The organism is Fuscovulum sp. (assembly GCA_035192965.1).
Lineage (GTDB): Bacteria > Pseudomonadota > Alphaproteobacteria > Rhodobacterales > Rhodobacteraceae > Paragemmobacter.
In genome coordinates this window covers 1,215,585-1,273,255 of record CP136571.1, presented here as the reverse complement: position 1 = coordinate 1,273,255, position 57,671 = coordinate 1,215,585, and the positions used below count along the sequence as shown (strand labels likewise).

The window sequence follows — 57,671 nt, the reverse complement described above, 5'->3', positions numbered from 1 at the left end:
ACATGACAAAGGCCCCCCTTTTCGCTAATTGTTATCGTTACCAAAGACAGGCGTCAAACCGAAAGGCCCGGCCATGCAGATCACCCAGCCCACCGAAAGACTAACCGATGTGGCGCTCTTGGCCATGTTGCACGCCGGCGCGGAAAAGGCACAGGCCATGGGCCAACCACAATGCATCGTGATCGTTGATTCCTCGGCGGTGGATCTGGCGGTGCTGCGGATGACGGGCGCAAAAGTGCTGTCGCTGCGGTCCGCACGGGCCAAGGCGCAGACGGCCGCTTCAACTGGCAAGCCCTCTGCCGCCCTTCCCGAAGCGGTCCGCCCCGCCATAGCCAGCGCAACGGATGGTGCGATGACCGGGCTCGCGGGTGGCCTGCCGATCTGGCGCGGTGGCATCCTTCTGGGCGGTATCGGCATCGGCTCCGGCACCGGCGAACAGGATGTCGAGGTGGCGATGGCGGCCCTCACCGCCATCGGTGCCAGCAGCGCGCCTTAACCGGAGAACACGATCTGCGCCTTCATCGCCTGGCTTCGGTCACTGGCCAGACGGAACGCCGTTTCCACCTGATCCAGCCCGACCGTATGGGTGATCAGCGGCCTGACATCGACCAGCCCCTTCTGCATCAGCCCTACGCCAATTGCGAATTCGGCGTGAAACCGGAATGACCCGCGCAGGTCCAACTCCTTGGCCGTGATCGCCATCATCGGCAGCGTCATGTCACCGCCCAGCCCCAGTTGCAGGATCACCCCACGCGGGCGCATCGCGGCGATGCCCCCGGCCAAAGCCGCAGCAACGCCCGTGCATTCGTACAGAACGTCAAAGCTCCCTTTATCCGCGCCATAAGCCGCCAGCGCATCAGGCTCCGCCGCCGTGTTGATCACCCGGTCCGCGCCCACCTTGCGCGCCAGCGACAGCGTGAAATCCGACAGGTCGGTCGCCACGATTTCCGACGCCCCCGCCCGCCGCGCCGCAAGGATGGACAACACGCCAATCGGCCCGCAACCCGTGACCAACACCCGCTTGCCCAACATGTCGCCTGCCCGCTTTGTCGCATGCAGCGTCACGGCCAACGGTTCGGCCATGGCCGCCTCACCCGGCGTCAGGCCGGTTGCATCAACGCATTGGCTGGCATCGGCCACAAGGCTTTCCCGGAACGCGCCCTGGATATGGGGAAACGGCATCGCACTGCCGTAAAAGCGCATGTTCAGGCATTGGTTCGCCAACCCTTCAAGGCAGTATTTGCAACGGCCACAGGGACGGCTGGGCGACACGGCAACCAGTTGACCGCGCTGGAACCCCGTTTCGCCGGGATCTTCGACAAAGGCCGAAACCTCATGCCCAAGGATCATGGGCTCCTTCAACCGAACGGCGCCAAAGCCACCGTGGTTATAGTAATGCAGGTCCGATCCGCAGACCCCGCCCGTCGCCAGCCGCAGCCGCACCTGCCCCGGCCCGGGGCTTTCCTCGGCCCGGTCCTCGATCCGCAGGTCCTTTGCGGCATGAATGACAATCGCCCGCATCATGCCACCGGCGTCAAAAGCGGCTGGCCCGCAAAATGCGCCGTCAGATTGTCGCGCACCAGTTTGCCCATCGCCTGCCGTGTCTCGTAGGTGCCGCTGGCATGGTGGGGTTGCACCAACACATTGGGCAGCGTCAGAAAGCGCGGGTTCAGCTTTGGCTCACCCTCAAAAACATCCAGCGCGGCCGACCCGAGCTTGCCCGCTTCCAGCGCCTCCAGCAGCGCCGCCTCGTCAATGTTGGAGGCGCGGCTGATATTGATCAGCATCCCCTCTGGCCCCAACGCCTCGATCACCCGCGCGCCCACGATGTGGCGCGTCTCGGCCGAAGCGGCCAGCGTCACGAACAGGAAATCCGACCGCGCAGCCAGCGCCACAGGATCGGCGATGAACTCCCATCCCTTGGCATAATCCTTGGGTCCCACGTCCGAATAGGCGATCTCCAGATCGAAACCCGCCAGCCGCTTTGCCACCTCAAACCCGATGCGGCCAAGGCCCAGCACGCCCGCCCGCTTGCCCCAGACGCGGCGCTGCAACGGATACAGCCCCTTCGCCGCCCAGGACCCATCCCGCACCCAGCCCTCTGCCCCGATCATGCCGCGCGATTGCACCAGCATCATCGCCACGCCAAGATCGGCAACGTCATTGGTCAGCACATCCGGTGTATTCGTCACCCGAATTCCCCGCGCGCGGCAGGCGGCAAGGTCCACCGCATCATACCCCACACCATAGACACTGATCACCTCAAGCTGCGGGCAGGCCGCAATCATCGCCGCATTGGCCCCAAGCTCGCCCCGCGTGGCAATGCCACGAATCTGCGGTCCCACCTCGGCCAGAAACCCGGCCTTGTCCGGGGCCTCGAAATATCGGTGCATGTGAAAGGCGGCATCCAGCGGAACCTGATCCCATTCCGGATACGGGCCGACTTGCAGGATATGGGGCTTTGTCATGGTCTATACGATCCCGGCTTGACGTTTCTGGTGGCTTGACAGTCTATGTTAACGATAACATAAACAGAGGCAATGTTGCTTGTCGAGAGCGAACTGAAAGGAAACAGACCTTGGGATACCGGCTTTTCGATCTGACGGGGCGGCGCGCGCTGATCACCGGGTCTTCACAAGGGATCGGCTTCGCCTTGGCCGAAGGGCTGGCCGCAGCGGGCGCCTGGGTTGTGCTGAACGGCCGCGATACGGCAAAACTGGCCGCCGCCGCAGCGCGTATCCCGGGGGCGGAAACGCTGGCCTTTGATGCGACAGACCATGACGGCGTCCGCACCGCCGTCGATGCCTTCGAGGCCACGGGAAAACCCATCGATATCCTCGTGAACAATGCCGGCATGCAACACCGCGCGCCTTTGGAGGAATTCCCCGCCGATGCGTTCGAACGTTTGCTGCAAACCAACATCGCATCGGTGTTCCATGTCGGTCAGGCGGTCGCGCGTCACATGATCACGCGGCGCGCTGGCAAGATCATCAACATTGCCAGCGTGCAAACCGCCCTCGCCCGCCCGTCCATAGCGCCCTACACGGCGACGAAAGGCGCGGTCGGCAACCTGACCAAGGGCATGGCAACCGATTGGGCAAAGCACGGGCTGAACTGCAATGCCATTGCTCCGGGGTATTTCGACACCCCCCTGAACGCGGCGCTGGTGGCTGACCCGACCTTCTCTGCATGGCTCGAAAAGCGCACCCCCGCAGGCCGCTGGGGCCGGGTCGAGGAATTGCAGGGCGCTTGCATCTTCCTCGCCTCAGACGCCGCCAGCTTCGTCAACGGCCACATCCTCTATGTGGATGGCGGCATCACGGCGTCGCTATGACAGGCCAACCCGATCTGCGGATCATCCTTATGGGCGTCTCGGGTTGCGGCAAGTCTTCGGTCGGCGCGGGATTGTCGCAGCGCCTTGGCATACCCTATCGCGATGGCGATGATCTCCATCCTGCGGCGAATGTCGAAAAGATGCGCGCAGGGCATCCGCTGACCGATGATGACCGTTGGCCATGGCTGGACCGGGTCGCCGCCGTGCTGGCCGTGGATGCGCCCGTGATCGTCGGCTGCTCTGCCCTGCGCCGCGCCTATCGTGATCGGCTGCGGGCAGGGGCAGGCGGGCCGGTCCACTTCGTCCATCTCGCAGGCAGTCGTGAACTTCTTGCCAAAAGAATGTCTGCCCGCACCGGCCATTACATGCCGCTCAGCCTGCTCGACACCCAGCTTGCCGCCCTCGAACCGCCCAGCCCCGATGAGGCGCTGACCATCGACATAGACCAAGCCCTCGATGCGATCATCACCGCCGCCGCCAAAGGAATACGCGCATGACCGATAAAATCGCCCTGATCGGCGCAGGGGCCATGGGGGGCGCCATCGGCGCGCGCCTTGTGGCCACCGGCACGCGGCTTGCGGTCTTTGATCTTGACCCTGCCAAGCTGGCCCCGCTGGTGGCCGCCGGCGCGACAGCGGCCCCCTCTGCCGCCGATGCCGCAAAAGGCGCCCGCGCGGTCATCCTGTCGCTGAACGCGCCCCACATCGTCCGCGCCGCCGTATTCGGTCCCGATGGCGTGGCGCAGGGTGCCGCCCCCGGCACATTGATCATCGACATGTCCTCCATCGACCCAGCCGCGACAAAGGCCCTCGCCGCCGATGCAGCCGCCATGGGCCTCGCATGGGTGGACAGCCCGCTTTCCGGCGGCATCCCAAAGGCCGCCACCGGCGAGTTGACCCTGATGCAGGGCGGCGCATCCGAAGATGTCGCCGCCGCGCAGGCCGTCTTGGCCAAAGTCGCCTCGAACCAGACACACATGGGGCCCGCCGGGGCAGGCCAGACCACCAAGCTGATCAATCAGGTGCTCTGTGGCCTCGGCTTTCTCGCCGTGGCCGAGGCGACGGCCCTCGCCGAAACCGCTGGCGTCGATGTGGAGAAAATCCCGCAGGCCCTGCGCGGCGGACGCGCTGACTCGGCGATCCTTCAGGAATACATGCCCCGCTTCGCCACGCGCGATTACCGCCGCACTGGGCGGATCGACAATATGGTCAAGGATCTGAACGGTGCCGCCGATCTGGCCCGGCTGACCCATACGCCCATGCCCCTGACCGCGCTTTGCGCGGAAATCCACCGGATGCTCACATCAGCAGGGTTTGGCGGCGAAGATCAGGCCGCCCTGATGGAATTCTTTGCCTTCTCCAAAAAGTAACTGGGGCCTTCGAAAGGAACTCACCCGATGATCACCCGCTATGCCCTTTTCGAAGGCACCGTTCACCCCGGCCAGACCGAAGCCTTCCGCGCCGCCGTGCTGGCCGAAATCCTGCCCGTCTGGCGCCGCTTTCCCGGCGCGCTTGCAATCCATGTCACCTTCGCCGATGACCGCGATGCCGGGGCGCCGGAATTTCCGCTCATCCTAGCGATCGACTGGCCGGATCGCGCCACCGTTGACGCCTTCCTCGACCACCCGATCCGTATGGAGGGCCGCGCCGCAACCGAAGCGGTTCTGTCGCGCTTCTTCACAGGGCGTATCCACCACCACGTCACCACCGCCCACAGCTTTGACCCGGCCTGAAACCGCGTCTGGACGCTGGATTTTCACCCGCACGAAGGCTAGACAAGCCACATGAGCACCGCCCGCAAGTCTCCGACAATGGCCGATGTCGCCCGTCTTGCCGGCGTCTCGCCAATGACGGTCAGCCGGGCCTTCAAGGCCGACAGTTCGGTCAGCAGCGCAACACGCGATGCCATCCTCAAGGCGGCCGATGATCTGGGCTATGTGTTCGACAGCACCGCCTCCAACCTGCGGTCCCAGAAGACAGATTTCATCGCCGTCACCATCCCCTCGCTCAACAACGCCAACTTTGCCGAAACCGTGCGCGGCCTGTCCGAAGGGCTCAAGCCGCGCGGGCTGCAAATCCTGCTGGGCTACACCGATTACGACATGGCCGAAGAAGAACGCCTGATCGAACAGTTCCTTCGCCGCCGCCCCGAAGCCATTGTCGTTACCGGGGGCCGCCACACCCCCCGCGCCCGGCGGATGCTGGAAAACGCAGGCATCCCGGTGATCGAAACCTGGGATCTGCCGAATGATCCCATCGGCCATGTCATAGGCTTTTCAAACGCAGACGCCGTGCGCGGAATGGTGGATCATTTCGTGGCGCAGGGCCTGACGCGGATCGCCTTCATCGGGGGCGATACGACCCGCGACACCCGCGGTGCCGACCGCCGCGTCGGGTTCATCGCGGCGATGCAGGAACACGGGCTGGACGCCACCCGCCTGATCGCGGCCGGGGCGCCTCCGATCTCGATCCGCGAAGGGGCCGAGGCGATGGGTCGCTTGCTGGAAACGCTCCCCGACACGCAGGCGGTGATCTGCGTCTCCGACCTGTCGGCCTTCGGTGCCCTGACCGAATGCCAAAGGCGCGCTGTCGCGGTGCCGGGCAGGCTTTGGATCGCCGGTTTCGGCGATTACGAAATCGCCGGCATCTCTGTCCCCGCACTGACCACGATCAATCCCTTCCCGAACGACATCGGCGCGCGCACTGCGGCGCTGATCCTCGACATACTGGATGGGCGGCAAGTCGCCCCGGCGCGGATCGCCATTTCACCCGAACTGCTGATCCGGCAATCGACCGGCTAGGCCAAAACCCGCGCGCTTGCCCGCTTCACTTTGCGTACTGTCTGGCAGGGTGTTGCTTCGGCCCTGAAACGGCCCCAACGACCGCACCATCACGCCTGCCACCCGAAACCCTCCACTTCGGTCTCCATTGGCAAATGGTAAGGGCGGGAACGGGCATCTACCAAAAGCAAGGGGGCTTCCCCTCAGTACCCCCCGCCCTGCGACCAGCGCCAGGCATCACGGATCATCGCCTCCAGCCCGCGCTCCGGCTCCCATCCCAATTCGTCCCGCGCGCGCTCCGATCCGCAGACCAGCGCCGCCGCATCCCCGGCCCGCCGCGCGCCTTCCACCACCGGCACCGCGCGGTTCGTGACCACGCGCGCATGGTCCAGCACCGCACGCACCGAATAGCCAGTCCCGCTGCCCAGACAGAACACCCGGCTCCCCTTGCCGCCCTCCAGCCAGCGCAACCCCCGCACATGCGCCTCGGCCAGATCGGTCACATGCACATAATCCCGCACGCAGGTGCCATCCGCCGTCGGATAGTCCGAGCCGAATACCGTCAGCGCCGCGCGCCTGCCTTCAACCGCATCCAGCATCAGCGGGATCAGATGAGTCTCCGGTTCGTGCCGCTCGCCCACCTCGCCGTCCGGATCGGCCCCCGCAACGTTGAAATAGCGGAAAACCACCGATTGCAGCCCATGACTCGCCCCGAAATTCCCCAGCATCTGCTCTATGGCCAGCTTCGACGCGCCATAGGCATTGATCGGCCGCTGCGGCGTGTCTTCGTTCAGCACCACCCCATCCTGATCGCCATAGGTCGCGCAGGTCGATGAAAACACGAACCGCTCCACCCCCGCCGCCACACAGGCCTCAATCAGGTTCAGCGCCCCGCCCACATTCACCCGCCAATAGCGCCCGGGGTCCGACATGGACTCGCCGACCAACGACAGCGCCGCGAAATGCATCACCGCCACCGGCTTCCACCGGGCCAGCGCCGCATCAATCGCGGCCCGGTCCATCAGATCGCCCCGCTCCAGCGGCCCGAACTTCACCGCCGCTTCCCAACCCGTCGACAGATTGTCGAAACAGACCGGCACATAGCCCGCCCGCGCCAGCGCCTTGCAGGCATGCGCGCCGATATAGCCCGCGCCCCCCGTTACCAGAACATGCTGCACCACGGCTCTTGCCCTCATCCGTCTCTCATTCCCGCCATGCTAACCGCCTGACCGGACAAAGACAAAGGGGCATCCCTCCTGCCCCACTCGATGCCACCACCAGCCCAGCGCGCGCCGCGTTTTCCTGCCGTTCACCATCGCAAGCCAACCTTCGCGGCCAATCCTCTGGCCAGAAGGTTCCCGATGTCCGACGATACCCCCCTCCTCGCGCTGCCGCTGATCCTGCCCGCCCAGGCGCAGAAACACGTCACCCATAACGAAGCGCTCCGCCTGCTGGATCTGCTGGTCCACCTGGCCGTGATCGACCGCACGCGCAGCGAACCGCCTGCCCAACCGGCCGAGGGCGACCGCCACATCGTGGCAAGCCCCGCCACCGGCCTGTGGCAAGGTCACGAAGGTAAGGTCGCAGCCTTCTGGGGCGGCGCTTGGGCCTTCCTTACCCCCCGCGCGGGCTGGCTGACCCGCGTTTTGTCGGACAGCACAACCCTCGCCCATGACGGCACCACCTGGGTTGCCGCACAAACCCCGCCGGAAACCCTGCCACGCCTTGGCATTGCCGCCACTGCCGATGCCGTCAACCGCCTGACCCTGTCCTCGCCCGCATCGCTCTTCGATCACGACGGCGCAGGCCATCAGATCAAGGTCAACAAGGCCAACCCCGCCGATACAGCCAGCCTGCTGTTCCAGACTGGCTATTCCGGCCGCGCCGAAATGGGCCTGACCGGCGGCGACAGCTTCGCCATCAAGGTCAGCGGCAATGGCACCACCTTCGCCACCGCTCTCACCGCTGATCCCGCCACGGGCAGCGTTACCCTGCCACAGCCGGTGATCCTGCACGGGCTGATGGCTGATCCCGCAAACCCCGCCAATGGCACGATTTGGCACAATGCCGCCACCGATCAGATCCGCGCGCAGGCCGGGGGCCTGACCCACCGCCTTGATGGCCAGCGAGAGATCCCTTCGCTCATCCCGCCCGCCGGTGACCTCGTCCTCACGACAACTGGCGCGGGCGGCGGCACGCTCGGCACGCTGGCCGGGGCTGCCGGGCGCATCGACCTCTTTCCCTTTCAGTCGCGCGCCGACCTGACGGTTGATCGGCTTTTGCTGAACTGCACCACCGCTGTCGCGGGCGCACTGGCCCGCATCCTGATCTATGCCAGCGATGCCAACGGCCGCCCCGATGCCCAGATTCTGGAAACCGCCGATCTCGACCTGTCCACCACCGGGGCCAAATCGGCCACCGTCGCCCTCAACCTGCGTCAGGGGCGGACCGTCTGGCTCGGCATCCGCCATGCATCGACCGCCACCCTGTCGGTCTGGCCCACCACCGCCACCCCCGATGTGAACGGCGGTACGGCCCCCATCACCGCCGCGCGCAAGGTGCTGCGCCGCACCATCGCCTGGGGCAGCCCTGCCCCGGCCCCTTGGGGTTTCACCTCGACAGAGATCAACTCTGCCGCCGCCACCGCCATCTGGCTGCGCGTGGCCTGATCCACGCCCCTGCGCCTTTGTCATCGCAAAGATCGCAGGGGCCGTTTGACAGCACGAATCGCCCTGCCCTACACAGGCTGTGTCAAAGGTCCGTTGGGAACAGGTGCAGAGTCATGAAGATTGCGATGATCGGGACAGGCTATGTCGGCCTCGTCTCCGGGGTGTGTTTTTCCGATTTCGGGCATGACGTGATCTGCGTCGACAAAGACCCCGCCAAGATCGACCGTCTCAACGCGGGCGAAATCCCGATCTTTGAACCCGGCCTTCAGGACCTGATGGCCAAGAACGTCGCCGCCGGACGCCTGTCCTTTTCCCTTGATCTGGCCGAGGCGGTCGCCGGGGCCGATGCCGTCTTCATCGCTGTGGGAACCCCCACCCGGCGCGGCGATGGCCATGCCGACCTGCGCTATGTCATGGCCGCGGCCGAAGAAATCGGACGCGCCCTCACCGGCTATGCTGTCATCGTCACCAAATCCACCGTCCCCGTCGGCACCAACCGCAAAGTGGCCGAGGCCGTCCGCGCCTCCAGCCCCGCCGCCGATTTCGACATCGCCTCCAACCCGGAATTCCTGCGCGAAGGCGCGGCAATCGACGATTTCATGCGCCCTGACCGGGTGGTGGTGGGCGTGGAAAATGACCGTGCCAAAAAGGTGATGTCCGACATTTACCGCCCGCTCTTTCTGCGCGATTTCCCCATCGTCTTCACCGATCTGGAATCGGCCGAGATGATCAAATACGCCGCCAACGCCTTCCTCGCGACCAAGATCACCTTCATCAACGAAATCGCGGCGCTGTGCGAACGCGTGGGGGCCGACATCAAGTCCGTCTCCAAAGGCATCGGCCTCGATGGCCGCATCGGCAACAAATTCCTCCATGCCGGCCCCGGCTATGGCGGGTCTTGTTTCCCCAAGGATACCAAGGCCTTGGCCCGCATCGGGCAGGAAAACGCAGTACCCATGCAGATTGTGGAAACCGTCATCAAGGTCAATGATCAGGTCAAGCTGCGCATGCTCGACAAGATCGTCGATCTGCTGGATGGCACCCTCAACGGCAAAACGGTGGGCATCCTCGGCGTCACCTTCAAACCCAACACTGATGACATGCGCGATGCGCCCTCGCTCACCATCGTGCCTGCGCTTGTGGGCGGCGGTGCCAAGGTCCGCGTGATGGACCCGCAAGGCCAGCATGAGGGCGAGGCGCTGCTTCCCCATGTCCGCTGGGTGGAAAACGCCTATCACGCCGCGCAGGGGGCCGATGTTCTGGTGATCCTCACCGAATGGAACGAATTCCGAGCCCTCGATCTGGCGAAACTGGCGCGCAAGATGAACACCCCCCGCATGGCCGACCTGCGCAACATCTATAGCCGCGAAGACGTGCTGGCTGCCGGGTTCGAAACCTATGTCGGTGTGGGCCGCTGAACGCAAAACACCCGGAAAAACCAAAAGGCCGGGGCACAAACCCCGGCCTTTCCTGTTTCCGATGACGGGCGGTGTTACACCACCCGCTCCACCATCATCTTCTTGATCTCTGCAATCGCCTTGGCCGGGTTCAGACCCTTGGGGCAGGTCTTGGCGCAGTTCATGATCGTGTGGCAGCGATACAGCTTGAACGGATCTTCCAACTGATCCAGCCGCTCCGGCGTCGCCTCATCGCGGCTATCGATGATCCAGCGATAGGCGTGCAGCAGCGCCGCCGGCCCCAGATACTTGTCGCCATTCCACCAGTAAGACGGGCAAGAGGTGCTGCACGACGCGCACATCACGCATTCATAAAGCCCGTCCAGCTTCTTGCGATCCTCGATCGACTGCCGCCACTCCTTGGCCGGGCGGTTCGTCTTGGTCTCCAGCCACGGCATGATGCTGGCATGCTGGGCATAGAAATGCGTCAGGTCCGGCACCAGATCCTTGATCACCGGCAGGTGCGGCAGCGGATAGATCTTCACATCCCCCTTCACCTCATCCAGCCCATAGATGCAGGCCAGCGTGTTGATCCCGCCAATGTTCATCGCGCAAGACCCGCAAATCCCCTCACGGCAGGACCGGCGGAAGGTCAGCGTCGGGTCAATCTCGGTCTTGATCTTGATCAGCGCGTCCAGAACCATCGGCCCGCAGCTGTCCATATCCACGAAATAGGTATCCACCCGCGGGTTTTCCCCATCATCGGGGTTCCAGCGATAGACCTGAAACTTGCGGACATTGCCCCCCGCAGGCTTGGGCCATGTCTTGCCCGTGCGGACCTTGCTGTTCTTGGGAAGCGTGAACTGAACCATCGGGTTATCCCCTCCATTCCGGGAATGAGTAGAGCGGCCGCGTCGGCGGCTGCCCGGATTTCTGATAGACGCAGGTCTCAAAGATCGCCGAAGGATCGCGCCCAAGGATGAAGTCGGACGACACCTCAACCTTCAGCCGTGTCTTTGGCCCGCCATTCGATGTGACCCCGGCGCTGACCTCGCCTCGTGGTTTGGCCGCCAGTTGCGCCCGGTCCAGGCATTGTTGCTCGGCCCGGTCCACCGGGATCGGCCCGCAGGCCGCCAGCGCCACAATCGGCAACAGAACCAGCGCGCGCATCGCTATGCCCCCAACGCCACGCCAGCCGCCGCAAGGCAGCTTTGCGTCTCGCTGCGCGCCACGATGGCCCAGACGGTGGCCTCGGTCGATGTCCCGGCATAAACGCCCACATCCCGCGCCAAGGTCTGCACTTCAGCCGCACTGGCATTCTGCACCACGCAGCGCGTCGCCGCATCGGCCTGCGGCCCGGCCAGCCGATCATCGACGATCGGCCGCACCACGGTTTCCGCCGTACGCCGCCCGATCTTGTCGGCCATGTCCTGCGGCGAACAGGCCGCCAGCAACATGCTGGCACCAACCAAAACGGGAACACCAAAGCGCGCAAGGGAACGGGGCATCGCGGAACCTCCTTTGTCAGAAGTCCCTACCCTGCCACAGCCCGCGCCAGCGCCGCAGACCCACAGGCCAAGGCCCGCGCCAAACGGGCGCTTCCCTGCCGATGAAACCTGCCGCGCCATGCCCATCCTCAGAACTTCCGCTCTGCAGGGGCGATCTTCTTCAGGCTGATCCCGCCTTCCGCTTCCGTCGTCAGCGGCGCGGTATGCACGGCGCGATAGTCCAGCCGCACCTTGTCGCCATCCACCCAGGCCAGCGAATGCTTGCGCCAGTTGGCATCATCCCGCGTCGGGTGATCCTCATGCGCATGCGCACCGCGCGATTCCGTCCGGGCATGCGCGCCATAGATCGTGGCCAGCGCATTGGGCATCAGGTTGCCCAGTTCCAGCGTCTCCATCAGATCGCTGTTCCAGACCAGCGACCGGTCGGTCACCTTGATATCGCCCATCTTGCCCGCAATCGCGGTCATCTTCTTCTCGCCTTCGGCTAGCGTCGCTTCGGTCCGGAACACCGCCGCATCCGCCTGCATCGTGCGCTGCATCTCCAACCGCAGGGCCGCCGTGGGCGTGGCGCCGTTGGCATGGCGCGTCGCGTCGAACCGCGTCAGCGCCTTGTCCACCTCGGCCTTGTTCACCGCCGGCACTGGCGTTTTCGGATCCACGATCTGCCCGGCGCGAATGGCCGCCGCACGGCCGAACACCACAAGGTCGATCAAGGAGTTTGATCCCAGCCGGTTCGCGCCATGCACCGAGGCACAGCCCGCCTCACCCACCGCCATCAGGCCGGGGAACACCGCATCCGGGGTTTCCGCCGTGGGGTTCAACACCTCACCCCAGTAGTTCGTCGGAATACCGCCCATGTTGTAATGCACCGTCGGCAGAACCGGGATCGGCTCTTTCGTCAGGTCCACCCCAGCAAAGATGCGCGCCGACTCTGAAATCCCCGGCAGGCGCAGATCTAGCGTCTCCTTGGGCAGGTGGTTCAGGTGCAGGTGGATGTGGTCGCCATTCGCGCCCACGCCCCGGCCTTCGCGAATCTCCAGCGTCATGCAGCGGCTGACATAGTCGCGCGGCGCCAGATCCTTGTAATGCGGCGCATAGCGTTCCATGAACCGCTCGCCATTGGCGTTGGTCAGATAGCCGCCCTCGCCACGCGCGCCTTCGGTAATCAGACAGCCGGAACCATAAATCCCCGTCGGGTGGAACTGCACGAATTCCATGTCCTGCAACGGCAGACCGGCCCGCGCCACCATCCCGCCACCATCCCCGGTGCAGGTATGGGCCGAGGTTGCGCTGAAATAGGCCCGGCCATAGCCGCCCGTCGCCAGCACCACCATCTTGGCGTTGAACACATGGATCGTGCCATCGTCCAACTTCCACGCCACGACGCCCGTGCAGGCCCCATCCGTGATGATCAGGTCCAGCGCGAAATACTCGATGAAGAACTCGGCGTTGTTCTTCAGGGATTGCCCATACAGCGTGTGCAGGATCGCATGCCCCGTCCGGTCCGCCGCCGCACAGGTGCGCTGCACCGGCGGGCCTTCGCCGAACTCGGTCGTGTGGCCGCCAAAGGGGCGCTGATAGATCTTGCCCTCTTCCGTGCGGGAAAACGGAACCCCGTAATGCTCCAGCTCATACACCGCCTTGGGGGCCTCGCGCGCCAGATACTCCATCGCATCCGTATCGCCCAGCCAGTCCGACCCTTTCACGGTGTCGTACATGTGCCATTGCCACGAATCCGGCCCCATGTTCCCAAGGGACGCCGCGATCCCGCCCTGCGCCGCCACTGTGTGCGACCGCGTCGGGAAGACCTTCGTCACGCAGGCCGTGCGCAGCCCCTGTTCTGCCATGCCCAGCGTCGCGCGCAGACCGGCACCGCCAGCCCCCACGACAACCACGTCATAGTCATGCACTTCGTACGGATAAGCCGTCATGTCAGCCCCAATCAGATCGCGATGCGGACAAGGGCATAGAACCCCGTCGCCATCACCACGTAGGAAAGTGAAATCGCCGCGATGACCAGCGCCTTGCGGGTATGCCCCTTGGCGTAATCCTCGATCATCATCTGCGCGCCCTTGGCGAAATGGCGCATCGAAACAAACAGCACCAGCGCCGTCACGATCGCCGGGAACGGCCGCGCAAAGGTGGCCAGCACCGCCTCATGCCCCTGCCCCAGCGCCCGGCCAAAGATGAACACCCAGATGGGCAACAGAAAGGCCAGCGCCACCGCGCTCACCTGCATCTGCCAATGATGCTCGGTCCCGGTATGCGACGCGCCTTTTCCCACGGCGCGCTTGCGGTCGGTCAGATAACGCATCTCCCGCCCCCCTTATACGATGATGACGGTCAGGATCGTCAGCACGACCGATCCGATGATGCAGCCCCATCCCAGCTTTTCTGCCGTGGGAATGTCCAGCCCCTTGCCGGCATCGAACACCAGATGCCGCAACCCCGCCAGATAGTGATACCACAGCGCCCAGGCCGACAGCGTGAACACCAGATCACCGAACCAGCTTGTCGCCACCGCATCGGCAATGGCGAAGTATTCCGCCGATGTCGCTGCCGCCAGCAACCACCACACCGCAAGCACCGTTCCCACGATCAACCCGTTCCCCGTGATCCGCGTAAGGATCGACGTGATCGAGGTCAGTTGCGGGCGGTAGATCTGCAAATGCGGCGACAGGGGCCGTTCAACCCGCTTCACATCAGCCATCTTCGTTCCCTTCGTCGCTGGCTTGCCCATCCGGTCCGATGATCGGTCCGCACCGGCGGGCGCGCATCCTTTGTCTTATACTACGGTTGAATAGCGTTTTTTGAAGGCAAGTCACGCATCAGAACGCCGCAGTTGCAGCCTGTTGGCGCTAAACGACCAAGATTCTTTGATTTGTGATCACGCCAGAAAAATTTGTGATCACACTTTAACCTTAACCGGGCAAACCATCACGGCGCCGTGGACAGGATATACTCCGCCATCTCGCTGCACATGGTGATCATCTTCGCCTCGGGGTCGTAAAAGGCGTTGGCCTCTTCGCAGGGCGCAACCTGCACGCCCACGGGTTCCGGCAGCGTCCAGATGGAATTCAGGTAGTCCACCTCTTCCAGTATCGCCGCCTCAACATAATCCGCAGGCTCTGCCTCGCCCTGCCATACAAGGCTTTCACCCGGCCCCGCCGCCTCCAGCTCGTCCAGATAAACGCCCCAGGACGCGGCGGCCAGGTCGAACTCATCCGGACAGGTCACCGCGCGGTCTTCGGGCAGGCCATAGTCCTGCGCCAGCGCCTCGCGTTCTTCGGGCGCGCCCCCGTAATAAAGGCAAAGATAGGTGAAATAGCGCCGTTCATCGGGCGAATGGACACCCCAGAAAGCCGGCTCATAGCCCGCTTCCGCCGTCTCGATCGCACTGGTCCACCAGAAATCCGCCGCCGCCGCCACCTTCGCCTCGGACGATTCGGCATCCCACAGCCGGTCGATCATCACGACCGACAGCACATCCGCCGCGTCCTCTTCCAGGCCCAGCACCGGCAGTTGCATCACGTCGATCAGCGCATGGCCCAGCTCGTGATAAAAGATCGACAGCATCACATCGCGGACATGCCATTCGGCATCGGTCAGCTCCAGCTCTTCCCCGGCCAGCGCCTCGCCTTCCGGCGCGACAACGGCCTTCTCCGCCCCCTTGTAGCCAAGGCCTTCCGCCGCCGCCCCAAAGGCCAGCGACAGGTACAGCAAAAGGGAACAGGTCACACGCAACATGATGCCGCCATCATGCCGAAAGCAACGCACCGATCAAGCGGGATTTTGTGATCACACGCCCGCTCACAGCGGCACCAACGCCCAGTAATCCAGATCCAGCAGCACCTCGGGCAGGTATTTCCCATCCGCCCCGCGCAGGGCAAAGGGCTCTGCCCCCTGCTTCACCGCTACCAGCCGCAACCGCAGCGCGCCCACGCCGGGCGCCGATGTCTCGGCCCGGTCCAGCACCTCTGACCACGCCCGCACCGTATCGCCCACGAAACAGGGGTTCGCATGCGCCCCCGCGTTCAGCGCCACGATCATCTGCGCATTGGCCAACCCGTTGAACGACAGCGTCCGCGCCAGTGAAATCACATGCCCGCCATAGATGAGCCGCCGCCCATCCTCGCGCTGGGTCACGTCGAAATGCACCTTGCTGGTGTTCTGCCACAACCGCGTGGCCAGCATATGCTCGGCCTCCTCGATGGTGATGCCATCGACATGGTCGATCCGCTCGCCCACCGCATAATCGCCCCAGCGATGCGGCTCCCCGGCCAGCGCGAAATCATAGCGGCCGAAATTCAGCCCCTCCGGCACCACCAGCGCCTCGGCCGCCACCGCCGGGGCCAACACGGGCACCACCGCCTCGGGTGCCGGCGCGTCCAGCCGCGCCTTCTTCACCATCACCCAGCGCACATAATCCAGCACCACCACGCCGCGCTGGTTCATCCCGCGCGTCCGCACATAGACCACGCCGGATTTGCCGTTCGAATTTTCCTTCAACCCGATCACAGTCGATTCCGACCGCAGCGTATCGCCGGGCCAGACCGGGGCCAGCCACCGCCCCTCGGCATAGCCCAAATTCGCCACCGCATTGAGGCTGACATCCGGCACCGTCTTGCCGAACACCGTATGAAAGGCGATCAGGTCATCCATGGGCGAGGCTGGCAAACCGCAGGCCCGCGCGAATTCATCCGATGAATACAGCGCATGCCGCGCGGGGTAGAGCGCATGGTACAGCGCCCGCTCCCCGCCGCTCACCGTCCGCGGCACGGCATGGATGATCACCTCACCCAGCCTGTAATCCTCAAAGAACCGCCCCGGATTGGTCTTCATCATCATTCCCACAGGCCGCCCGCCTTACTGCTCGCCCAGTTTCACATCCGGCGTATAGGTGCCGGGCACATCCTTCACCACCGCCTGCCCGCAGCGCATCACGCCACGCGCCGCATCAAAGGCATAGGTGGGCGCGCCATGCAGCGCCCAGCCCTTGTTCAGCGCCGCCGTCACCTTGTGGCAAAAGGCCGACGTGTCATCCTCGGACAGGAACCGATACAGCTTCATCCCTTCATCCCCCAATCAACCCCAGGGCTGATAGCCCAGCCAGTTGTGGATCAGCATCACCACCACCGTGACCACCACCGTCGCCACGATGGCCTTCACCTCGGCGCCCGGCTTGGCCACCGGCGGCGTCCATTCCCGCTGCGCGCGGTTGATCAGGATGACCGACACCACTGCCCAGGCCAGCAGCCCGCCAAACAGAATGAACGACGGCAGATCGCCATTCACCAGCAGATGCGCCACCGCCCATGTCTTCACCGCCGTCAGTTGCGGATGACGGATCTTCCGCGCCAGCGCCGATTTCGCACCGGATGCCGCATAAAGGTAAACCGCCAGCACCATCAGCAGGTTGTTGATCCCCACCATGGCGGGCGACCGTCCCCACCAGACCGCCGCATCCGCCTTTGCCGCGCCATAGCCGAAATACATCAGCACGACAGATGCCAGCACGGCGACCGCCACGATCCCTTTCCCGGGATCGCCCAGCCGCGCCCGCGCATCAGGGGCCATGCGTTTGAATAGATGGGCAGCCCACCACAAAGCTACGCCAAGGATCAGCAGGGTCATGGGTCAGTCCTCTTTGGGTTTCGAGTGGGGGGGGTCCGGCGGGGTCAATCCTGCCGCGCACCCTGCCTTCAATCGGCCCCCGCCGCAATCGCCCCCACCTCGATTGCCCGCGCACGCGCCAAAATGCCCTGCGCCGTCGCCACATGCATGTTTTCCACGATCCGCCCGTCCAACACGGCCACACCCTGCCCCTGCCCCCGCGCGGCGTTAAAGGCGGCAATCTGCCGCTCGGCCAGGGCGATTTCGTCGGCACTCGGGGCAAAGGCCGCGTTGGCAATCTCCAACTGCGCCGGATGGATCAGCGTCTTGCCGTCAAATCCCATATCCCGGCCCTGCTCGCATTCGGCCCGCAACCCCGCCTCATCCTTGAAGGCGTTGTAAACCCCGTCCACGATCACCCGGCCCTGCGCCTTTGCCGCCAGCAGGCACAGCCCCAGCCCCGCCATCATCGGCAGGCGGTCCGCCCGGAACCGGCTGTTCAACTCGCGCCCCAGATCGTTGGTCCCTATGACCATCCCCTCCAGCCGGGGATGGGCGGCAATCGCGGCGGCGTTCAGCATCCCCGCCGCCGTCTCCATCATCGCCCAAAGCGGCTTGTCCCCTGCCACGGCCGCGACCGCATCCAGATCGGCAGGGCTGTTCACCTTGGGCACAAGCACCGCATCCGCGCCGGGATGGTTGGCAAAGGCCGCCGCATCCGCGCGCCCCCATTCGGTATCAAAGCCGTTGATCCGCACGATCCGCACGCGCGGGCCGTAATCCACTTCCTCCAGAAACCGCGCCAACGTGACCCGCGCCGCTGCCTTCTCTTCCGGGGCGACCGCATCCTCCAGATCAAAGATGATCGCATCCGCGGCCAGATCGCGCGCCTTCTCCAGCGCCCGCTCCTTTGACCCCGGAATGTACAGAACCGAGCGGAAGGGGCGTGTCATCTGAGTCGTCTCCGCGAAATATTCTTTCGCTCAAAGGCACGATTTCGGAAGTTTCGGCAAGCCCCAAAATGCCGCGTCGCAGCAATTCGTGACGCAGCGATCAGACCGAACCCGGCGTTAACCTTTCTTCAGCGCCTCTGCGCAACGCTTTTCCCGCGGGGGCCGTCCCCGCCCTGCATGAAGGGAGATTGCCATGATCCGCCGCCCCGCCCCCTTGCTGCCCACACTCCTGCTGACCGCCCTGCTCGCCGCCACCCCCGCCGCCGCCCTGCAATGCGGCAAGCGGGACGTCATCACCATCACCCTCGCGGAACGCTACGGCGAAAGCCGCCGCGCCATCGGCCTTGCCCAGACCGGCGTGGTGATGGAGCTTTACGCCGCGCAATCGGGCAGCTGGACCATCACCATCACCCGCCCCGACGGCATCACCTGCCTGGTTGCGGCGGGCGACAACTTCCAGTCCCTTGCCGAAGCCCTGCCCCCGCCCGGCGACCCCGCCTGATCCCAACCGGGCGCGGGCAGGCAAAGCCCCACCTCTTGCGCCCGGATCACACCCCGGTCGCACCATCCCAGATCAGCTTCACCGAAATCGCCAACAGCGCCCAGGTCACCAGCCGGAAGAACAGCTTTTCCGGCAGTACCCGCACCAGCCACACCCCGGCAAAGACCGCCACCGCCGCCACCGGCATCAACAGCACCGCCACATGCAGGTTCGCGGGGTTCAACTGCCCCAGAGCCCAGTAAGGGATCAGCTTCACCGCATTGATCACCGTGAAGGCGATGGTCGACGTGCCGGCAAACACCGTCTTGGTCATCCGCAGCGGCAGGGTATACACCTGATAGGGTGGCCCGCCCGCATGGCAGACAAAACTGGTGAACCCCGACATCGCCCCCCAAAACAGCCCCGGCGCCACCTCGGCCCGGCGCGGCGCGGCATCGCGCTTGGGTCGCAGGATCAGGTTCAGGCTGAACACCAGCCCAATCACCCCCACCATCACCGTGACCCACTCCTCTGGCACCACCGATGCAGTGGCCCAGCCCACCCCGATCCCCGCCACCGCCCCCGGCAGCAGGATCGCCAGCACCCGCCCGTCATAGGCCTTGCGATAGGCCCAGAGCCCAAACATGTCCGACACCACATAGACCGGCAGCAAAAGCCCCGCCGCCGTCAGCGGGCTGATCACCAGCGACAGGACCGGCACGCTCAGCATCCCCACCACGGGAATCCCGCCCTTGCCGGCCCCCACCAGCATCGCCGCCACCACGGCCGCCACCCAGAACCCCCAGCCTTCCATACGCCCCCCCGCATTTCGCCCACGGCGTTTAGCGCAAACACCCCGCGCCTACCACCTTTGCCGCATCCCGTGGCATACCGGAACGCTTGCCAGACGCGCCGCAGGGGCGTAGCAACGCGCCCGACTCACACCAAAAGACGGGAGACCCGGACCATGGCACGACCCAAGATCGCCCTCATCGGCGCAGGCCAGATCGGCGGCACGCTCGCCCACCTCGCCGCCATCAAGGAACTCGGCGATGTGGTGCTGTTCGACATCGCCGAAGGCACGCCGCAGGGCAAATCGCTCGACATCGCCCAGTCCGGCCCGTCCGAAGGGTTCGACGCCACGATGCAAGGCACCAATGATTACGCCGATATCGCCGGGGCCGATGTCTGCATCGTCACCGCCGGCGTGCCGCGCAAACCGGGGATGTCGCGCGACGACCTGCTCGGCATCAACCTCAAGGTGATGAAATCCGTGGGCGAAGGCATCCGCAAGCATGCCCCCAACGCCTTTGTCATCTGCATCACCAACCCGCTTGATGCGATGGTCTGGGCGCTGCGCGAATTTTCGGGCCTGCCGCACAACATGGTGGTGGGCATGGCCGGGGTGCTGGACTCCGCCCGCTTCCGCCACTTCCTCGCCACCGAATTCAACGTCTCCATGCGCGATGTCACTGCCTTCGTCCTCGGCGGCCATGGCGATACGATGGTCCCGCTGACCCGCTACTCCACCGTGGCCGGCATCCCGCTGCCCGATCTGGTGGCCATGGGCTGGACCACGCAGGAAAAACTGGATGCCATCGTTCAGCGCACCCGGGATGGCGGCGCAGAAATCGTGGGCCTGCTGAAAACCGGCTCGGCCTTCTACGCCCCCGCCACCTCGGCCATCGAAATGGCAGAGGCGTTCCTCAAGGATCAGAAACGCCTCCTGCCCTGCGCCGCCTATGTGAAGGGCGCCTATGGCCTTGACGGCATGTATGTGGGCGTTCCCACCATCATCGGCGCAGGCGGCATCGAACGCATCGTCGACATCAAGCTCAACCCTGCAGAACAGGCGATGATGGACAAATCCATCGACGCCGTGAAAGGCCTCGTCGCCGCCTGCAAAGGGATCGACCCGTCGCTGGCCTGACCGCCCGCTTTCATGCTAATCCAAAGGGGCACCCCGCACGGGTGCCCCTTCCCTGTTTCTGAAAGGCGTTTTCCATGGACTACGGCAAAGGCGGCAATCCCAAAGCCGCAAAAGACAGCCACCACCCGCTCGACCAGCCCCGTCGCGGCGCACCCAAGGGTGACAGCAAGGCAGATGCGAAAAAGGCCGAACTCCTCGCCCGCATGAAAGCCGCGGCCGAGGCGCGCAAGCAAGCCGGGGAATAACCGCCATGCGCGCCCTGCCCGGTCCGGCCCTCGCCCTGCTGTTCCTCGCCGCCGCCCCGGCGGCATCGCAGGACATCTCGGCTGAAATCGCCGGCACGGGCCTTACCGCGACCGAGGCACGCCTCGCCGCCCTCCCCGCGCCGACCGAGGCGGATCGCTTCGCCCTTGGCGGCATCCGCTTCCTGCGCGCGGTCGAAGCGACGTTTCAAACCCGCTACCGCACCGGCATGTCTGACCCCACCGGCACCATCCCCTTCCTGCGTCTCGATCAGGGCGCTGCCCCCGATGCAAGTTTCGCCCCCGGCGATGTGGCCGCGCTCTTCACCGCGGCCGCCACCGGCATGGCCGCCGCCCGCGAACCGCTGGCAGACCTTGCCACAGGCCCCGAATTTGCCCTGACCATCCGGCTGGGCGACCTCTGGTTCGACGTCAACGCCGACGCCACCCGCACCCCGGATGAGGATCTGATGGCCCTCCTCGGCCCGTCTCTCCTCGGCTGGCGCTGGTTCGACCGCGACCCCGCCACCCCGGCCCCCACCATCACCTTCGACCGCGCCGATGCGGCATGGCTCTCGGCCTATACCCACCTCCTCGAAGGTGTGTCCGAAGTCATCCTCGCCTATGATCCGACCGACGCCCTCACCCGCGCCGCCGCCGCGCGTGATGGGATGCGGGCCATCTCGCCGCCCTATGCCGAAGAGTTCTTCGTCATCACCCCCTTTGTCGATGCGGTCTGGGTCATGCTCGACGCGCTTGATCAGCAACCCGATGCCGCCCGCTTGTCCAAGGCACAGGCGCATTTCCTGTCCATGGTCGCGGACAACCGCAGCTTCTGGGCAGCGGTGGAGTCAGAGACGGACAACACCGCCGAATGGCTCCCAAATGACCGCCAGACCTCCGCCCTCGGGTTGACGCTGCCTCCCGGCACCGGGGCCACATGGCTGTCGGTGCTCGCCGATGGCGAGGCGCTGCTGAAGGGCGAAAAGCTCATCCCCTATTGGCGTCTGGGCGACGGCGCAGGCGTCAACCTTGCCCGCATGTTCACCGACCCCGCACCGATCGACGTGAAGGACTGGATTCAGGGCACAGGCGCCCTGCCCTATCTGGAAAAGGGCGACACCATCACCCCCGAAAGCTGGCGCCAATTCGAAGCGATGATGGGCGGCGACGCCATGCTCATGTCGCTCTGGCTGAACTAGCCCGCAAACAACCACCGCAAACCAGCGTCCCCGGATCACGTCCGGGCCGCATCACCTCCCGAGCATGGCGGAAGGGCGGGGAGGGACTCACGCCCAACCTCGCAAATTCGCACCATTAACCACATTCCCCCACCCCACCCTGCCGAAATTTGTATGCACGCCCGTCTGCACCGCCTGCTGCACTGCGCGGCTGCACACCCCAAAACCGCAATTCCCCGTAATCGCAGCCAAATTCGCCCGGCATTGACAAGCCGCGCGCCCCACGGCCACATCCCGCCAAAGGGGACATACCGCATGACCGACCACAGCGCCGAACTCACCGACCGCCTGATCCGCTATTGCGCCATCGACAGCCAGTCCGATGCCCAAAGCCCCAGCCAGCCCTCCACCGCCATCCAGCTCAACATGGCCAATCTGCTGGTGCAGGAACTTACCGACATCGGCGCAACGGATATCCGCCTCACCGAGTATGGCACGGTCCTCGCCACCATCCCCGCCACCGCGCCCGGCCCCACCATCGGCTTTCTCGCCCATGTCGACACCGCGCCGCAGTTCAACGCCACGGGCGTCAAACCCCGCGTTATCCGCGGCTACAACGGCGGCGCGATCACCTACCCTGACAACCCCACGCTGACGCTGACGCCCGACACGTCGCCAAATCTCGCGCAAAAACAGGGGCATGACATCATCACCGCCTCCGGCACCACGCTCTTGGGCGCCGATGACAAGGCCGGCGTCGCCATCATCATGACCGCCGCCCGCGCCCTTTTGGCCGATCCCTCCATCCCCCACGGCCCCATCCGCATCGCCTTCACACCGGATGAGGAAATCGGTCGCGGCGTCGACCGCCGCCTCCCGCAAGACCTCGCCGCCGACTGGGCCTATACCTTCGATGGCGGCTCGGTGGGCGAGATTGAGTATGAATCCTTCTCTGCCGACGGGGCCGAGGTAAAAATCGAAGGCGTCTCGATCCATCCCGGCTGGGCCAAGGGCAAGATGGTCAACGCCATCCACCTGGCATCCAAGATCATCGCGGCACTCCCCCAGCACACGATGCTGCCCGAACTCACCGATGGACGCGACGGGTTCATCCACGCCACCGACATGACGGGCGGCTCCTCGGCCATGACGATCCGCTTTATCCTGCGTGATTTCGAACGCGAAGGTCTTGAAGCCAAAGGTGAAATCCTGCGCGCCGTCTGTGCCGCCGTGCAGGCCACGGAACCCCGCGCCACGATCACCTGCACCATCACGCCGCAATATCGCAACATGCGCTATTGGCTGGAAACCGACATGCGCCCCGTTGATCTGGCCCGCGATGCCTGCCGCGATATCGGGCTGGACCCCGTCTCCGTTCCCATCCGCGGCGGCACCGATGGCTCGCGCCTTACGGAAATGGGCATCCCCTGCCCTAACCTTTTTACGGGCATGCAGGAAATTCACGGCCCCCTCGAATGGATCAGCGCGCAAGACATGGCCCGCGCGACCGACCTTATGCTCGCCCTCGTCCGCCGCGCCGCAACGGTTGAATGACCCTCCCCTCCCCCTATCACGCCCCCGGCTTCTATGATGACGCCCTCGCCAAGGGCCGCCACCGCGACATCGTGGGCGGACGGTGGGAAGAAACCCCCCGCATCGTGCTGCCCCTGCTCACCCGGCACGGCCTGACCGCGACCGACCACCTGCTCGACATCGGCGCAGGCTCCCTCCGCCTCGGTCGCCACCTCGCCCCGCAGGTTGCGGGCTACTGGGCCACCGACCTCTCCCGCGCGCTGATGCTTAAGGGTTGGGAAACCGAACTGGATGACGCTGTCCGCGCCAAACTCCCACAGGACCATCTGATCGAAGACGCCACCTTTGCCTTCCCCGAAATCCCCCCATCGATCACCTTCGCGCTGGCCTTCGCCATCTTCACCCACCTGCCCGCCGATCACCTTTCGACCGCACTCACCAACATCCGCCCGCGCTTTCCCGACCTGCGTCGCCTGATCTTCACCGTCTTCCTCGCGCCGGAAAACCACCCCGGCCCTTGCCGTCAATCCGATGGCGTCGTCACCCATCCCGACCGCTTCCCCTGGCACATGACGGAGGCGCAGGTCCTGACCCTCGCCCGATCCGCGGGGTTCAGGGCCACCCGCCATGATCACCGCCTGCCGCGCGGACAGGTCATGTTCACCGCCGAACCTTAAGGCCGGGTTAACCCGCCAAGACGCGCGAATCACCCTTTATCGCTAACGTTTTGTAACTTGTGATCACACTTTTTCCGCGTGTGATCACAAAATGCCGATTTTTCCCAGCAAACGGCTGTATACCGTAGAATACCGTTTCAACGCTGCCCATTTCCATGGCAATACCCGTCAAAACCACTAGGACGGGACAGTTGCGATGAACATCCACGAGTATCAGGCCAAGGCGCTCCTGCGCTCCTACGGCATTCCGGTGTCCGATGGCCGCGTGGTGCTAAAGGCCGAAGAGGCCAAGACCGCGGCCGGCGAACTTGATGGCCCGCTCTGGGTCGTCAAGGCACAAATCCATGCCGGCGGTCGCGGCAAGGGCCACTTCAAGGAACCCGAAGCCGGCGAAAAAGGCGGCGTCCGCCTCGCCCGCTCGGTGGAAGAGGCCAGCCAGTTCGCCCGTCAGATGCTGGGCCGCACCCTCGTCACCATCCAGACCGGCGACACCGGCAAGGTCGTCAACCGCATCTACATCGAAGACGGCTCCGACATCGACCGCGAGTTCTACCTCGCCCTGCTGATCGATCGTCAGACCAGCCGCATCTCCATCGTCGCCTCAACCGAGGGCGGGATGAGCATCGAGGATGTCGCCCACGACACCCCCGAAAAGATCCACACCTTCACGATCGACCCGGCCACGGGGTTCCAGGATTTCCACGGCCGCCGCGTCGCCTTTTCGCTGGGCCTGTCGGGCAACCAGGTCAAGCAATGCGTCAAGATCGTCCGCGATCTCTATCGCCTGTTCACCGACAAAGACATGGACATGCTGGAGATCAACCCCTTCTGCGTGCTCAAGGATGGCAGCCTGAAACTGCTCGACGCCAAGATGGGCTTTGATGGCAACGCGCTCTACCGCCACCCCGACATCGCCGCCCTGCGCGATGAGACGGAAGAAGACCCCAAGGAACTCGCCGCGTCCAAGTTCGATCTGAACTACATCGCGCTCGATGGCGAGATTGGCTGCATGGTCAACGGCGCGGGCCTTGCCATGGCCACCATGGACATCATCAAGCTCTACGGTGCCGAACCCGCCAACTTCCTTGACGTGGGCGGTGGCGCCACCAAGGAAAAGGTGACCGAGGCCTTCAAGATCATCACCTCCGATCCCAACGTCAAAGGCATCCTCGTCAACATCTTCGGCGGTATCATGCGCTGCGACATCATCGCCGAAGGCGTGATCGCGGCGGTGAAAGAAGTGGGGCTCAAGGTGCCGCTGGTCGTCCGTCTCGAAGGCACCAACGTGGAACTCGGCAAGGACATCATCCGCAAATCCGGCCTCAACGTCATCGCCGCCGATGACCTGAAGGATGGCGCGGAAAAGATCGTCAAGGCGGTACGCGGATGATCCGCGCCGCGATCCTCGCCCTGCTGTCAACCCTGCCGGTCGCCGCGCCCGCGATGGCGCTTGACCTCTTCATGGCCGAATCCTCCCTGCGGACATTGAATGACAGCGACCCCACCCGTGCCTACGGCGCAGCCCTCGCGGCCTGCCTTGTCGGTCAGGGTGACGCGGCCCGCACCGCTGCTCTCTTCACCGATGCCGGCTGGGCCCTGACTGCCGAAACAGAGATGGGCCTTAACCAGATCACCTCATCGCATGCAGCGCTTTACGTCCTTGCTGCCATCGACGGCAGTTTCTGCGCTGTCTACGCCGAGGATACCGGCACCGACATAGCCGCCGCGCAGATGATGCAGCTGGTCGCGTCGACAGGCCTTGGCACCAGCGTCATGCCCGGCACGTCCGATTGCGTCTCGGTTCAACTGACGCCCACCATCGGGATCGAGGTCACTTCCTCGGGCAACGATCCGGTCTGCGACGACGCGGCAACCAGTTCTGTGCGTTTTACCTTTGGGCCCGGCCAATGACGGCCGCCCCTCAGCCCATTCTCTGAAGGAGGCCCCGATGGCCGTTCTCGTCAACAAATCCACCCGCCTCATCTGCCAGGGCTTCACCGGCAGCCAAGGCACCTTCCACTCCGAACAGGCCATTGCCTATGGCACCAATATGGTCGGCGGTGTGACGCCCGGCAAAGGCGGCACCGAACATCTGGGCCTGCCCGTGTTCGACAGCGTCCATGACGCGGTCGCCAAAACCGATGCCAACGCCACCGTGATCTACGTCCCGCCGCCCTTCGCGGCCGACTCGATCCTTGAGGCGATTGATGCCGAGATTCCGCTGATCGTCTGCATCACCGAAGGCATCCCGGTGCTGGACATGATGCGCGTCAAGCGCGCGCTGATCAATTCCAAGTCCCGCCTCATCGGGCCGAACTGCCCTGGCGTGATGACCCCCGGCGAATGCAAGATCGGCATCATGCCGGGCAGCATCTTCTCCAAAGGCTCCGTCGGCGTCGTCTCGCGCTCCGGCACCCTGACCTATGAGGCGGTCAAGCAGACCACGGATGTGGGCCTCGGCCAAACCTCGGCCGTGGGCATCGGCGGCGACCCGATCAAGGGCAGCGAACACATCGACATCCTTGAAATGTTCCTCGCCGACCCCGACACCCACTCGATCATCATGATCGGCGAAATCGGCGGTTCCGCCGAAGAAGAAGCTGCCCAATTCCTCGCTGATGAGAAAAAACGTGGCCGCTGGAAGCCCACCGCAGGCTTCATCGCAGGCCGCACCGCACCTCCGGGCCGCCGCATGGGCCATGCTGGCGCGATCGTTGCAGGGGGCAAGGGCGATGCCGAGTCCAAGATCGAAGCGATGAAGTCCGCAGGCATCGTCGTCGCCGAAAGCCCCGCCCATCTGGGCGAGGCGGTGATGAAGGCAATCGGAAAGTGAAAAGGGGAACGGCCATGGAGACTACGGGAATGGACATACGGGCAAAGACCGTCATCGCCACGTTCCTTGCGCTCCTTGGCCTGCTTGCCCTTACAGCCTGGGCCTCATTGGGCCAGGCACAACCCAACACGGCGCTGACCCGCGCCCTGTTCGGGCAGACCGAATAAGCGTTTCCATCCCGGCGGCCAAGGACGCTTTGCCGCCAATCCCATCACGGGGAGGACACAGACCATGACCGAACATTCGCCCAACGACCAGTTCCACGCCTCAAGCTTCCTGCAAGGCCACAACGCCGATTACATCGACCAGCTTCAGGCCCGCTACGCGGCCGACCCGAACGCCGTCGATGCGCAATGGGCCGAGTTTTTCCGCGCCCTCGGCGACAGCGATCTGGATGCGAAACGTCAGGCCGCCGGTCCGTCCTGGGCGCGCGCCGACTGGCCACCGCAACCCACCGATGACCTGACCGCCGCCCTGACGGGCGAATGGCCCGCCCCCCCGGCGCGCGAGGCAAAGGCCGCCGGGCAGAAGATCGTTGAAAAAGCCACGGAAAAGGGCGTCTCGCTGACCGACGCACAGCTTCAGCGCGCCGTGCTGGATTCCATCCGCGCCCTGATGATCATCCGCGCCTACCGGATCCGGGGCCATCTGGTGGCCGATCTCGATCCGCTGGGAATGCGCGAAGTCACGCCGCACCCGGAACTTGATCCCGCCTCCTACGGCTTTGCCGAAGCCGACATGGACCGCCCGATCTTCATCGACAAGGTGCTCGGTCTGGAAATGGCGTCCATGCGCCAGATCATCGACATCGTCAAACGCACCTATTGCGGCACCTTCGCGCTGCAATACATGCATATCTCCGATCCGGAACAGGCCAGCTGGCTCAAGGAACGGATCGAAGGCTACGGCAAGGAAATCGCCTTCACCCGTGAAGGCCGCCGCGCCATCCTCAACAAGCTGGTCGAGGCCGAGGGTTTTGAAAAGTTTCTCCATGTCAAATACATGGGCACCAAGCGTTTCGGCCTTGATGGCGGCGAAGCACTGATCCCGGCGATGGAACAGATCATCAAGCGCGGCGGTGCGCTGGGTGTGAAAGAAATCGTCATCGGCATGCCCCACCGGGGCCGCCTGTCGGTTCTGGCCAACGTCATGGCCAAACCCTACCGCGCCATCTTCCACGAATTCCAGGGCGGCTCCTACAAGCCCGAAGATGTGGGCGGCTCGGGCGATGTGAAATACCACCTCGGCGCGTCGTCAGACCGCACCTTCGATGGCAACACCGTCCACCTGTCGCTGACCGCGAACCCCAGCCACCTTGAGGCGGTCAATCCCGTCGTCCTTGGCAAGGTCCGCGCCAAGCAGGACCAGCTCGGCGATCAGACCGACCGCCACTCCGTCCTGCCCATCCTGCTGCATGGCGACGCGGCCTTTGCCGGTCAGGGCGTCGTGGCCGAATGCTTCGGCTTGTCTGGCCTGCGCGGCCATCGCACGGGCGGCACCATGCATATCGTGGTGAACAACCAGATCGGCTTCACCACGGCCCCGCACTTCTCGCGTTCTTCGCCCTATCCCACCGACATCGCCCTGATGGTCGAAGCGCCGATCTTCCACGTCAACGGCGACGATCCCGAGGCCGTGGTCCACGCCGCCCGCGTTGCCACCGAATTCCGTCAGAAGTTCCACAAGGACGTGGTGCTGGATATCTTCTGCTACCGCCGCTTCGGTCACAACGAAGGCGACGAGCCGATGTTCACCAACCCGGCGATGTACACCCGCATCAAGCGGCAGAAGACGACGCTGCAACTCTATACCGAACGCCTCGTCAAAGACGGCCTCATCCCCGAGGGCGAGATCGAGGATATGAAGGCCGCCTTCCAGGCCCGCCTGAACGAAGAGTTTGAAATCGGCAAGAACTTCAAACCAAACAAGGCTGACTGGCTTGATGGTCGCTGGTCCGGGCTGGACCGCGAGAAAGAAGAATATCAGGCCGGTCAGACCGCCATCAAACCTGAAACGCTGAAAGACATCGGCGCAGCGCTGACCCGCGTCCCCGAAGGCTTCGACATCCACAAGACCGTCGCCCGCCAACTGGACGCCAAGGCCAAGATGTTCGAAACCGGCCAGGGTTTCGATTGGGCCACGGCCGAGGCGCTGGCCTTCGGCTCGCTCGCTACCGAAGGCTATCCCGTTCGCCTGTCAGGGCAGGATTGCACGCGCGGCACCTTCTCGCAGCGCCATTCCGCCTTCATCGACCAATCGACCGAAGAACGGCACTACCCGCTCAACCACATCCGCGCCGGGCAGGCGCGGTATGAGGTGATCGATTCCATGCTGTCGGAATACGCGGTCCTCGGGTTCGAATACGGCTACAGCCTCGCCGAACCCAATGCGCTGGTGATGTGGGAGGCCCAGTTCGGCGATTTCGCCAACGGCGCGCAGATCATGTTCGACCAGTTCATCAACTCGGGCGAGGCGAAATGGCTGCGCATGTCCGGCCTCGTCTGCCTGCTGCCGCATGGCTATGAAGGCCAGGGTCCGGAACATTCCTCAGCCCGGCTTGAACGCTTCCTGCAAATGTCGGCCAATGACAACTGGATCGTGGCGAACTGCTCGACACCCGCCAACTACTTCCACATCCTGCGCCGTCAGATCCACCGCACCTTCCGCAAGCCGCTGGTGCTGATGACGCCGAAATCCCTGCTGCGCCACCCGATGTGCATCTCGGATGCCGATGATTTCACCACCGGCTCCACCTTCCACCGCGTGCTGTGGGACGATGCGCAAAAGGGCCATTCCGACCTGAAACTGAAGGCCGACGCCAAGATCAAGCGCGTCGTCATCTGCTCGGGCAAGGTCTATTTCGACCTGCTGGCCGAACGCGACAAGCGCGGTCAGGACGACACCTATCTTCTGCGCCTTGAACAGTTCTACCCCTTCCCGGCCATGTCCATGGTCAAGGAATTGGAACGCTTCAAGAATGCCGAAGTGATCTGGTGCCAGGAAGAACCCAAGAACCAGGGCGCATGGTCCTTTGTCGAACCCAACCTCGAATGGGTGCTGTCCCGCATCGGGGCCAAGCACAAGCGCGCCACCTATGCCGGCCGCACCGCCTCGGCCTCGCCCGCCACCGGCCTCGCCTCTCGGCACAAGGCCGAACAAGAGGCGCTGGTGAACGAAGCGCTTGGCACCACCGCCTGATCTGATCCCGCCCGCGCCACCCCGGCGCGGGCACCCCCCGTATTGACCACAGGCGCCCGAAAGCGGCGCGGAGGAACCGAAGATGACCGATGTTATGGTGCCCGCCCTTGGCGAAAGCGTGTCCGAAGCAACCGTTTCGACCTGGTTCAAGAAGCCGGGCGATTTCGTGAAGCAGGACGAAATGCTCTGTGAACTGGAAACTGACAAGGTGTCGGTCGAAGTGCCCGCCCCCGTGTCGGGCGTGCTGTCCGAAATCCTCGCCCCCGAAGGTGCGACCGTGGCCGCAAATGCCCGCCTCGCCATCATGACCGAAGGCGCCGCCGCACCCGCACCCAAGGCGCCGGAACCCGTCGCCGCCGCGGCCCCCGCTCCCACCCCGGCCGCCGCCGAAAAGGATGTCGAAGACGCCCCTGCCGCGAAAAAGGCCATGGCCGAGGCTGGCCTGACCCGTGATCAGGTGCAGGCCACAGGCCGCGATGGCCGCGTGATGAAGGAAGACGTCGCCCGCACCATCGCCGCCCCGGCCCCTGTCGTGGCCGCCGCCCCCGCCCCCGCCGCCATCCCCCGCGCGCCCGTCCCCGCCGACGATGCCGCCCGCGAAGAACGGGTCAAGATGACCCGCCTGCGCCAGACCATCGCCCGCCGCCTGAAAGACGCGCAGAACACCGCCGCCATGCTCACGACCTATAATGAGGTCGACATGTCCGGCATCATGGAACTGCGCAACGAATACAAAGACGCGTTCGAAAAGAAGCACGGCGTCAAACTGGGCTTCATGTCCTTCTTCGTGAAGGCCTGCACCCATGCCCTGAAAGAGGTGCCCGAGGTCAACTCTGAAATCGACGGCACCGATATCGTCTACAAGAACTACGTCCACATGGGCGTGGCCGTCGGCACCCCGTCCGGCCTCGTCGTCCCCGTAGTCCGCGACGCCGACCAGATGGGTTTCGCCCAGATCGAAAAGAAAATCTCCGAGCTTGGCCTGCGCGCCCGCGATGGCAAACTGTCCATGGCCGAAATGCAGGGCGGCAGCTTCACCATCTCCAACGGCGGCGTCTACGGCTCGCTCATGTCCTCGCCCATCCTGAACCCGCCGCAATCCGGCATCCTCGGGATGCACAAGATCCAGGACCGCCCCGTCGTGGTGAACGGCCAGATCGTCATCCGCCCGATGATGTACCTCGCCCTCTCCTACGACCACCGCGTCGTGGATGGCAAAGGCGCGGTGACCTTCCTCGTCCGCGTGAAAGAAGCGCTGGAAGACCCGCGCCGGTTGCTGATGGATCTGTGAGGTTGGAAGTTAAGCGGCAAAATACACGTCTTGAGGCGGAGGGCGCGGAATTCCTTGTCTGCGCCCATCTGCTGATCGAAGGAATTCCCGCTTACAAAACTTACACTCAAATGCCGGGATACGATCTCATCGCTGTAAATCCAGAAGCGGGAAGGTCAGCCAGGATTCAAGTTAAGAGCCGCTGGGCGTCAGACTCTGACCACGGCTTTCCCCTGAAGAACCTTGACGCAGATTTTGTGGTGTTCGTGCTTTTGAACCGGGGAAACCGATACCGGACGAAAGAGATCGTAAAGCAAGCACCTGAAATGTTTGTCTTTCCGATGGGTGCGGTCGCAGCTGTTCGGCGGGACGATGGATGGAAGAAGGTCATGACTAAGAAGATCCCAGATCGGGACTCCTACCGCGAAAACTGGGAAATCATCCGAAACTTTTTGGCGCAAGACCGGACTTTAGCTCCATGACCCCCGAACTCACCGCCCTTGCCCTCGCAGGCCTGCTCCAGATGGTGCAGTTCGTCCTCTTCGCCGTGCCCGCCAACATGGAGCTTGGCGTGGGCTACACCTCCAGCGCCCGCGACCGCCCGCCCTCGCGGCCCATGTCACCGCTGACAGGTCGCCTGCAACGCGCGATGAACAACCACTTCGAAGGGCTGATCCTCTTTACCCTCGCCGTCGTGGTCGTCACGCTCGGCAATCAGTCCACCGCCCTCACCCAAGCCTGCGCCTTTGCCTATCTTGGCGCACGCATCCTCTACATCCCGGCCTATGCCCTTGGCTGGCGTCCGTGGCGGTCGGCCATCTGGTTTGTGGGCTTCGCGGCCACGCTGACCATGTTGATTGCCGCCCTGATCTGACACATTCGTATGCACAGCCGTCTGCACAATCTGCTGCACCACAAGCTGCACGCCGCAAACGGCACCGAACAGAAGGAAACGACCCATGGCAGAGTTTGACGCAATCATCATCGGCGGCGGCCCCGGCGGCTATGTCTGCGCCATCCGCTGCGCGCAACTGGGGCTCAAGGTCGCCGTGGTCGAAGGGCGCGAAACGCTGGGCGGCACCTGCCTGAACGTGGGCTGCATCCCCTCAAAGGCGCTGCTCAACGCGACCCATCACCTGCACGAAGCCCATGAAAACTTTGAAAAAATGGGCCTGATGGGCGCGGCACCCACCGTCGATTGGGCCAAGATGCTGGGCTACAAGGATGATGTGATCGGCCAGAACACCAAGGGCATCGAGTTTCTGTTCAAGAAGAACAAGGTCACCTGGATCAAGGGCTGGGCCAGCATCCCCGCCCCCGGTCAGGTCAAGGTGGGCGATGAGGTGCACACCGCGAAAAACATCGTGATTGCAACGGGTTCCGAATCCTCCCCCCTGAACGGCGTGACCATTGATGAGGAGGTGGTCGTCACCTCCACCGGCGCGCTGACCCTCAAGGCGATCCCGAAAAAGCTGGTGGTGATCGGCGCAGGCGTGATCGGTCTGGAAATGGGATCGGTCTATGCACGCCTCGGCGCTGAGGTCACGGTGATCGAATACCTCGACGCCATCACCCCCGGCATGGATGCCGAAGTCGCCAAATCCTTCCAGCGCATCCTGCAAAAACAGGGCCTGAAATTCATCCTCGGCGCCGCCGTGCAGGGCGTGGACAAGGGCCAGACCGGCGCCACCGTCCGCTACAAACTCCGCAAGGATGACTCCGACGCCACGCTGGAGGCCGACACCGTCCTCGTCGCCACCGGTCGTCGCCCCTATGTGGCGGGCCTCGGCCTCGATACCCTCGGGGTCGAGATGCTGCCGCGCGGCCAGGTCAAGACCGACGCGCATTTCGCCACCAATATCAAGGGCCTATACGCCATCGGCGATGCCATCATCGGCCCCATGCTGGCGCATAAGGCCGAAGATGAAGGCATGGCACTGGCAGAAATCCTGGCCGGAAAATCGGGCCATGTGAATTACAATGTCATCCCCGGCGTAATCTACACCACCCCCGAAGTCGCCTCTGTCGGCCAGACCGAAGAACAGCTCAAAGCCGAAGGCCGCGCCTACAAGGTCGGCAAGTTCTCCTTCATGGGCAATGGCCGCGCCAAGGCCGTTTTTCAGGGGGACGGTTTCGTCAAGATCCTCGCAGACAAGGCCACCGACCGCATTCTCGGCGCGCATATCATCGGGCCGATGGCAGGTGACCTGATTCATGAAATTTGTGTTGCGATGGAGTTCGGTGCCTCGGCCCAGGACCTCGCCCTCACCTGCCACGCCCACCCGACCTATAGCGAAGCCGTGCGCGAGGCTGCCTTGGCCTGCGGCGACGGAGCGATCCACGCCTAGGTAAGCCCGGCCAAGCCCTTTCATCTTGGCCCAAATACCCATGCCCCGGCGGCCACCCAAGCCACCGCCGGGGCATCGGGCGCGCTGGGGACAGCCGTCCCCGCCAACCCTTACCGCAGCGACCGCCGCCGCAGCGCATCGCCCAGCGCGGCCAGAACACAGCCCGCCGCCAACACGGCACAGGCCGCAAAACCGAGCCGCGCCTCAACCGCCCCGAAGACCGGCGTCGCCACGAACATCGCCAGATAGGTCACGCCCGAATTCAACCCCAGCACCGCCCCCCGCCGTGCCGCGTCCAGCCCCGCCAAGCGCCCCACGATCAGGTTCAGGCCCAGATGGTTGATCATGCCCCAAGGCAGGCAAGCCGCTACCAGCCCCCAGGCCGACCCTGCCACCGCCGCGATGCAGAGGTAAAGCACCACCAGCGCCCCGAACACCCAAGGCGCCACCACCCGCGCGCCAAAGCGGTCGATCCACGGATCCCCAAGCGCCGCCGCGCCGAACCCGATGCCGTAGACCAGAGGCACTGCGCCCACCATCCAGACCGGCCAGCCCAGCCCCGCCTGCAAATGCGGCGCGACATAAGCATAAAGCCCATAGAACGCCGCCATATAGCCCCCAGCCACCAGCAGCGCCGGCCCGATCCCCGGCACCCTCAAGGCGGACCACGGACTCCCCCCCTGCGCCGCGCGCACGGCCCCCATCCGGGGTGACAGGAGCAGTGCCAGCAACACCGCCAGCCCAGCCACCGCCAACGCCCCATGCACCGCCCGCCAGCCCGCCACGTCGGCAATCAACGCGGCGGCTGACGCCCCAAAGACCAGCGACAGCGTCCACCCCATCAGCACCCGGCCCAGATAGGTGCTCTCGCGCCCCTTGGGCGCAATCTCGGCTGCCAGCCCATAAGTCGCAGGCAAAGCGACGCCCGACCCGATCCCCGCCACCGCCTGCGCCAGCCACAACACCCCCAGCGATGGCGCCAGCGCCGTGCCTGCCATGCCCAACACCAGCACCACCAACGCCAGCCCCAGCGCGCGGGACAACCCGATCCTGTCCGCCCAGGGCGCAACCCCCACCGCAGCCACCGCCGTCCCGGCCCCGAACAGCGATGCCGCGATCAGGACCTCCCGCGCGCTCGCGCCACCAAACCCCCGCCCCACCTCGAGCGCGATGGGCGACAGCGCCAGCGAGTTTGACCCCACCAACGCCACAGCCGCTGTCAGCAGCACCAAAGGGGACAGTCGGATCAAGCGATCACCCGGCCAGATGCCGCAGGCCCTGCGTCACATCCGTGCGCACCGCCAGCCGCAGCCCCGGCTCATCCCCCGCCTTCAGTGCGGCAAGGATCATGCGGTGGTGCTGTGGCGGCTCTTTCCGGCGCAGCTTGGAATAAAGCGCACGCATTGTGGGGCCCAATTGCAGCCAGACAGTTTCACAGATGGCCAGCATCGCCGGGGCCTGCGCGCGCAAATACAGCGTGCGGTGAAATTCCAGATTGGTCCGCACATAGGCCACTGCGTCCTGCTTCACCACGGCCTCGGCGTTCAGCGCATTGATCGCTGCCAACCGCTCGATCAATGCGAAATGCGCCCGTGGCAGCGCCCGCGCTGCCATCTCGGGCTCCAGCATGGCCCGGATCGCCGCCAATTCCTCGATCCGCTCCGGCGTCAACTCGGGTGTGGAAATCCGGCCGGACGAGGACAGCGTCAGCGCGCCCTCCGCCACCAGCCGCCGCACCGCCTCACGCGCAGGGGTCATGCTCACGCCGAACTGCTTTCCAAGGCCGCGCAGCGTCATGGCCTGACCGGGCGGCAATTCGCCATGCATCACCTGCTGACGCAGGCTGCGGTACAATCGCTCATGCGCGGCGGCGTTTGGGTCGGTCTGGCGCGGGGTAATCGGCATGGGTCGCAGCCAAGCACCGCTGACAGGGGAAAATCAATCCCCGAAACGGTATTGGTGCAATGCCTGTCCCTCGGCATGCAGCCATTTGCGCTGCTCCTGCCAACCGGGATAAAGCCGGTCCACCACCGCCCAATAGGCGGCAGAGTGGTTCATCTCCTGCATATGCGCCACCTCATGCGCGGCCACATAGTCCAACACCGATGCCGGCGCCATGATCAGCCGCCAGGAATACATCAGCGCCCCGTCTTGCGCGCAGGATCCCCAGCGTGACCGCGTATCGCGCAAAGTCACCCGCACCACCTGCCGCCCGATCATCGCGGCATAGCGGTCCGATGCGGCCACCAGCCGCTCCCGCGCCAATGCGCGCAGAAAGGCCCCCGCCCGTGTGCCCGCCTGCGCCGGGTCGCCGGGGATCAGCAGCGAATCGCCCTCCACCCGCACGGCACGGCCCGCCCCCGGTGCCAGCTGCAGCAGCCGCCCCTCAACCGGCAGCACTGACCCGATTCCCACCCCCGCCCGCTGCGGCATGTCGGCCAGCGTTTCGCGGATCCACCCCTCCTGCGCGCGCGCAAAGGCCATCGCCTCCGCCTCTCGCGCAAGGGCGGGCAGCGACAGCGTCACCCGCCCGTCAAGCCGCGACACACGCAGCGAAAACCGCCGCGCGCGGGCCGATCGCTTCAGCACGATCTCGACCGGGGGGGAACCGGGAAGCAGGGGCATTGAACATCCTCTTGAATTCCACGCACAGGATAGCCACTTGCACCCCACAGGCAACAGGGCCAACCCGCCGCGAAAGCCTTTGACACCCGCCTTGCCTTGTGGCAAGCGACCACGACTCTGGACATTCCAGCCCATCGACAGCCAGCCTGAACAAGGGGACCACCATGCCCAATCCTGAATGGGGCACGAAGCGCATTTGCCCGACCACCGGCAAGCGCTTTTACGACCTGAACCGTTCGCCCATCGTTTCGCCCTATACGGGCGAAGTCGTCGATATCGAATCCGCCCGCCGCAAGATGGCTGCCGCCGTCATCAGCCGCGCCGTTCCGGAAAAAGACGATGACGTTCTCGTCGACGATCTGGAAGCCGATGACGAACTGCTGGAAACGGGCGTCGCCGACGATACCGAGCTGGATGATGATCTGCTCGAAGACGATGCCGATGACAACGTTTCGCTCGACGATCTGGCCGATGTGGCCGGCGACGAGGAAGAGGTATAAGGCCACGCTGTCGGCCGTTGCAGGGCGCGGAAATCGGGTGCTTTTTTCACTTGCACCCCACCGCGCCCTCTACTAGACAGCGCCCAACGAAGCGGCAACGCTTCGCCCATCGAAGCCGCAACGCTTCGACCTCCGGTGGGGTCATAGCTCAGATGGGAGAGCGCTTGAATGGCATTCAAGAGGTCGGGAGTTCGATCCTCCCTGGCTCCACCAACATCCTTCCAATTCGATTGACGATCACCGGCGGGCGCCGCTGGCTAACCCAAACTGCGGGAAGAAACGCCCCCACTCTGGCGTCTGAAATCACCCAGTTCCAGCGAACCCGTCGCCTTCGGCGAAGCGTAGGAACAGACCGGGTTCGAGTATCCAGGCACGATCACCAAAAACAAACACCCGCCAATGGCGGGTGCTGCTGTCGTGCGGGTCTGCTGAAATTCAGAAGCTGCGGCCAAGCGCCAAGAACACCAGCGGCGACGAGGCCCGCCCGCCCGCATCATCGCGCTCACGGAAACTTGCGCCGACGTCGAGGCTGGTTTCCTCGGTCAAGGCATAGCTGTAGGTCGCGCCCAACTCGGTTTCCGTAATCTGCTCTGACGGCGCGTCGCTCTGCGCCCAGGACAGGCTCACCGCTATGGCCGAAGCGTCGTTGATGGCCTGTGTCCAGCCGATCTCGATATCCGTTTCGTCCGTCCGCTCGCCCACGCCGGAATCGAAGGTCTGCGCGATGGTCACGCCCAGGCTCAGCGCGCCGACGGGCAGATCCTGGGTGTAATCAAACTCAAGCGATGTGCTGTCTTCGATGTCGCCTTCTTCGCGCGTCAGGAAGACCGCGGCAAAGCCATCAATCATGTCATACTCGACGCCGGCACGGATGATGAACGTATCAGCTACAACGCCGGCGGCATCATCTTCCCGTGTGACGCCCAAGCTGAACACACCATCCATAACTTCGGAAAAGCGAAGCCGAGTACCGGCCGTCAGCCCATAGGTATCGCTTTCAATCAGCGTCGGGTCGATTGTATCCTCGTATTCGGTGGCATCGAATGTCGCCTCGACGAAGATGCTGGCAGGCGAATTCCGCAACGCCTCATAGCGCAGAATCACGCCGTAATCGATTTCCGTCCCGGTGGCGTCTGCAACGGTCAGATCATCGGCCAGCGCGCTTACATCATCGCTGACATAGCGCAGCGCGACCGAAAACAGCGCGTCAGGCACTTCGCGGACATATAGGAAACCCACCTCGGGGCGGCCGAAATCCACTTCCGTTCCGGCCGTATCGGGCGAGTTTTCGATCACCAGCGCGCCAGAGGCGGTAAAGGCCAGCCGATCCAGCGGTGTTTCACTGAACAGACCATAGCTCAGCACCGTCGCGGCGACGCTGCTCGATCCTTCTGCCGGGGTCGCCAGATCGAGGTTGCGCCCGAATTCAAAGCGCTGCTCGACATCAAAGGTCTGGCGCACGCCACCCACGTCCTGCGCAGCGACGCCCGTCGCGGCAGTTCCTGCCGCAAGGGCAAGGCATGCACCCCGGATCAACCCCATATCCCGCATCCCCGCGCTTATTCGAACAGTTTGCGCTGCGGAATGACGATCACATCGCCATCAACAACGCGGGTCGTGCCCACGTTCGACACGCCACGTTCGATCGCATCGTAATCAACACGGTAGATCTTTTCATTTCCGGCCTTGTCGACACGGCGCAGTTGCACCCGCTTGTCTGCCGCGAACGGTGACAGGCCGCCTGCAGCGCTCAGCGCCTGCAGCAGAGTCGATCCCGGCGGGATCTGCACGCGACCCGGTGCATTGGCAGCGCCGATGACAAAGATATCGATGGTGCGTTCGGGCCGGTCGATGATCGGCGCAAGCGAGGACAGCGTGACGAACACCGTCGGCGGCGTTGCAAAACTGGGTGCAAGGCGTTGCGCAACATCTATCTGCAACTGCTCCAGCGTGCGGCCTGCGGCGCGAACGGTGCCAACTTGCGGCACGGTGATCTGCCCATCCGGCAGCACCAGTGTCGATCGGCTCAGGGTGGAATCCTCAAGCACTTCAATCTGAACGGTATCCCCGCGCTGCAGGCGATAATCCTGGGCGGCGGCATCCACAGCAAGAAATGGCAGTGCCATCAGCGCCGCCAGCATCATTTGCACAAATTTCATCATTCTTCCCTCTTCCTTTCCGCGGGCGCAGCCAGATTGCCTGTGTTGCGACCGTGGACGCGGATCCTACCGGTTCTCTACAGACGCAATAGCCGTTCCCCGGGCACCGCGACAGCGTTTTTAACATTATCTAATAGCATGACACGCTTGCAAAGCCTCAAAAGTGACCAATTTGCCCGCTTTTGCGTGGTTTGCCCGCAGCGCGCGGCACAGGAAGCCTGCGCTTCGGTGACGCAACCCACCCCGATCGGCCCGGCATGGCTTGCCGCTGGGGGGACAGAGGGAATAAACTATGGTTCTGGAAACAGGCTGTCGCCAAAATACACACTGGCGTTTGCCTCTTTTTCCTGTCTGAAGGTGGTCATTATTCCGCCATAGAAGCTAGGCATTTCCTCCCTCCGGCGGCGAATGCCCTGTATTGTATCAGTTTTCCGTAAGTAACCAGTGTTTCAGGTGCTGCCGTCCGAAATCGGAAGGCACTGTTTTGAGCGATCAGAAGGTTAACATGGATACGGATGACACCCACATCGCCATCGTGGGGATGGCCGCGCATTTGCCGGGGGCGCCGGATGTCGGCAGCTACTGGACCAATCTGCGCGAAGGCCGTTCCGCTGTCCGCCGACTCACGGAAGAGGAACTGATCGCTGCGGGCGAAAGCCCAGCGATGCTCAAGAATCCCGCTTATGTTCCCTTTGCGGCCCCGCTGGACGGGTTCGACCGGTTCGATGCCGAATTCTTCGGCTTTTCACCGAAAGAGGCCGCGATCCTTGATCCGCAGCATCGGCACTTCCTCGAAGTGGCGTGGGAAGCGCTCGAAACCGCAGGTCACCCGCCCGAATCCTTCAAGGGGCGCATCGGCGTCTTCGCTGGCTGCGGCATGGGCAGCTATTTCTATTTCAACCTCTGCAGCAACCGCGCGCTGGTCGACAGCACCGGCATGTTCCTGCTGCGCCATACCGGGAACGACAAGGATTTCCTGTCCACCCGCGTCAGCCATATCTTCGATCTGAAGGGGCCGTCGCTTTCGGTCCAGACCGCCTGTTCCACCTCGCTCGTTGCGGTCCACTATGCGGTGCAGGCGTTGCTCAACGGCGAATGCGACATGGCGCTTGCGGGCGGCGTGACCATCGAACTGCCGCAGAACCGGGGCTATATCTACAAAGAGGGCGAGGTGCTTTCGCCCGATGGCGTCTGCCATGCCTTCGATCATCGCGGGCAGGGCACGGTCTTTGGTTCGGGCGCTGGCACCGTCGTGCTGCGCCGCCTGTCGGATGCCATTGCAGACGGCGATCATATCTGGGCCGTGATCCGGGGCAGCGCGGTGAACAACGACGGCGCGGCCAAGGCAGGCTACCTTGCGCCTTCTGTCGAAGGCCAGGCCGCCTGCATTGCCGAAGCGATGCAGGTTGCGGGCGTTCCCGCCGACAGCGTTGACTATATCGAATGCCACGGCACCGGCACCTATCTGGGCGACCCGATCGAAGTTGCCGCCCTGACCGAAGCCTTCCGCCGCACCACATCCGACACGGGCTTTGCCCGCATCGGCAGCGTGAAAACCAATATCGGCCATCTCGACACCGCCGCAGGCGTGGCCAGCCTGATCAAGGCCGCGCTTTCGCTGCACCATCGCCAGATGCCGCCCAGCCTGAACTTCGAATCCCCCAATCCGGCGATTGATTTCGACAACAGCCCCTTCCGCGTGAACGACCGTCTGACCGACTGGCCCCGCCGCAAGGGGCCGCGCCGGGCGGGCATCAACTCGCTGGGCGTGGGCGGCACGAATGCCCATGTCGTGCTGGAGGAAGCACCCGAACTGGCCGTCTCTGAAGGCAGCGACTGGCCCTTCCAGCTCATTACCCTGTCCGCCCGCAGCCAGACCGCGCTGAACGAGGCGTCACAGCGTCTTGCCGCCCATCTGCGCGCGCATCCCGAACAGCCGCTTGCCGATGTGGCCCATACGCTCAAGGAAGGCCGCCGCGCCTTTGAACACCGCCGCGTGCTGGTAGCAGCCAGCCACGAAGAAGCGGCCCGGATGCTCGAGGCCGCCGATCCCCGCCGCGTCTTTACCCAGCGCCGCGTGGGCGATACGCCCGATGTGGTCTTCATGTTCCCCGGCGGCGGCGCGCAATACCCCAATATGGCGCGCGACCTCTATGAAACCGAACCGGTTTTTGCCGAATGGATGGACCGTGGCCTTGCCATTCTGGGCAAGCTGACGACCGAGGATATCCGCGCTCTGTGGCTGCCCGAACCGGGGGCCGAGGCACAGGCCGGCGAAACCCTGCGCCGCCCTTCGCTGCAATTGCCGCTGATCCTGATCGTTGAAATCGCACTGGCGCGGCTGTGGGAAAGCTGGGGCGTGCGCCCCGCCGCCCTGATCGGCCATTCCATGGGCGAGAATGCCGCCGCCTGCATCGCGGGGGTCATGACGCTGGAAGGTGTGATCGGCCTTGTCCACCTGCGCGGCAAACTGTTCGACACTGTCCCCGCTGGCGGGATGCTGTCGGTGCCGCTGTCGGAATCCGCGCTCGCCCCCTATCTTGGTGATCTCGACATCGCCTCGGTCAATGCGCCCGAACTGACGGTCGTGTCCGGCTCGGATGCCGGTCTGCAATCGCTGGCCGAACGCCTGCGCGCCGACGGGGTAGAGACCACCCGCATCGCCATCAACATCGCGGCCCATAGCCGGATGCTGGAACCGATCCTCGCCGATTTCCGGGCGCATCTGGCAGGCATGACCCTGTCACCCCCACAGATCCCGATCATCTCCAACCGCACCGGCCAGCCGCTCACGGCGGAACAGGCAACCAGCCCGGATTACTGGGTCGCTCACCTTCGCGGCACCGTCCGTTTTGCCGATGGCATCGCGAAACTGCGCGAAAAGGCCGACCGCGTGTATCTTGAGGTCGGCCCCGGCCGCGCGCTTGCCACGCTGGCACAGGCCAATGGCGCGATGGGCGGCCAGCCCGTCCCCGCCAGCCTGCGCCACCCCGATGATACCGTGTCCGATGACCGCCATTTCATCGCCACGCTGGGCCGCCTTTGGGCCTGCGGCGCGGCGACCGACTGGTCGCAACTGTGGGGCGATGCCAAACGCCGCCGCGTGCCGCTGCCGACCTATCCTTTCCAACGCTCGCGCTACTTCGTCGAACCCAGCCTTCCCGCCGCAGTGCAAGAGGCTGACATCCTGCCCACTCGCCATCGCAATCTGGTGGATTTCGGCTATCGCCTCGCCTGGCGCGCGGCCCCGTCCGACTGCCTTGTCGATGTGGAAAGCGAACTGGGCGCCCCCCTGACATGGTTGGTTTTTGCCGATGAGGCCGGGCTTGCCCGCGCCGCCGTGCAGCGCCTGCGCGCTGGCGGCCATCGCGTCATCACCGTTCATGCCGGCGATGCCTTTGCCCGCACCGGGGATGAAACCTACACCCTCGCCCCCGAACACGGACGCGAAGGGTATGAGGCCCTGATCGCCGATCTCGCCCTGCGTGATCTGACCCCCGCCCGCATCGCCCATTTCTGGCTGGTGACGGATGCGGAAACCTTCCGCCCCGGCTCCAGCTTCTTCCACCGCAATCTGGAACAGGGGTTCTGGAGCCTGTTCTTCCTTGGCCAGGCCATGGGCGAAGCGGGTCTGAAGCCCCTGCCGCATCTGACCGTCATCACGTCAGGTGCCGCGCAGGTCCGCAAGGAGGCGCTGCCCTACCCCGAAAAATCCGCCGTCTCCGGCCCCGTCCGCGTGATGCCGCGCGAATTGCCGGGTCTGACCGCTGCGTTGCTAGATGTGGCCCTGCCCGAAGCGCGCCATGCGATCCCGGCGGAAACCGTCAACCTCGTGCTCGAAGAGATGCTCGCCTCTCCGGCGAACACCGTCGCCGCCCTGCGCGGCAGCCGCCGCTTTGAAACCCGTCTCGCCCCCGCGCCCCTGCCCGAAGCGGTCGATATTCCGCAAGGTTCGGTCTGGGTCATCACGGGCGGCCTTGGCGGCATCGGTGTGACCGTGGCCGAACGGCTGATGCGCGAAAACGGGGCCAAGGTCGCCCTGATCGGCCGCAGCCTGCCCGCCGCAGGCAGCGCCCGTGCGGGCGTCCTGAAACGGCTAGAACAGCTTGGCCCGGTGCTTGCGCTGGCCGCCGATGTCTGCAACCCCGAAGACATGCGCACAGCGCTGGATCGTGTCCGGGTCGAGCTTGGCCCGATCCATGGCCTGGTCCACGCCGCGGGCATGGTCGATGACGCGCCCCTTCTGGGCAAGGATCCCGGCGCTGCAGAATCCGTCCTGTCGCCCAAGGTCCACGGCACCAAACTGCTCGACAGCCTGCTTCCCGATGGCAGCCTTGCGCATCTGGTGCTGTTCTCGTCCACCTCCACCGTGATCGCCCCTGCGGGGCAATCCGATTACGTGGCGGCCAACGAATACCTCAACGCCTTCGCGCGGCACCGCGCGGGGGGCAAGACCAAGGTCACCGCCATCGACTGGGGCATCTGGTCCGGTATCGGCATGGCCGCCGACGCCGCCGCCCGCCGTCAGGGCGATGCCGCCGCCGACGCGCCGCTTCCCGGCCTGCCGATCCTGGAACGCATGGCCCGCACGGATACCGGCGCGCGCTTCTCGACCACGCTCTCCACCGCGCAATGGGTGATGGATGACCACCGCCTGAAGGATGGCACCGCCATCCTGCCCGGCGCCGCATGGCCCGAAATCACCGCCGAGGCGCTTTCTGCCCTTGGTGCAGCGCCCGCCTTTACACTTACCGGTCTCACCGTCCTGCGGCCGATCCGGCTTGAATCTGATGCGCCCCGCGATCTGCGCGTCACACTGACCCGTCAGCGCGATGGCTCTCACCGAATCGAGGCGCGTATCCGCGAAACCGCAGGCTGGGCGCTGGCCGTAGAGGCCGAGGTTGCAACTCTGCCCGACAGCCCCGGCACGCTTGACCTTGCCCCGATCGCCGCCCGCTGTGCAAACCGGCAAAGCGCGCGCGACGGCGTTGCCCTGCCCAGCGCACAAGAAGACCGCGTGGCCTTTGGCCCGCGCTGGCAGGTGCTGCGCCATACGGCCCTTGGCGAAGCCGAGGGTCTGGCGACCCTCTCCCTTCCCGCCCATGCCGTGAAGGACGCCGAAACCTCGGCGCTCCATCCCGCGCTCTATGACATCGGCACCGGCTGGGGCCTCGCCCTGCTGCCCGAAGCGCCAGAAGGCGAAATCTGGGTTCCCGTCACCTCGGGCACGGTCCGCGTCTTCGCGCCACTGCCGTCTGAAATCCGGTCATGGGTCCGCATCAAGGGCACACCCAGCCCGGAAAACGCCAGCTTTGACGTGACCTTGACCGATCCGTCAGGGCGTATCCTGGTCGAGGTCTCCGGCATCGCCTTCCGTTCGGTCAGCGCGGCACTGGTCCTTGCACGCCCCGCCCCGGCCACCCCGGCCGAGGTCATCGCCGACGAATCCGCCGCCCGCTCTGCCTCGCCAGCCGAGGCGCGGATGATGCAGGCGCTGGAAGACGGCATCCGTCCGGCCGAAGGGGCCGAAGCCTTCATGCGCGCCCTTGCCGCGGATCAGGCACAGGTGCTGGTCTCCTCGCTTGATCTGCACGCTTTGGTGCGTCAGGCCGAGGCCAGCGAACGCCCCGCAGATGCCGAAGGCCCGGGCTTCGCCCGCCCCGATCTGGAAAGCGCCTATGTCGCCCCCAGAACCGAGGTGGAACGCACGCTCGTGGGCTTCTGGTCCGAGCTTCTGGGCGTGGCCGAAGTCGGGGTCGAGGATGACTTCTTCGCCCTCGGCGGCCATTCCCTAATTGCCGTGCGCCTCTTCGCGATGATCCGCCGCCAGTGGAAGCTCGATTTCCCGATCTCGGTCCTGTTCGAGGCACCGACGATCGCCCGTTGCGCCGCCCTGATCGCGGAACAGTTGGGCCCCGAGGATGAAAAGGCCGCCGATCCCGCCGCCAAGGCCAACCCGGCGGGGCCGAAATTCACCCATCTGGTGCCCATGCATGCCCGCGATGGCGGCCCGCGCACGCCCTTCTTCCTTGTGGCAGGGATGTTCGGCAACGTGCTGAACCTGCGCCATCTGGCCCATCTCGTGGGCAGCGACCGGCCCTTCTACGGGTTGCAGGCGCGCGGCCTGTTCGGCGACGCCGCCCCGCATGACACGCTGGAAGAGGCCGCCACCAGTTGCATCGAAGAACTGCGCCAGATCCAACCGCACGGCCCGTATCTGCTGGGCGGCTTCTCGGGTGGCGGTCTGACCGCCTGGGAAATGGGCCGCCAGTTGCGCGCAGCGGGCGAAGAGGTGGCGATCATTGTCCTTCTCGATACGCCGATGCCGGTGCCCAAACCGCTCAGCCGCGCTGATCGCGCGATGATCAAGGGCGCCGAACTGCGCAAGGGCGGCGTCCGCTTCCTTGCCGATTGGGCGCGCCGCCGCATCGAATGGGAACGTTCGCGCAAGGCCATCGCCGCGGGCGAACCTGACACGACGGTTCCGTCCTTCCACAACGCCTCGATCGAGGCCGCCTTCCGCCATGCCATCGGCGTCTACACGCTCGAGGGTTGGACCGGGGGCCGCGTCATCCTCTACCGTCCGCCGCTGGACCGGCGCTGGAAGGTGACGGGCGGCAACTGGGTGAACAGTGGCCGCGAATACGTCTTCGCCGATAATGAATGGACCCCCTACGCACCCCAGATCGAGGTGGTCGAAGTGCCGGGTGACCACGATTCCATGGTGCTTGAACCCAACGTCCGGGTGCTTGCCGCCCGGCTGCGCGCCGCGCTGGCCGAGGCCGAAGCCAGCCATCCCGTAGCACCAGAAGCCCGCAAACTTGCTGCCGAATGACAGGACACGATCAATGACCCTTTCTGCACTCCTCATCGGCAATGAAAGCCTGACCGCCGAATGTGGCAACCTCTGGCTTGACCGGGGCCACCGCATCGCCGCGGTCGTCACGCGTGAAGCGCGGGTCGCCGAATGGGCGGCGGGTCGTGGCTTGCCGGTGCTGGCCCCCGGCGCGGGCCTGCCCGCCCGCACCGCCGATCTGACGGTCGACTGGGTTCTCTCCATCGCCAATCTGTCGCTTGTTCCCGATGCCGTGCTGGCCCGCGCCACGCAAGGCGGCGTGAACTTCCACGATGGCCCGCTGCCCGGCTATGCGGGCCTGAATGCCCCGGTCTGGGCGCTTCTGGCGGGCGAGCCGCGCCACGCGATCACATGGCATCTGATGACCAGCGGCATTGATGAAGGCGAGGTGCTGGCCACCCGCGACATCGACATCGCCGCTGACGACACCGCCTTCACCCTGAACGCCCGCTGCTTTGACGCCGCCGTCGACAGCTTCCCCGAGGTGATCACCGCGCTGGCCGCAGGTGGTCACCCGCGCCGCCCGCAGGGCGCAGGCACCCGCCATGTCTATCGCCGCGCTGACCGCCCCGCCGCCGCCGCGCGGCTGGATTTCACCCAATCGGCTGATGTCGTGGCCCGCATGGTCCGCGCGCTGGATCACAGCGGTTATCGCAATCCACTCTCCCTGCCCAAGATCGACGCTGCCGGCCGCATCCTCGCTGTCACCATGGCCGAGGTTGAACCCGGTCACACCGTCCCCGGCACGGTGCTAGAGGCCACACAGGCTGGCCTCGTCGTCGCCTGCGCCAACGGCGCGGTGCGCCTTGCGGGTCTGCGCGCCATGGATGGCACCGCGATTTGCCCCAGCACGCTGGGCATCACCCATCTCGCCCCGCTCACCGCAGACGAAGCCGCCCGCCTGACCCGCGCTCTCGCCCCCGTCGCCGAGGCAGAGGTCCAGACCCGCGCCCTTCTGCTGTCTGCCGATCCCATCGCCATCGGCGCCCCGGCCACGGCGAAACATGACTGGCAGTCGCTTCCCCTTTCCGTTGCGACAGAGGCTTCGACCATCGCCCTCGCCCTTCTGCGCGCCACCGGGCGCAGCATGGGCGATGTCGCCTTCTCCACCGCCCCCTCGGCTGCGCCCGGCTATGTGCTGCCTTGGGCACCGCTGCGCCTGTCGGCCTCTGGCACCGCCGCGCAGGCCGCCGCTTCGGTCACGCGCGCGATGGACACGGCGCGCGCCGCCACGGGCATCGCCGCCGATCTCTCCTTGCGCGAACCCGGCCTTGCCAGCCTCGCCCTGCCCGCGTTTGCGCTGAGCGACAGCGACACCCCGCTCGACGGAAGCGCCGTCACCCTGACCGTCAATCAGTTCCCCCGCCTCTGGTTTGACGCCACTCGCCTGCCGCAGGCCGATGCGCAGGCGCTGGCCGACCGCATCACCCGCCTTGTCGCGGCCATCGCCGCGGCGGGTCCGGATGCCGACCTCAGCACCCTAAGCGCACTGACCAGCGATGAGACCGCCCGCCTGTCCGGCGCGCTGGCCGCCACCGCGCGCGATTATGACCGGTCGCTCACAATCCCCGCCGCGATGCTGCGCACCGCCACGGCAAAGCCCGACCACACCGCCGTCATCGCAGGCACCACCCGCCTCAGCTATGCCGATCTGGCAAAGCGCGCCGCCCGTATCGCCAACGTCCTGCGCAGCATGGGCGTGGCACGCGGCACGCTGGTGGGCCTGTCGCTGCATCGCGGGGCAGACATGATCGCCGGCGCCCTTGGCATCCAGATGGCCGGTGCGGCCTATGTGCCCATGGACCCGGCCTATCCCGGCGACCGTCTGGCGCTTTATGCCGAAGATTCCGGCGCGCCCGTGATCGTCACCGAATCCTCAGTCGCCCCCTCCCTGCCCGAAGGTCCGGCCAAGCTGATCCTTGATACCGATCCGCGCCTGTCCGCGGCATCCGACACGCCCCCGGCAGATGGACCGCAGGCCGAAGACCTTGCCTATGTCATCTACACCTCCGGCTCCACCGGGCGGCCCAAGGGCGTGATGATCAGCCATCGCAACGTGATCAACTTCTTCACTGGCATGGATGATGCGGTGGGGGCTGATCCCGGAACGTGGCTGGCTGTCACTTCCATGTCATTCGACATCTCGGTACTGGAACTGTTCTGGACGCTCGCACGCGGCTTTACGGTCGTCGTGGCCGACGATGCCGCACGGCTCAGCCCGTCGGGCGCGACTGTGACCACCGTCTCCACCCGCCCCATCGAATTTTCCCTGTTCTACTGGGGCAATGATGATGGCGCTGGCCCCAAGAAATATGAACTCCTCCTTGAAGGCGCGAAATTCGCCGACACACACGGCTTTTCCGCCGTCTGGACGCCGGAACGCCACTTCCACGCCTTTGGCGGCCCCTATCCGAACCCGTCGGTCACCGGCGCGGCTGTTGCTGCGGTCACCCGCAATATCGGCGTGCGCGCGGGCAGCTGCGTCGCGCCACTGCACCATCCCGCCCGCATCGCCGAAGAATGGGCGATCATCGACAACCTGACCAATGGCCGCGCAGGCCTTGCCATCGCCTCGGGCTGGCAGCCCGATGATTTCGTCCTGCGTCCGGAAAACACGCCGCCTGCCAACCGTCAGGCGATGCTTGATACGATCACCACCCTGCGCCGCCTCTGGCGCGGTGAGGCGGTGGATTTCCCGCGCAAGGATGGCACCCCCTTTGCCGTCACCACCCAGCCCCGGCCGGTTTCCAAAGAACTGCCGATCTGGGTCACCACGGCGGGCAACCCGGAAACCTGGCGCGATGCCGGGCGGCTGGGCGCAAACGTACTGACGCACCTTCTGGGCCAGTCGGTGGCCGAGGTGGGCGAAAAGGTCAAAATCTACCGCGCCGCGCTGGCCGAGGCTGGGCATGACCCCGCCGCCTTCAAGGTGACGCTGATGCTGCACACCTATCTGGCCGCTGATCGCGAAACCGCCCGGGAAACCGCGCGCGGCCCGATGAAGGATTACCTGCGCAGTGCCGCCGCACTGATCAAGCAATACGCCTGGGCCTTCCCCGCCTTCAAGAAACCGCAGGGAATGGCCAATCCGATGGAGATCGACCTCGGCAGTCTGGATGCCGAGGAACTCGAAGGCATCCTCGACTTCGCTTTCCAGCGCTATTTCGAAGAATCCGGCCTGTTCGGCACCATCGAAGATGCAGTGACACGGGTGGAAGAGGTCAAGGCCATCGACGTCGACGAAGTCGCCTGCCTGATCGACTATGGCATCCCGTCGGCCAAGGTGCTCGCGGCACTTACTCCGTTGGCCGAAGTGCTGCGCCGCGCCAATGGCGCGGTCGAGGCGGATGGTTCACTGGCAGGCTTGATCCGCGCCCATCGTGTAACCCACCTGCAATGCACCCCGTCCATGGCGCGGATGCTGGCCGAAGATGATGGCGCACGCACCGCACTCAAGGGCATCAAACGCCTGATGGTCGGGGGCGAGGCGCTGCCCGGCAAACTCGCCTCGGACCTGTCCACCCTCATCGGTGGCCCGGTGCTGAACATGTATGGCCCCACGGAAACCACCATCTGGTCTTCGGTCGAAGCAACCACCGGGTCCGATGGCACGGTGAACATCGGCCAACCCATCGCCAACACGGCGCTCTATGTGCTGGATGAAAACCGCGCACCGGTTCCCGCAGGCAACGAAGGCGAATTGTGGATCGGCGGCGAAGGCGTGGCACCGGGTTACTTCCAGCGCGACGATCTGACCGCCGACCGCTTCCACCCCGATCCCTTCGCCGGTCACGGCCGGATGTATCGCACCGGCGATCTGGTCCGCCAGCGCGCCGATGGGCGGCTTGATTTCCTTGGCCGCGCCGATCATCAGGTCAAGATCCGTGGACATCGCATCGAACTGGGCGAAATCGAAGCCGCGCTCGACGCTGCCCCCGGCATCCGTCAGGCTGTCGTCATCCCGCGCGAAGACGTGCCGGGCAATGTCCGCCTTGTGGCCTATGTCACCCATGAAGGCCCGGTCGATGAAGCCCGACTGCGCGCCCTGCTTGGTGAAACGCTTCCCGAAATCATGGTCCCCGCCCATATCGTGGCGCTCGACGCCTTCCCCCTGACCCCGAACCGCAAGGTGGATCGCAAGGCCCTGCCCGCCCCCCAAGCGCGCCGGATCGAGGTGCCGACGACCGCTGCTGTCGCCGCCCCCACCGACAGTGTCGAAGCCGCGATTGCCGAAGTCTGGGCCAAGGTGCTCGGCATCCCCTCCGTGGGACGGTCGGACAATTTCTTCAACCTCGGCGGCCATTCCCTGCTGGCCGTTCAGGCGCATCGCGAACTCAAGACGCGGCTGAACTCCACCCGGCTTGCCATCACCGATATCTTCCGCTTCCCGGTGCTGTCCGCGCTTGCGGCCCATCTGGGGCAAGGGCAGGCTGCTGCCCCGGCACAACAGGCCGTGCAACCGATCGCTGCCAGCCCCTTCCCCGCGGGCGATGATGCGAACCGCAACGATGCCATGGCCCGCCGCCGCGCCATGCGCGAGGCGCGGGAAAAAGCCCAAACCTGACCATGCAGTCCGGTCAGGTGATCCCCCCGCTGGAAGCAGCCCTTGCCGGGCTGTTTCCGCCCGGCGTTGCCGTGGCGGCCGTGGTGATTGCCGAAAATGACGAACCCGCCCACCCGGATGAGGCCACAGCCGTGGCCCGCGCCGTGCCCTCCCGTCAGGCCGAATTTGCCGCAGGCCGCGCCGCCGCACGGCAGGCCCTGCGCGCACTTGGCCATCCTGACGTCGCCATCCCCGCCAGCCCGAACCGCCTGCCGCTCTGGCCTGCGGGCATTTCCGGCTCCATCTCGCATTCCGCAGGCATTGCCGTGGCAGCCCTGCGCCGGGGCGCGCCGCTAGGGCTGGATGTCGAACCGGATGCGGGGCTGGACCCCGATCTCTGGCCCGTAATCTGCGGCCCGGATGAACTGGCGGCCCTTCCAATCTTGGACCGGGGCCACTATGTCCGTCAGGTCTTTTCGGCCAAGGAAGCCGCCTACAAGGCACAGTTTCCGCTGACCGGCACGTTGATCGGTTTTGATGCGATGACCGTGCGGCTGACAGAGACAGGGTTCAGTGCACGGTTTTGCCGCCCGGTTGGCGGATTTGCCGCAGGGCAAGACATCCACGGCCGCCTCCTGCGGTCACAGGGCCTGATCTTCACGGGAGTATCATTATGAAACGCAAAGGTTTTTTTGCCGTCAGCGCCGCGATTGTCGCTCTGGTCGCCGGGGCTGTCTGGTGGCGTCTGGCCCCGACCCCGGTCCCTGTCTTGCCGGGCCTGACCGATCAACAGATGTCTTCGCTTTATGCCGAACCCGTGCCTGCGCCGGACAGCGCGCTGCGCGTCTATCACATCGGCCACAGCCTCGTGAACCGCGACATGCCCGCCATGCTGGCCCAGCTTGCCGGCGACGGCCACGGCTATGAAAGCCAGCTCGGCTGGGGCGCCACGCTGAAATCTCACTGGGGCGATGAACCCGTGAACGGCTTTGAACAGGAAAACGCCCATCCGCGCTACCGCGACGCGCGTGAGGCTGTTTCAAGCGGCGATTACGATGCCATCGTCTTGACTGAAATGGTCGAAATCCGCGATGCGCTGCGCTATTTTGACAGCGGCCGCTACCTCGCGCAGTTCACCGAAGCTGCCAAGGCGGCCCGCCCGGACACCCGCGTCTATCTCTATGAAACATGGCACCCTCTGGATGATCCCGAAGGCTGGCTTGAACGGCTTGATGCCGACCTGCCAATCCACTGGGAGGCCGGCATCCTGCGCCCGGCGCTCTACAACCTGCCCGAAGGCACCCGGATCCACCTGATCCCCGCCGGTCAGGCCATGGCCGCCTTGGTGCGTGAGATCGAAGACCGCGGTGGCGTCGGCAACGTGCGCGACCGCAACGATCTGTTTTCCGACCAGATCCACCTCAATGACATGGGCAACTACTTTGTCGCGCTGGTGCACTACGCCGTTCTCTACGGCTCCAGCCCCGAAGGCCTCCCGCATCAACTGCTGCGCGCCGACGGCACCCCTGCAACCGCTCCAGACCCGGAAACCGCCCGCCTGATGCAGGATGTGGCATGGCGAGTCGTCCGCAGCATCCCGGAAACGGGTGTAGGGGCGAATTCGCCATCCTGACGCGCAGTGACGCATGCCTTGCAGGCCACGGTTGTGGCCTGCCGCCGGGGCCTTGGAAAGGCCCAATAAAGGCTGCGATCTCTGCACCTTTCCGTCCGCCTGTCCCGATCAATCCCGATCATGGCCTTTCCTTTGCCAGATTGCGGGATCAAACTGCGTTAACGATTTATGGAGAGCTCCGTGATTGACGTCTTCCGCCAGGTATTCTCGCTTCTCGATGCCCGGGAACGGCTGCGCTTCCTGTTTTTGACCGTCCTGATGGTCGTCGTCGCCCTGATCGAGGTGGCAGGCGTTTCCTCGGTGCTTATCCTGCTGAACGTGCTGGCAAATCCGGAAAGCATCACGACAAATCCGTGGTTGTCCTGGGCCTATGGCCTGTTCGATTTCCAAAGCAATTTCAGCTTTCAGGTCGCCCTTGCCTTGCTGGTGACCGGGGTCGTCATCTTCGGCCTCGCGATCAAGGCCATCGGCAATTATACCATCGTCCGCTTTGGCTATATGCGCGGTGCGGCCATCGCGACCCGCCTTCTTGGCCGCTACCTCAGCCAACCCTATGCGTGGTTTCTGGAACGCAACAGCTCGGAAACAAGCAAGAACGTCCTGACCGAAGTCGACGGTCTGGTCGTGCGCGTGATCACACCGTTGCTCAGGCTCACCTCGAACATCATCCTCGTGCTGGCAACCATCGGCTTTCTCATGGTTGTGGACCCGCAGGTCACGCTTCTGTCGTCTGTCCTGTTGGGGGGCAGCTATGCGCTGATCTATCTGCGGATGCGCGGCAAGCTGCACCAAAGCGGAAAGGACATCATGACCACCCTGGAAATGCGCTACCGCATTGCCCAGGAAGCCACGGGTGGCATCAAGGATGTGAAACTGCTCAACCTTGAACCCGTCTACAGCGCCCAATTCGCCAAAGCGACGCACCTCAGCGCGCAGGCGGCAACCCGCGTGGGGATCATTTCCGAACTCCCGCGCTATTTCCTTGAGGCGATCACCTTCGGCGGCCTGCTCGCGCTGGTGCTGCTGCTCCTGTTCCGCAGCGATGGCAACATCGCGGGCATCGTTCCGACGCTGGGCATCTTTGCCTTTTCCGTCATGCGCTTGCTGCCCGCGTTGCAGCAAATCTACCATGGCCTTGCGACCATCCGCGGCGGCACGCCGGTTCTTCATTCCATCGCGGCCGATTACCACGCGGCCGGTACGGGCGGCACATCGGCCGTTCCGGCAACCCAAACCCTGCGTCTTGACGAAAAACTGGATCTGTCCAAGGTCTCGTTCAAATACGCCTCTGCCGAACGTCAGGCGCTGAACGGGCTCGACCTGACCATCCCCGCCCGGACCACCATTGGCATTGTCGGTGGCACGGGGGCTGGCAAGACCACGCTGATCGATCTGATCCTTGGGCTTCTTACCCCCGATTCCGGCGAAATCCGTGTCGATGGCACACTTGTCACACCCGATAACCTGCGGGCTTGGCAAAAGACGCTTGGCTATGTGCCGCAGTCGATCTTCCTGACCGATGACACCATCGCCGCCAACATCGCCTTTGGCGTGCCGAAAGAAGCCATTGACCGCGCCGCTCTGGAACGTGCCGCCCGCGCCGCGGCCTTGCATGATTTCGTGACCACCGAACTGGCACAGGGCTATGACACCCTTGTCGGCGAACGCGGCGTCCGCCTGTCGGGTGGCCAGCGCCAGCGGATCGGCATCGCCCGCGCGCTCTATCGCTCGCCCTCGCTGCTGATCATGGACGAAGCGACCAGCGCGCTCGACAACATCACCGAACGCGTGGTGATGGAGGCGGTCCAGAACATCCGGGCCGATACGACCATCATCCTGATCGCGCACCGGCTGACAACGGTGCGCGGCTGCGACCGCATCTTCCTGATGGAAAAAGGCGGCATCGCGGCCTCCGGCACCTATGACGAACTGGTGCAGGACAACGCAACCTTCCGCGCCATGGCCGTAGGGGCCTGACAGCCCCACTGAACGGTGCCCCGACTGGCCAACGCCAGCGGGGCCAACCCTTCCACTATGTCACTTGTCGTCTTTGCCCAACCGCCGCACCGGGCGCGACGGTCCATGCCAGTCTGCGCGCCAATCCGCGCCGGGAACCGGTGCGCTCCCCGATGTCTGGCGCGGCCGATCAGTCAACACACCCCAACTCCGCTTGGGTGTATCCAGCACAGGCCCCTCGGCCGGTTTCTCTGCCGGCGCGCGATAGAGGCAGAACCCCGCCAACGCCCCGCCCACCAGCCATGTGATCGGCGTCAGCGTCGCATTGGGCAAAAGATCCAGCAGGTTCGCCGCCATCACCAAAGCCAGCCCCGAGGTGGCAGGCGTCAGGGCAGATGACCTGCGCCCAAAGGCCAGCATCAGCGTGGGCAAGGTCAGCAATCCGAACTGTGCGATATATCCCAACCAGCCATAGCTGCCGATCACGATGATCCAGACCCCGTCGGTCACGCTCACCGCTCGGCCCGTCTCGGAATCATAAAGCTGGTTGCGCCCCCATGTCCCCCATCCGGCAAACGGCTTTTCTGCCGCCCGCGCGCCGAGCGCATCTTCATTGTCCAGCCGGAACTGAAGCGAGGCAGCCCGTTCCGCGCTGACCCCCTCGGCCATGGCGACAATCCGATCGACCGGGATCAGATCCGCACTGCGCAGGATGGGATAAAGCAGAACGATTGCGGCAATCGCACCTGCCAGCAGCATCTGGCCGCGCGTTCCGAACAGCAAAACAGCAGGCGCGAACAGTAGCGCAATGGCAAAGGCCCCAAGGCTGTTCGACAGGAACAGAACCACCAGCAGGTAAAAACCGGCCAGCAGCCACTGACCCGCCCGCTCCCCTTCGAACAGCCGTTGCCGCCACAAGGCACCCGCCGCGATGATGGACATCGCCACCAAAATCGCCAACCACAGCCCATGGTGAAGAAAGACCACAGGCCTGAACCCGCCTGCCCGCATGTGCTGTTCGAACAGATGCGGGAAAAAGCCGAAGAACATGACGTTCAGCTGCGGGCTCATCCGGACTTCGAACAGGATCAGCAGCGAATAGAACAAAAGCCCCGTCACGATCACCTTCAGCAGCACCACATGGCTTTGCGGGGATGCAAGGTATCGCATCGCCAGAATGAACGGCAGTGCGATCAGCGCAAGCCGGCTGATGATCGAGATGGCGTCATAGGGTTGCAAACCGGGCAACAACAGCGGCCCGTAAACCAACGGCTCCGGGTTCGTAAGCACGGTCATGATCGGCGAGGCAAACAGGATAAGCACAAGCGGAAGGAACGGCCCCCACCTCCACCCGTCATCAGCATTGGCAACGGCCACGCCCTGCCCCGCCCTGCCGTGCATATCCCCCACCTTGGCCGCCCCCATGCCAAAGGCCAGCAGCAGCGCCGCCGTCATCGCCGGGATCACATCCTTGTCGATGACAGGCATCAGCGGCAGGTCCACCCCCGCGCGCGTCGGCAAAAGCAGATAGCCGGCAAGGATCGACCAGCACAGCGCCTCGACCCGGGGCAGATAGCGGAACAGCAGATAAACCGCCAAAGGCCAGCTGAAGACCACGACAAAGGCAAATGCATTGGGCATCGGGGCGGTGCAACCTGTCGGACAGCGGATCAATATTCGTTAACACGCACTGTCGCACCAAATGGCCATCGCCGTCCACCCTGCGCGCGGTTCAAATGCCTTTCCTTGCATCAATTCTGCGGCTTGTCGCGGCATCGCGCCCACATTCCGCAGCTTGGCGCTTTCGCGCAGGTCTGCACGGAAACAAGCCGCCCCAAAGCCCGGGCAATGTTGACCGAAAGGCACCATGGCCGCCATTCGAAATCTTAACATTTGCAAATGCGAGGCCTCCAAAGGCATGGTCCCGCAACGATTCCCGATCAACCCTGACCGGCCCCGCGCCGGGCGAAAGGATCCCGTCTGATGACCACAGATGTTGCCGTGATCATCGTGAACTATGGCACGGCAGACATGTCCATCGCCGCTGTCGAAAGCGTGCTGCATCGCGCGCCCGATGGCCTGACGGTCGAGGTGCACCTTGTCGACAATGCCTCTCCCGGCGATGACGCGGCGGTCCTGCGCCAGACCGCGCCGCGCTGGGGCGATGCCGTGACGCTGCATCTGGAATCCACCAATCACGGCTTCGGACGCGGCAACAATGTCGTGCTGCACAAGCTGGCCCAGCGTGCGGCGCCACCTGCCAAGGTGTTTCTGCTCAACCCCGACGCACGGCTTGAAACCAATGCCGTGGCGCAGCTTTCCGCCTTTCTCGACCAACACCCCAAGGCCGCTGTCGTGGGCAGCGCCATCCTGCATGAAGGGTCTCTCGCCCCGGCGACCTGTGCGTTCCGCTTTCCCGGCGCAATCTCGGAATTTGTCGATGCCGTGAATTTCGGCCCCGTCGCCCGGCTGTTCAAGACCAAGACGGTCGCCTTCCCGGCGGATATGCCCTTGCAAGAGGTGGATTGGGTCTCGGGCGCGTCGATGATGGCGCGTATGGATGCGATGACCGCGGTGGGCTTCTTCGATCCCGATTTCTTTCTCTACTACGAAGAGGTCGATCTGATGCACCGGCTGAAACGCAAGGGCTGGCAGGTCTGGCATCTGCCGCAGGCCAAGGTGGTCCATGTCGCAGGCGCGGCCACAGGCGTCACGCGCGTCACCGACGACCGCCCGCCGCTTCCCGCCTATTGGTACAACAGCTGGCGGATGTATTTTGAAAAGCAGCATGGCCGCACCGGTGCACGCCTGACCGCCTTTGCCCGGCTTTCGGGCACGATGATTGGCAATCTGATCAGCCGCCTGCGCGGCAGACCATCCTCCAGCCCGCGCAATTTCGTTGCCGATTTCCGCCGCCATGTCGTCGGCCCGCTGTTCCGCCGCAGCGATTCTGAACAAAATGTCTGACAGGCGGCCATGACCTCCGGCTCACGCATCGCCGCCGTTCTGATCGGCCGCAACGAAGGGGCGCGCCTTGTGGCGGCACTTGCCGCCATCCCGCCCGATGTCTTCCCCGTCGTCTATGTCGATTCCGGCTCTACCGACGGGTCGGTCGCTGCCGCCCAGGCCGCGGGGGCAAGGGTCGTCAACCTGGACATGTCCCGCCCCTTCACCGCGGCCCGCGCCCGCAACGAAGGCTTTGCCGCCCTTGGCACCGACCTTCCCGAATTCGTGCAGTTCATCGACGGCGATTGCAGCCTTGATCCCGGCTGGATTCCAACGGCAACGGCCTTTCTGCAAGCCAATCCCGCCGCCGCCGTTGCCTGCGGCCGCCGTCGCGAACGCTTCCCTGACGCATCGATCTGGAACCGCCTCTGTGATGAGGAATGGGATACCCCCATCGGCAAGGCGCTTGCTTGCGGGGGGGATGCCCTGTTTCGCACATCGGCCTTT

At 64.7% G+C, this 57,671-nt stretch carries 52 protein-coding genes, 1 tRNA gene and 1 pseudogene (2 of these 54 cut by a window edge); 32 read left to right on the top strand and 22 right to left on the bottom strand.

Translation table 11 applies throughout. The annotated features are described in order from the left end of the window. Positions 1-4, bottom strand: the beginning of a protein-coding gene (locus tag RSE12_06275; GenBank protein ID WRH63936.1) for an SMP-30/gluconolactonase/LRE family protein. Its footprint begins 887 nt before the window's first position; 4 of the gene's 891 nt are visible here — the first part of the coding sequence; its start codon is at positions 2-4; the stop codon falls past the left edge of the window. 69 nt (positions 5-73) lie between these two features. Here RSE12_06275 and RSE12_06270 point away from each other — a divergent pair, with 69 nt between their 5' ends. After that, positions 74-496: a heme-binding protein gene (locus RSE12_06270; GenBank protein ID WRH63935.1), complete on the top strand. Its 423-nt coding sequence runs from the start codon at positions 74-76 to the stop codon at positions 494-496. On the opposite strand, the gene RSE12_06265 is transcribed toward RSE12_06270, so the two are convergent. Together RSE12_06265 and RSE12_06260 are read right to left on the bottom strand one after the other, a co-directional pair. Then, positions 493-1,521: an L-idonate 5-dehydrogenase gene (locus tag RSE12_06265; GenBank protein ID WRH64750.1), complete on the bottom strand. Its 1,029-nt coding sequence runs from the start codon at positions 1,519-1,521 to the stop codon at positions 493-495. The two genes, RSE12_06270 and RSE12_06265, sit on opposite strands and share 4 nt — an antisense overlap. Continuing rightward, the gene (locus RSE12_06260) at positions 1,521-2,468 is read right to left on the bottom strand and encodes a 2-hydroxyacid dehydrogenase (GenBank protein WRH63934.1); all 948 of its coding nucleotides are present in this window, start codon (positions 2,466-2,468) and stop codon (positions 1,521-1,523) included. The genes RSE12_06265 and RSE12_06260 overlap by 1 nt, the downstream gene beginning before the upstream one ends. A gap of 110 nt (positions 2,469-2,578) precedes the next feature. Here RSE12_06260 and RSE12_06255 point away from each other — a divergent pair, with 110 nt between their 5' ends. Genes RSE12_06255 through RSE12_06235 form a run of 5 tightly spaced genes read left to right on the top strand, consistent with a single transcriptional unit; the run spans position 2,579 to position 6,134 of the window. After that, complete coding sequence (locus tag RSE12_06255; GenBank protein ID WRH63933.1) at positions 2,579-3,334, top strand: SDR family oxidoreductase; 756 nt, start codon at positions 2,579-2,581, stop codon at positions 3,332-3,334. After that, a complete protein-coding gene (locus RSE12_06250) occupies positions 3,331-3,831 on the top strand; it encodes a gluconokinase (GenBank protein ID WRH63932.1) in 501 nt (166 codons plus the stop codon). The genes RSE12_06255 and RSE12_06250 overlap by 4 nt, the downstream gene beginning before the upstream one ends. Then, positions 3,828-4,703 (top strand): NAD(P)-dependent oxidoreductase, encoded by an 876-nt coding sequence (locus RSE12_06245; GenBank protein WRH63931.1) that lies wholly within the window; start codon positions 3,828-3,830, stop codon positions 4,701-4,703. Before RSE12_06250 ends, RSE12_06245 begins: the two co-directional genes overlap by 4 nt. Positions 4,704-4,730: 27 nt before the next feature. After that, a complete protein-coding gene (locus tag RSE12_06240) occupies positions 4,731-5,066 on the top strand; it encodes a hypothetical protein (GenBank protein WRH63930.1) in 336 nt (111 codons plus the stop codon). A gap of 51 nt (positions 5,067-5,117) precedes the next feature. After that, a complete protein-coding gene (locus RSE12_06235) occupies positions 5,118-6,134 on the top strand; it encodes a LacI family DNA-binding transcriptional regulator (protein ID WRH63929.1) in 1,017 nt (338 codons plus the stop codon). A 182-nt stretch (positions 6,135-6,316) separates the two neighbouring features. Here RSE12_06235 and galE read toward each other — a convergent pair whose 3' ends face one another. Then, entirely contained in the window at positions 6,317-7,294 is a 978-nt protein-coding gene (galE, locus tag RSE12_06230) for a UDP-glucose 4-epimerase GalE (protein WRH64749.1), read from the bottom strand. Positions 7,295-7,474: 180 nt separating this feature from the next. Between galE and RSE12_06225 the strand changes: the two genes are divergently transcribed. Together RSE12_06225 and RSE12_06220 are read left to right on the top strand one after the other, a co-directional pair. Continuing rightward, positions 7,475-8,782, top strand: coding sequence for a DUF2793 domain-containing protein (locus RSE12_06225; protein ID WRH63928.1), 1,308 nt, complete (start codon positions 7,475-7,477; stop codon positions 8,780-8,782). 113 nt (positions 8,783-8,895) lie between these two features. After that, the gene (locus tag RSE12_06220) at positions 8,896-10,200 is read left to right on the top strand and encodes a UDP-glucose/GDP-mannose dehydrogenase family protein (protein WRH63927.1); all 1,305 of its coding nucleotides are present in this window, start codon (positions 8,896-8,898) and stop codon (positions 10,198-10,200) included. Between the two features lie 74 nt (positions 10,201-10,274). On the opposite strand, the gene RSE12_06215 is transcribed toward RSE12_06220, so the two are convergent. The 11 genes from RSE12_06215 to RSE12_06165 form a co-directional block, all read right to left on the bottom strand. Further along, positions 10,275-11,051 (bottom strand): succinate dehydrogenase iron-sulfur subunit, encoded by a 777-nt coding sequence (locus RSE12_06215; protein WRH63926.1) that lies wholly within the window; start codon positions 11,049-11,051, stop codon positions 10,275-10,277. A gap of 4 nt (positions 11,052-11,055) precedes the next feature. Further along, positions 11,056-11,349 carry a hypothetical protein gene (locus RSE12_06210; GenBank protein ID WRH63925.1) on the bottom strand — a complete coding sequence of 98 codons (294 nt, stop codon included), beginning with the start codon at positions 11,347-11,349 and terminating at the stop codon, positions 11,056-11,058. 2 nt (positions 11,350-11,351) lie between these two features. Further along, the gene (locus RSE12_06205; GenBank protein WRH63924.1) at positions 11,352-11,687 is read right to left on the bottom strand and encodes a hypothetical protein; all 336 of its coding nucleotides are present in this window, start codon (positions 11,685-11,687) and stop codon (positions 11,352-11,354) included. A gap of 128 nt (positions 11,688-11,815) precedes the next feature. Further along, a complete protein-coding gene (sdhA, locus tag RSE12_06200) occupies positions 11,816-13,618 on the bottom strand; it encodes a succinate dehydrogenase flavoprotein subunit (protein WRH63923.1) in 1,803 nt (600 codons plus the stop codon). Between the two features lie 11 nt (positions 13,619-13,629). Further along, positions 13,630-14,001 carry a succinate dehydrogenase, hydrophobic membrane anchor protein gene (sdhD, locus tag RSE12_06195; protein WRH63922.1) on the bottom strand — a complete coding sequence of 124 codons (372 nt, stop codon included), beginning with the start codon at positions 13,999-14,001 and terminating at the stop codon, positions 13,630-13,632. A 12-nt stretch (positions 14,002-14,013) separates the two neighbouring features. After that, complete coding sequence (gene sdhC, locus RSE12_06190; protein WRH63921.1) at positions 14,014-14,397, bottom strand: succinate dehydrogenase, cytochrome b556 subunit; 384 nt, start codon at positions 14,395-14,397, stop codon at positions 14,014-14,016. Positions 14,398-14,624: 227 nt separating this feature from the next. Next, on the bottom strand, positions 14,625-15,434 hold the full coding sequence (locus RSE12_06185; GenBank protein WRH63920.1) for a DUF4344 domain-containing metallopeptidase: 810 nt from the start codon (positions 15,432-15,434) through the stop codon (positions 14,625-14,627). A gap of 63 nt (positions 15,435-15,497) precedes the next feature. After that, positions 15,498-16,529, bottom strand: a complete 1,032-nt coding sequence (locus tag RSE12_06180) for a MaoC family dehydratase (GenBank protein ID WRH64748.1) — start codon at positions 16,527-16,529, stop codon at positions 15,498-15,500. Positions 16,530-16,553: 24 nt separating this feature from the next. Beyond that, positions 16,554-16,757 (bottom strand): DUF1737 domain-containing protein, encoded by a 204-nt coding sequence (locus RSE12_06175; protein WRH63919.1) that lies wholly within the window; start codon positions 16,755-16,757, stop codon positions 16,554-16,556. A 15-nt stretch (positions 16,758-16,772) separates the two neighbouring features. Beyond that, positions 16,773-17,321: an NnrU family protein gene (locus RSE12_06170; protein ID WRH63918.1), complete on the bottom strand. Its 549-nt coding sequence runs from the start codon at positions 17,319-17,321 to the stop codon at positions 16,773-16,775. A 68-nt stretch (positions 17,322-17,389) separates the two neighbouring features. After that, positions 17,390-18,253: a CoA ester lyase gene (locus tag RSE12_06165; protein ID WRH63917.1), complete on the bottom strand. Its 864-nt coding sequence runs from the start codon at positions 18,251-18,253 to the stop codon at positions 17,390-17,392. Between the two features lie 193 nt (positions 18,254-18,446). Here RSE12_06165 and RSE12_06160 point away from each other — a divergent pair, with 193 nt between their 5' ends. Further along, a complete protein-coding gene (locus tag RSE12_06160) occupies positions 18,447-18,755 on the top strand; it encodes a hypothetical protein (protein ID WRH63916.1) in 309 nt (102 codons plus the stop codon). 46 nt (positions 18,756-18,801) lie between these two features. Here RSE12_06160 and RSE12_06155 read toward each other — a convergent pair whose 3' ends face one another. Then, positions 18,802-19,548, bottom strand: a complete 747-nt coding sequence (locus tag RSE12_06155; GenBank protein WRH63915.1) for a sulfite exporter TauE/SafE family protein — start codon at positions 19,546-19,548, stop codon at positions 18,802-18,804. Between the two features lie 153 nt (positions 19,549-19,701). Between RSE12_06155 and mdh the strand changes: the two genes are divergently transcribed. From mdh to lpdA, 14 genes and pseudogenes are all read left to right on the top strand, one after another. Continuing rightward, positions 19,702-20,664, top strand: coding sequence for a malate dehydrogenase (gene mdh / locus RSE12_06150; protein ID WRH63914.1), 963 nt, complete (start codon positions 19,702-19,704; stop codon positions 20,662-20,664). A gap of 74 nt (positions 20,665-20,738) precedes the next feature. Further along, entirely contained in the window at positions 20,739-20,909 is a 171-nt protein-coding gene (locus RSE12_06145; GenBank protein WRH63913.1) for a hypothetical protein, read from the top strand. Positions 20,910-20,914: 5 nt separating this feature from the next. Then, positions 20,915-22,108: a hypothetical protein gene (locus RSE12_06140; GenBank protein ID WRH63912.1), complete on the top strand. Its 1,194-nt coding sequence runs from the start codon at positions 20,915-20,917 to the stop codon at positions 22,106-22,108. Between the two features lie 294 nt (positions 22,109-22,402). Continuing rightward, the gene (pepT, locus tag RSE12_06135) at positions 22,403-23,641 is read left to right on the top strand and encodes a peptidase T (protein WRH63911.1); all 1,239 of its coding nucleotides are present in this window, start codon (positions 22,403-22,405) and stop codon (positions 23,639-23,641) included. Continuing rightward, the gene (locus RSE12_06130) at positions 23,638-24,297 is read left to right on the top strand and encodes a class I SAM-dependent methyltransferase (GenBank protein ID WRH63910.1); all 660 of its coding nucleotides are present in this window, start codon (positions 23,638-23,640) and stop codon (positions 24,295-24,297) included. Before pepT ends, RSE12_06130 begins: the two co-directional genes overlap by 4 nt. 196 nt (positions 24,298-24,493) lie before the next feature. Continuing rightward, the gene (gene sucC, locus RSE12_06125) at positions 24,494-25,687 is read left to right on the top strand and encodes an ADP-forming succinate--CoA ligase subunit beta (GenBank protein WRH63909.1); all 1,194 of its coding nucleotides are present in this window, start codon (positions 24,494-24,496) and stop codon (positions 25,685-25,687) included. Then, positions 25,684-26,208: a hypothetical protein gene (locus tag RSE12_06120; protein ID WRH63908.1), complete on the top strand. Its 525-nt coding sequence runs from the start codon at positions 25,684-25,686 to the stop codon at positions 26,206-26,208. Before sucC ends, RSE12_06120 begins: the two co-directional genes overlap by 4 nt. Positions 26,209-26,245: 37 nt before the next feature. Further along, entirely contained in the window at positions 26,246-27,130 is an 885-nt protein-coding gene (sucD, locus tag RSE12_06115; protein WRH63907.1) for a succinate--CoA ligase subunit alpha, read from the top strand. A gap of 14 nt (positions 27,131-27,144) precedes the next feature. Further along, complete coding sequence (locus RSE12_06110; GenBank protein ID WRH63906.1) at positions 27,145-27,297, top strand: hypothetical protein; 153 nt, start codon at positions 27,145-27,147, stop codon at positions 27,295-27,297. A gap of 64 nt (positions 27,298-27,361) precedes the next feature. Continuing rightward, positions 27,362-30,328 (top strand): 2-oxoglutarate dehydrogenase E1 component, encoded by a 2,967-nt coding sequence (locus tag RSE12_06105; GenBank protein WRH63905.1) that lies wholly within the window; start codon positions 27,362-27,364, stop codon positions 30,326-30,328. A 58-nt stretch (positions 30,329-30,386) separates the two neighbouring features. Then, a pseudogene (gene odhB, locus RSE12_06100) lies at positions 30,387-31,619 on the top strand (2-oxoglutarate dehydrogenase complex dihydrolipoyllysine-residue succinyltransferase). Between the two features lie 2 nt (positions 31,620-31,621). After that, on the top strand, positions 31,622-32,080 hold the full coding sequence (locus RSE12_06095; protein WRH63904.1) for a hypothetical protein: 459 nt from the start codon (positions 31,622-31,624) through the stop codon (positions 32,078-32,080). Continuing rightward, positions 32,077-32,472: an MAPEG family protein gene (locus RSE12_06090; protein WRH63903.1), complete on the top strand. Its 396-nt coding sequence runs from the start codon at positions 32,077-32,079 to the stop codon at positions 32,470-32,472. Before RSE12_06095 ends, RSE12_06090 begins: the two co-directional genes overlap by 4 nt. Before the next feature lie 85 nt (positions 32,473-32,557). Next, positions 32,558-33,946, top strand: a complete 1,389-nt coding sequence (gene lpdA / locus RSE12_06085) for a dihydrolipoyl dehydrogenase (GenBank protein ID WRH63902.1) — start codon at positions 32,558-32,560, stop codon at positions 33,944-33,946. A gap of 110 nt (positions 33,947-34,056) precedes the next feature. Here the strand turns inward: lpdA and RSE12_06080 are convergent, their stop codons facing one another. The 3 genes from RSE12_06080 to RSE12_06070 are packed head-to-tail and all read right to left on the bottom strand — an operon-like array spanning position 34,057 to position 36,571. Next, positions 34,057-35,196, bottom strand: coding sequence for an MFS transporter (locus RSE12_06080; protein WRH63901.1), 1,140 nt, complete (start codon positions 35,194-35,196; stop codon positions 34,057-34,059). Positions 35,197-35,200: 4 nt separating this feature from the next. Beyond that, positions 35,201-35,851, bottom strand: coding sequence for a GntR family transcriptional regulator (locus RSE12_06075; GenBank protein ID WRH63900.1), 651 nt, complete (start codon positions 35,849-35,851; stop codon positions 35,201-35,203). Between the two features lie 33 nt (positions 35,852-35,884). Beyond that, positions 35,885-36,571: a SprT family zinc-dependent metalloprotease gene (locus RSE12_06070; protein WRH63899.1), complete on the bottom strand. Its 687-nt coding sequence runs from the start codon at positions 36,569-36,571 to the stop codon at positions 35,885-35,887. A gap of 164 nt (positions 36,572-36,735) precedes the next feature. Here RSE12_06070 and RSE12_06065 point away from each other — a divergent pair, with 164 nt between their 5' ends. Next, entirely contained in the window at positions 36,736-37,071 is a 336-nt protein-coding gene (locus RSE12_06065; protein WRH63898.1) for a TIGR02300 family protein, read from the top strand. Between the two features lie 137 nt (positions 37,072-37,208). Further along, a tRNA-Ala gene (locus tag RSE12_06060) sits at positions 37,209-37,284 on the top strand. A gap of 222 nt (positions 37,285-37,506) precedes the next feature. Here the strand turns inward: RSE12_06060 and RSE12_06055 are convergent. Together RSE12_06055 and RSE12_06050 are read right to left on the bottom strand one after the other, a co-directional pair. Continuing rightward, entirely contained in the window at positions 37,507-38,607 is a 1,101-nt protein-coding gene (locus tag RSE12_06055) for a hypothetical protein (protein ID WRH63897.1), read from the bottom strand. A 23-nt stretch (positions 38,608-38,630) separates the two neighbouring features. Continuing rightward, a complete protein-coding gene (locus tag RSE12_06050; protein ID WRH63896.1) occupies positions 38,631-39,230 on the bottom strand; it encodes a polysaccharide biosynthesis/export family protein in 600 nt (199 codons plus the stop codon). A 505-nt stretch (positions 39,231-39,735) separates the two neighbouring features. Here RSE12_06050 and RSE12_06045 point away from each other — a divergent pair. The 5 genes from RSE12_06045 to RSE12_06025 all read left to right on the top strand — a co-directional run bounded on the left by RSE12_06045 (position 39,736) and on the right by RSE12_06025 (position 54,239). After that, positions 39,736-46,065, top strand: coding sequence for an SDR family NAD(P)-dependent oxidoreductase (locus tag RSE12_06045; protein ID WRH63895.1), 6,330 nt, complete (start codon positions 39,736-39,738; stop codon positions 46,063-46,065). 13 nt (positions 46,066-46,078) lie between these two features. After that, complete coding sequence (locus RSE12_06040; protein ID WRH63894.1) at positions 46,079-50,650, top strand: LLM class flavin-dependent oxidoreductase; 4,572 nt, start codon at positions 46,079-46,081, stop codon at positions 50,648-50,650. A 2-nt stretch (positions 50,651-50,652) separates the two neighbouring features. Beyond that, positions 50,653-51,306, top strand: coding sequence for a 4'-phosphopantetheinyl transferase superfamily protein (locus RSE12_06035; protein WRH63893.1), 654 nt, complete (start codon positions 50,653-50,655; stop codon positions 51,304-51,306). Continuing rightward, positions 51,303-52,262 (top strand): hypothetical protein, encoded by a 960-nt coding sequence (locus RSE12_06030; protein WRH63892.1) that lies wholly within the window; start codon positions 51,303-51,305, stop codon positions 52,260-52,262. Before RSE12_06035 ends, RSE12_06030 begins: the two co-directional genes overlap by 4 nt. Before the next feature lie 180 nt (positions 52,263-52,442). Next, positions 52,443-54,239: an ABC transporter ATP-binding protein gene (locus tag RSE12_06025; protein ID WRH63891.1), complete on the top strand. Its 1,797-nt coding sequence runs from the start codon at positions 52,443-52,445 to the stop codon at positions 54,237-54,239. Between the two features lie 60 nt (positions 54,240-54,299). Here RSE12_06025 and RSE12_06020 read toward each other — a convergent pair whose 3' ends face one another. Beyond that, positions 54,300-55,859: a hypothetical protein gene (locus RSE12_06020; GenBank protein ID WRH63890.1), complete on the bottom strand. Its 1,560-nt coding sequence runs from the start codon at positions 55,857-55,859 to the stop codon at positions 54,300-54,302. Positions 55,860-56,201: 342 nt separating this feature from the next. On the opposite strand from RSE12_06020, the gene RSE12_06015 reads away from it, so the two are divergent. Further along, positions 56,202-57,185 carry a glycosyltransferase family 2 protein gene (locus RSE12_06015; GenBank protein WRH63889.1) on the top strand — a complete coding sequence of 328 codons (984 nt, stop codon included), beginning with the start codon at positions 56,202-56,204 and terminating at the stop codon, positions 57,183-57,185. Positions 57,186-57,194: 9 nt separating this feature from the next. Then, positions 57,195-57,671 carry the beginning of a glycosyltransferase gene (locus RSE12_06010; protein WRH63888.1) on the top strand. It continues 480 nt past the right edge of the window, so only the first 477 of its 957 coding nucleotides appear in the window; the start codon lies at positions 57,195-57,197; its stop codon lies beyond the right edge, outside the window.

What these genes read in the sequence shown, in the direction of transcription:
- sdhC (WRH63921.1), bottom strand. Translation starts at nt 14,397, where the DNA reads ATGGCTGATGTGAAGCGGGTTGAACGGCCCCTGTCGCCGCATTTGCAG.
- RSE12_06260 (WRH63934.1), bottom strand. Translation starts at nt 2,468, where the DNA reads ATGACAAAGCCCCATATCCTGCAAGTCGGCCCGTATCCGGAATGGGAT.
- RSE12_06030 (WRH63892.1), top strand. Translation starts at nt 51,303, where the DNA reads ATGAAACGCAAAGGTTTTTTTGCCGTCAGCGCCGCGATTGTCGCTCTG.
- RSE12_06240 (WRH63930.1), top strand. Translation starts at nt 4,731, where the DNA reads ATGATCACCCGCTATGCCCTTTTCGAAGGCACCGTTCACCCCGGCCAG.
- RSE12_06020 (WRH63890.1), bottom strand. Translation starts at nt 55,859, where the DNA reads ATGCCCAATGCATTTGCCTTTGTCGTGGTCTTCAGCTGGCCTTTGGCG.
- RSE12_06140 (WRH63912.1), top strand. Translation starts at nt 20,915, where the DNA reads ATGCGCGCCCTGCCCGGTCCGGCCCTCGCCCTGCTGTTCCTCGCCGCC.
- RSE12_06235 (WRH63929.1), top strand. Translation starts at nt 5,118, where the DNA reads ATGAGCACCGCCCGCAAGTCTCCGACAATGGCCGATGTCGCCCGTCTT.
- RSE12_06145 (WRH63913.1), top strand. Translation starts at nt 20,739, where the DNA reads ATGGACTACGGCAAAGGCGGCAATCCCAAAGCCGCAAAAGACAGCCAC.
- RSE12_06075 (WRH63900.1), bottom strand. Translation starts at nt 35,851, where the DNA reads ATGCCGATTACCCCGCGCCAGACCGACCCAAACGCCGCCGCGCATGAG.
- RSE12_06185 (WRH63920.1), bottom strand. Translation starts at nt 15,434, where the DNA reads ATGTTGCGTGTGACCTGTTCCCTTTTGCTGTACCTGTCGCTGGCCTTT.
- RSE12_06165 (WRH63917.1), bottom strand. Translation starts at nt 18,253, where the DNA reads ATGACACGCCCCTTCCGCTCGGTTCTGTACATTCCGGGGTCAAAGGAG.
- lpdA (WRH63902.1), top strand. Translation starts at nt 32,558, where the DNA reads ATGGCAGAGTTTGACGCAATCATCATCGGCGGCGGCCCCGGCGGCTAT.
- RSE12_06130 (WRH63910.1), top strand. Translation starts at nt 23,638, where the DNA reads ATGACCCTCCCCTCCCCCTATCACGCCCCCGGCTTCTATGATGACGCC.
- RSE12_06245 (WRH63931.1), top strand. Translation starts at nt 3,828, where the DNA reads ATGACCGATAAAATCGCCCTGATCGGCGCAGGGGCCATGGGGGGCGCC.
- RSE12_06205 (WRH63924.1), bottom strand. Translation starts at nt 11,687, where the DNA reads ATGCCCCGTTCCCTTGCGCGCTTTGGTGTTCCCGTTTTGGTTGGTGCC.
- pepT (WRH63911.1), top strand. Translation starts at nt 22,403, where the DNA reads ATGACCGACCACAGCGCCGAACTCACCGACCGCCTGATCCGCTATTGC.
- sdhD (WRH63922.1), bottom strand. Translation starts at nt 14,001, where the DNA reads ATGCGTTATCTGACCGACCGCAAGCGCGCCGTGGGAAAAGGCGCGTCG.
- RSE12_06175 (WRH63919.1), bottom strand. Translation starts at nt 16,757, where the DNA reads ATGAAGCTGTATCGGTTCCTGTCCGAGGATGACACGTCGGCCTTTTGC.
- sucC (WRH63909.1), top strand. Translation starts at nt 24,494, where the DNA reads ATGAACATCCACGAGTATCAGGCCAAGGCGCTCCTGCGCTCCTACGGC.
- RSE12_06040 (WRH63894.1), top strand. Translation starts at nt 46,079, where the DNA reads ATGACCCTTTCTGCACTCCTCATCGGCAATGAAAGCCTGACCGCCGAA.
- RSE12_06225 (WRH63928.1), top strand. Translation starts at nt 7,475, where the DNA reads ATGTCCGACGATACCCCCCTCCTCGCGCTGCCGCTGATCCTGCCCGCC.
- RSE12_06220 (WRH63927.1), top strand. Translation starts at nt 8,896, where the DNA reads ATGAAGATTGCGATGATCGGGACAGGCTATGTCGGCCTCGTCTCCGGG.
- sucD (WRH63907.1), top strand. Translation starts at nt 26,246, where the DNA reads ATGGCCGTTCTCGTCAACAAATCCACCCGCCTCATCTGCCAGGGCTTC.
- RSE12_06170 (WRH63918.1), bottom strand. Translation starts at nt 17,321, where the DNA reads ATGACCCTGCTGATCCTTGGCGTAGCTTTGTGGTGGGCTGCCCATCTA.
- RSE12_06270 (WRH63935.1), top strand. Translation starts at nt 74, where the DNA reads ATGCAGATCACCCAGCCCACCGAAAGACTAACCGATGTGGCGCTCTTG.
- RSE12_06155 (WRH63915.1), bottom strand. Translation starts at nt 19,548, where the DNA reads ATGGAAGGCTGGGGGTTCTGGGTGGCGGCCGTGGTGGCGGCGATGCTG.
- RSE12_06050 (WRH63896.1), bottom strand. Translation starts at nt 39,230, where the DNA reads ATGAAATTTGTGCAAATGATGCTGGCGGCGCTGATGGCACTGCCATTT.
- RSE12_06110 (WRH63906.1), top strand. Translation starts at nt 27,145, where the DNA reads ATGGAGACTACGGGAATGGACATACGGGCAAAGACCGTCATCGCCACG.
- RSE12_06070 (WRH63899.1), bottom strand. Translation starts at nt 36,571, where the DNA reads ATGCCCCTGCTTCCCGGTTCCCCCCCGGTCGAGATCGTGCTGAAGCGA.
- RSE12_06250 (WRH63932.1), top strand. Translation starts at nt 3,331, where the DNA reads ATGACAGGCCAACCCGATCTGCGGATCATCCTTATGGGCGTCTCGGGT.
- sdhA (WRH63923.1), bottom strand. Translation starts at nt 13,618, where the DNA reads ATGACGGCTTATCCGTACGAAGTGCATGACTATGACGTGGTTGTCGTG.
- RSE12_06090 (WRH63903.1), top strand. Translation starts at nt 32,077, where the DNA reads ATGACCCCCGAACTCACCGCCCTTGCCCTCGCAGGCCTGCTCCAGATG.
- RSE12_06035 (WRH63893.1), top strand. Translation starts at nt 50,653, where the DNA reads ATGCAGTCCGGTCAGGTGATCCCCCCGCTGGAAGCAGCCCTTGCCGGG.
- RSE12_06265 (WRH64750.1), bottom strand. Translation starts at nt 1,521, where the DNA reads ATGCGGGCGATTGTCATTCATGCCGCAAAGGACCTGCGGATCGAGGAC.
- RSE12_06215 (WRH63926.1), bottom strand. Translation starts at nt 11,051, where the DNA reads ATGGTTCAGTTCACGCTTCCCAAGAACAGCAAGGTCCGCACGGGCAAG.
- RSE12_06210 (WRH63925.1), bottom strand. Translation starts at nt 11,349, where the DNA reads ATGCGCGCGCTGGTTCTGTTGCCGATTGTGGCGCTGGCGGCCTGCGGG.
- RSE12_06180 (WRH64748.1), bottom strand. Translation starts at nt 16,529, where the DNA reads ATGAAGACCAATCCGGGGCGGTTCTTTGAGGATTACAGGCTGGGTGAG.
- RSE12_06045 (WRH63895.1), top strand. Translation starts at nt 39,736, where the DNA reads ATGGATACGGATGACACCCACATCGCCATCGTGGGGATGGCCGCGCAT.
- RSE12_06105 (WRH63905.1), top strand. Translation starts at nt 27,362, where the DNA reads ATGACCGAACATTCGCCCAACGACCAGTTCCACGCCTCAAGCTTCCTG.
- RSE12_06120 (WRH63908.1), top strand. Translation starts at nt 25,684, where the DNA reads ATGATCCGCGCCGCGATCCTCGCCCTGCTGTCAACCCTGCCGGTCGCC.
- RSE12_06015 (WRH63889.1), top strand. Translation starts at nt 56,202, where the DNA reads ATGACCACAGATGTTGCCGTGATCATCGTGAACTATGGCACGGCAGAC.
- mdh (WRH63914.1), top strand. Translation starts at nt 19,702, where the DNA reads ATGGCACGACCCAAGATCGCCCTCATCGGCGCAGGCCAGATCGGCGGC.
- RSE12_06160 (WRH63916.1), top strand. Translation starts at nt 18,447, where the DNA reads ATGATCCGCCGCCCCGCCCCCTTGCTGCCCACACTCCTGCTGACCGCC.
- RSE12_06065 (WRH63898.1), top strand. Translation starts at nt 36,736, where the DNA reads ATGCCCAATCCTGAATGGGGCACGAAGCGCATTTGCCCGACCACCGGC.